This window comes from Pseudomonas sp. EB271-G4-1 (assembly GCF_058791355.1).
In genome coordinates this window covers 1-57,671 of record NZ_JBYTEO010000022.1, presented here as the reverse complement: position 1 = coordinate 57,671, position 57,671 = coordinate 1, and the positions used below count along the sequence as shown (strand labels likewise).

47 protein-coding genes (1 of these 47 running past the window's edge) are annotated in these 57,671 nt (G+C 60.4%); 23 read left to right on the top strand and 24 right to left on the bottom strand.

Going from position 1 to position 57,671, the window contains the following annotated elements; genetic code table 11:
- Positions 1-413 carry the final stretch of a spermidine synthase gene (locus tag AC3WWR_RS13170; protein WP_492598779.1) on the top strand. The gene continues 2,101 nt to the left of window position 1, outside the view, so the window shows 413 of its 2,514 coding nt (coding positions 2,102-2,514); its start codon lies off the left edge, out of view; the stop codon is at positions 411-413.
- 225 nt (positions 414-638) lie between these two features.
- Entirely contained in the window at positions 639-2,999 is a 2,361-nt protein-coding gene (locus tag AC3WWR_RS13165) for a tetratricopeptide repeat protein (protein ID WP_492598778.1), read from the top strand.
- A gap of 146 nt (positions 3,000-3,145) precedes the next feature.
- Here AC3WWR_RS13165 and AC3WWR_RS13160 read toward each other — a convergent pair whose 3' ends face one another.
- Positions 3,146-3,625 (bottom strand): DUF934 domain-containing protein, encoded by a 480-nt coding sequence (locus AC3WWR_RS13160; protein WP_492598777.1) that lies wholly within the window; start codon positions 3,623-3,625, stop codon positions 3,146-3,148.
- Positions 3,622-5,295: a nitrite/sulfite reductase gene (locus AC3WWR_RS13155; RefSeq protein WP_083348985.1), complete on the bottom strand. Its 1,674-nt coding sequence runs from the start codon at positions 5,293-5,295 to the stop codon at positions 3,622-3,624. The genes AC3WWR_RS13160 and AC3WWR_RS13155 overlap by 4 nt, the downstream gene beginning before the upstream one ends.
- A gap of 368 nt (positions 5,296-5,663) precedes the next feature.
- Between AC3WWR_RS13155 and ccoN the strand changes: the two genes are divergently transcribed.
- Together ccoN and AC3WWR_RS13145 are read left to right on the top strand one after the other, a co-directional pair.
- The gene (gene ccoN / locus AC3WWR_RS13150) at positions 5,664-7,091 is read left to right on the top strand and encodes a cytochrome-c oxidase, cbb3-type subunit I (RefSeq protein ID WP_083348984.1); all 1,428 of its coding nucleotides are present in this window, start codon (positions 5,664-5,666) and stop codon (positions 7,089-7,091) included.
- Positions 7,091-7,312 (top strand): hypothetical protein, encoded by a 222-nt coding sequence (locus tag AC3WWR_RS13145; RefSeq protein ID WP_033044717.1) that lies wholly within the window; start codon positions 7,091-7,093, stop codon positions 7,310-7,312. Before ccoN ends, AC3WWR_RS13145 begins: the two co-directional genes overlap by 1 nt.
- Positions 7,313-7,443: 131 nt before the next feature.
- Here AC3WWR_RS13145 and AC3WWR_RS13140 read toward each other — a convergent pair whose 3' ends face one another.
- From AC3WWR_RS13140 to AC3WWR_RS13125, 4 genes are all read right to left on the bottom strand, one after another.
- Entirely contained in the window at positions 7,444-7,938 is a 495-nt protein-coding gene (locus AC3WWR_RS13140; protein ID WP_033044738.1) for a hypothetical protein, read from the bottom strand.
- Positions 7,939-8,030: 92 nt separating this feature from the next.
- Entirely contained in the window at positions 8,031-8,552 is a 522-nt protein-coding gene (locus AC3WWR_RS13135) for a GNAT family N-acetyltransferase (RefSeq protein WP_020800753.1), read from the bottom strand.
- Positions 8,553-8,728: 176 nt separating this feature from the next.
- On the bottom strand, positions 8,729-9,706 hold the full coding sequence (locus AC3WWR_RS13130) for a LysR family transcriptional regulator (RefSeq protein ID WP_033044964.1): 978 nt from the start codon (positions 9,704-9,706) through the stop codon (positions 8,729-8,731).
- A gap of 73 nt (positions 9,707-9,779) precedes the next feature.
- A complete protein-coding gene (locus AC3WWR_RS13125; RefSeq protein ID WP_033044963.1) occupies positions 9,780-10,220 on the bottom strand; it encodes a carboxymuconolactone decarboxylase family protein in 441 nt (146 codons plus the stop codon).
- Between the two features lie 205 nt (positions 10,221-10,425).
- Between AC3WWR_RS13125 and pdxR the strand changes: the two genes are divergently transcribed.
- From pdxR to AC3WWR_RS13105, 4 genes are all read left to right on the top strand, one after another.
- Entirely contained in the window at positions 10,426-11,859 is a 1,434-nt protein-coding gene (pdxR, locus tag AC3WWR_RS13120; protein ID WP_033044962.1) for a MocR-like pyridoxine biosynthesis transcription factor PdxR, read from the top strand.
- 100 nt (positions 11,860-11,959) lie between these two features.
- Positions 11,960-12,253 carry an antibiotic biosynthesis monooxygenase family protein gene (locus tag AC3WWR_RS13115; protein WP_020800790.1) on the top strand — a complete coding sequence of 98 codons (294 nt, stop codon included), beginning with the start codon at positions 11,960-11,962 and terminating at the stop codon, positions 12,251-12,253.
- A 195-nt stretch (positions 12,254-12,448) separates the two neighbouring features.
- On the top strand, positions 12,449-12,859 hold the full coding sequence (locus tag AC3WWR_RS13110; protein ID WP_033044960.1) for a cupin domain-containing protein: 411 nt from the start codon (positions 12,449-12,451) through the stop codon (positions 12,857-12,859).
- A 229-nt stretch (positions 12,860-13,088) separates the two neighbouring features.
- The gene (locus AC3WWR_RS13105) at positions 13,089-13,799 is read left to right on the top strand and encodes a hypothetical protein (RefSeq protein WP_033044958.1); all 711 of its coding nucleotides are present in this window, start codon (positions 13,089-13,091) and stop codon (positions 13,797-13,799) included.
- 171 nt (positions 13,800-13,970) lie between these two features.
- Here AC3WWR_RS13105 and AC3WWR_RS13100 read toward each other — a convergent pair whose 3' ends face one another.
- The gene (locus AC3WWR_RS13100; protein ID WP_492598776.1) at positions 13,971-18,860 is read right to left on the bottom strand and encodes an NAD-glutamate dehydrogenase; all 4,890 of its coding nucleotides are present in this window, start codon (positions 18,858-18,860) and stop codon (positions 13,971-13,973) included.
- 491 nt (positions 18,861-19,351) lie between these two features.
- Here AC3WWR_RS13100 and AC3WWR_RS13095 point away from each other — a divergent pair, with 491 nt between their 5' ends.
- The 10 genes from AC3WWR_RS13095 to AC3WWR_RS13050 all read left to right on the top strand — a co-directional run bounded on the left by AC3WWR_RS13095 (position 19,352) and on the right by AC3WWR_RS13050 (position 32,508).
- Positions 19,352-19,708: a hypothetical protein gene (locus AC3WWR_RS13095; protein WP_033045032.1), complete on the top strand. Its 357-nt coding sequence runs from the start codon at positions 19,352-19,354 to the stop codon at positions 19,706-19,708.
- Positions 19,709-19,969: 261 nt separating this feature from the next.
- A complete protein-coding gene (locus AC3WWR_RS13090) occupies positions 19,970-20,929 on the top strand; it encodes an AAA family ATPase (protein ID WP_020800601.1) in 960 nt (319 codons plus the stop codon).
- Positions 20,930-20,934: 5 nt separating this feature from the next.
- Positions 20,935-21,879 carry a DUF58 domain-containing protein gene (locus AC3WWR_RS13085; protein ID WP_020800600.1) on the top strand — a complete coding sequence of 315 codons (945 nt, stop codon included), beginning with the start codon at positions 20,935-20,937 and terminating at the stop codon, positions 21,877-21,879.
- Entirely contained in the window at positions 21,876-22,370 is a 495-nt protein-coding gene (locus tag AC3WWR_RS13080; protein ID WP_020800599.1) for a DUF4381 domain-containing protein, read from the top strand. The genes AC3WWR_RS13085 and AC3WWR_RS13080 overlap by 4 nt, the downstream gene beginning before the upstream one ends.
- Entirely contained in the window at positions 22,363-23,442 is a 1,080-nt protein-coding gene (locus AC3WWR_RS13075; RefSeq protein WP_033045343.1) for a vWA domain-containing protein, read from the top strand. The genes AC3WWR_RS13080 and AC3WWR_RS13075 overlap by 8 nt, the downstream gene beginning before the upstream one ends.
- Entirely contained in the window at positions 23,439-25,172 is a 1,734-nt protein-coding gene (locus AC3WWR_RS13070; RefSeq protein WP_151142371.1) for a vWA domain-containing protein, read from the top strand. Before AC3WWR_RS13075 ends, AC3WWR_RS13070 begins: the two co-directional genes overlap by 4 nt.
- Positions 25,169-26,821 carry a BatD family protein gene (locus tag AC3WWR_RS13065; RefSeq protein ID WP_432669526.1) on the top strand — a complete coding sequence of 551 codons (1,653 nt, stop codon included), beginning with the start codon at positions 25,169-25,171 and terminating at the stop codon, positions 26,819-26,821. Before AC3WWR_RS13070 ends, AC3WWR_RS13065 begins: the two co-directional genes overlap by 4 nt.
- Before the next feature lie 211 nt (positions 26,822-27,032).
- Entirely contained in the window at positions 27,033-28,277 is a 1,245-nt protein-coding gene (locus AC3WWR_RS13060; RefSeq protein WP_033045340.1) for an exonuclease SbcCD subunit D C-terminal domain-containing protein, read from the top strand.
- A complete protein-coding gene (locus AC3WWR_RS13055) occupies positions 28,274-31,915 on the top strand; it encodes an AAA family ATPase (protein ID WP_492598775.1) in 3,642 nt (1,213 codons plus the stop codon). The genes AC3WWR_RS13060 and AC3WWR_RS13055 overlap by 4 nt, the downstream gene beginning before the upstream one ends.
- Positions 31,912-32,508, top strand: a complete 597-nt coding sequence (locus AC3WWR_RS13050; RefSeq protein WP_033045338.1) for a glutathione S-transferase — start codon at positions 31,912-31,914, stop codon at positions 32,506-32,508. The genes AC3WWR_RS13055 and AC3WWR_RS13050 overlap by 4 nt, the downstream gene beginning before the upstream one ends.
- Positions 32,509-32,629: 121 nt before the next feature.
- On the opposite strand, the gene AC3WWR_RS13045 is transcribed toward AC3WWR_RS13050, so the two are convergent.
- The 9 genes from AC3WWR_RS13045 to AC3WWR_RS13005 all read right to left on the bottom strand — a co-directional run bounded on the left by AC3WWR_RS13045 (position 32,630) and on the right by AC3WWR_RS13005 (position 39,577).
- Positions 32,630-32,887, bottom strand: coding sequence for a hypothetical protein (locus AC3WWR_RS13045; RefSeq protein ID WP_020799319.1), 258 nt, complete (start codon positions 32,885-32,887; stop codon positions 32,630-32,632).
- Positions 32,884-33,096 (bottom strand): hypothetical protein, encoded by a 213-nt coding sequence (locus AC3WWR_RS13040; protein WP_492598774.1) that lies wholly within the window; start codon positions 33,094-33,096, stop codon positions 32,884-32,886. The genes AC3WWR_RS13045 and AC3WWR_RS13040 overlap by 4 nt, the downstream gene beginning before the upstream one ends.
- Before the next feature lie 115 nt (positions 33,097-33,211).
- Positions 33,212-33,337: a hypothetical protein gene (locus AC3WWR_RS13035; protein ID WP_020799317.1), complete on the bottom strand. Its 126-nt coding sequence runs from the start codon at positions 33,335-33,337 to the stop codon at positions 33,212-33,214.
- A gap of 211 nt (positions 33,338-33,548) precedes the next feature.
- A complete protein-coding gene (locus tag AC3WWR_RS13030) occupies positions 33,549-33,728 on the bottom strand; it encodes a hypothetical protein (protein WP_020799315.1) in 180 nt (59 codons plus the stop codon).
- Between the two features lie 156 nt (positions 33,729-33,884).
- Positions 33,885-35,054, bottom strand: a complete 1,170-nt coding sequence (locus AC3WWR_RS13025; protein WP_033045336.1) for a lactonase family protein — start codon at positions 35,052-35,054, stop codon at positions 33,885-33,887.
- Positions 35,047-35,346 (bottom strand): DUF5629 family protein, encoded by a 300-nt coding sequence (locus AC3WWR_RS13020; RefSeq protein WP_237750042.1) that lies wholly within the window; start codon positions 35,344-35,346, stop codon positions 35,047-35,049. The genes AC3WWR_RS13025 and AC3WWR_RS13020 overlap by 8 nt, the downstream gene beginning before the upstream one ends.
- Before the next feature lie 173 nt (positions 35,347-35,519).
- Positions 35,520-37,100 (bottom strand): aldehyde dehydrogenase (NADP(+)), encoded by a 1,581-nt coding sequence (locus AC3WWR_RS13015; protein ID WP_033044801.1) that lies wholly within the window; start codon positions 37,098-37,100, stop codon positions 35,520-35,522.
- A gap of 11 nt (positions 37,101-37,111) precedes the next feature.
- The gene (gene araD1, locus AC3WWR_RS13010; RefSeq protein WP_033044800.1) at positions 37,112-38,104 is read right to left on the bottom strand and encodes an AraD1 family protein; all 993 of its coding nucleotides are present in this window, start codon (positions 38,102-38,104) and stop codon (positions 37,112-37,114) included.
- Positions 38,105-38,254: 150 nt separating this feature from the next.
- Complete coding sequence (locus AC3WWR_RS13005; protein WP_033045538.1) at positions 38,255-39,577, bottom strand: MFS transporter; 1,323 nt, start codon at positions 39,575-39,577, stop codon at positions 38,255-38,257.
- Between the two features lie 193 nt (positions 39,578-39,770).
- On the opposite strand from AC3WWR_RS13005, the gene AC3WWR_RS13000 reads away from it, so the two are divergent.
- Positions 39,771-41,507: an IlvD/Edd family dehydratase gene (locus tag AC3WWR_RS13000; protein WP_033045537.1), complete on the top strand. Its 1,737-nt coding sequence runs from the start codon at positions 39,771-39,773 to the stop codon at positions 41,505-41,507.
- Positions 41,508-41,624: 117 nt separating this feature from the next.
- Positions 41,625-42,344, top strand: coding sequence for a FadR/GntR family transcriptional regulator (locus tag AC3WWR_RS12995; protein ID WP_020799307.1), 720 nt, complete (start codon positions 41,625-41,627; stop codon positions 42,342-42,344).
- A gap of 149 nt (positions 42,345-42,493) precedes the next feature.
- On the opposite strand, the gene AC3WWR_RS12990 is transcribed toward AC3WWR_RS12995, so the two are convergent.
- Both AC3WWR_RS12990 and AC3WWR_RS12985 read right to left on the bottom strand, forming a co-directional pair.
- Positions 42,494-44,878, bottom strand: a complete 2,385-nt coding sequence (locus tag AC3WWR_RS12990; protein WP_020799306.1) for an efflux RND transporter permease subunit — start codon at positions 44,876-44,878, stop codon at positions 42,494-42,496.
- A gap of 28 nt (positions 44,879-44,906) precedes the next feature.
- The gene (locus tag AC3WWR_RS12985; RefSeq protein ID WP_033040653.1) at positions 44,907-45,959 is read right to left on the bottom strand and encodes a WD40/YVTN/BNR-like repeat-containing protein; all 1,053 of its coding nucleotides are present in this window, start codon (positions 45,957-45,959) and stop codon (positions 44,907-44,909) included.
- Between the two features lie 496 nt (positions 45,960-46,455).
- On the opposite strand from AC3WWR_RS12985, the gene AC3WWR_RS12980 reads away from it, so the two are divergent.
- Both AC3WWR_RS12980 and AC3WWR_RS12975 read left to right on the top strand, forming a co-directional pair.
- The gene (locus AC3WWR_RS12980) at positions 46,456-48,372 is read left to right on the top strand and encodes a hypothetical protein (protein WP_237749949.1); all 1,917 of its coding nucleotides are present in this window, start codon (positions 46,456-46,458) and stop codon (positions 48,370-48,372) included.
- 314 nt (positions 48,373-48,686) lie between these two features.
- The gene (locus tag AC3WWR_RS12975; protein ID WP_492598773.1) at positions 48,687-49,916 is read left to right on the top strand and encodes an ElyC/SanA/YdcF family protein; all 1,230 of its coding nucleotides are present in this window, start codon (positions 48,687-48,689) and stop codon (positions 49,914-49,916) included.
- Positions 49,917-49,999: 83 nt separating this feature from the next.
- Here AC3WWR_RS12975 and pepN read toward each other — a convergent pair whose 3' ends face one another.
- From pepN to AC3WWR_RS12945, 6 genes are read right to left on the bottom strand one after another with little or no spacing between them, the layout of a single operon-like run.
- Positions 50,000-52,657 carry an aminopeptidase N gene (gene pepN / locus AC3WWR_RS12970; RefSeq protein ID WP_454865794.1) on the bottom strand — a complete coding sequence of 886 codons (2,658 nt, stop codon included), beginning with the start codon at positions 52,655-52,657 and terminating at the stop codon, positions 50,000-50,002.
- A 10-nt stretch (positions 52,658-52,667) separates the two neighbouring features.
- Complete coding sequence (locus AC3WWR_RS12965) at positions 52,668-53,498, bottom strand: DUF2797 domain-containing protein (RefSeq protein ID WP_492598772.1); 831 nt, start codon at positions 53,496-53,498, stop codon at positions 52,668-52,670.
- The gene (locus tag AC3WWR_RS12960) at positions 53,495-53,755 is read right to left on the bottom strand and encodes a YeaC family protein (protein WP_020799300.1); all 261 of its coding nucleotides are present in this window, start codon (positions 53,753-53,755) and stop codon (positions 53,495-53,497) included. The genes AC3WWR_RS12965 and AC3WWR_RS12960 overlap by 4 nt, the downstream gene beginning before the upstream one ends.
- Positions 53,756-53,789: 34 nt before the next feature.
- Complete coding sequence (locus AC3WWR_RS12955; RefSeq protein WP_492598771.1) at positions 53,790-54,659, bottom strand: rhomboid family intramembrane serine protease; 870 nt, start codon at positions 54,657-54,659, stop codon at positions 53,790-53,792.
- On the bottom strand, positions 54,656-55,627 hold the full coding sequence (locus AC3WWR_RS12950) for a metallophosphoesterase (RefSeq protein WP_020799298.1): 972 nt from the start codon (positions 55,625-55,627) through the stop codon (positions 54,656-54,658). Before AC3WWR_RS12950 ends, AC3WWR_RS12955 begins: the two co-directional genes overlap by 4 nt.
- Complete coding sequence (locus AC3WWR_RS12945; protein ID WP_020799297.1) at positions 55,627-56,517, bottom strand: NAD(+) kinase; 891 nt, start codon at positions 56,515-56,517, stop codon at positions 55,627-55,629. Before AC3WWR_RS12945 ends, AC3WWR_RS12950 begins: the two co-directional genes overlap by 1 nt.
- 122 nt (positions 56,518-56,639) lie before the next feature.
- On the opposite strand from AC3WWR_RS12945, the gene AC3WWR_RS12940 reads away from it, so the two are divergent.
- Positions 56,640-57,590, top strand: a complete 951-nt coding sequence (locus AC3WWR_RS12940) for a DUF1853 family protein (protein ID WP_492598770.1) — start codon at positions 56,640-56,642, stop codon at positions 57,588-57,590.
- Positions 57,591-57,671: the final 81 nt, after the last annotated feature.

The following is a 57,671-nucleotide window of genomic DNA, read 5'->3' as shown; positions in this document are numbered from 1 at the left end:
AACGTTTCCAGCAGGACAGTGTGCGCAGCACCTTGCAGGATGTCGGTATCGGCTCGGCTGCCGCCTTGCTCGCGACCTGGGTCACTGATCGCGCCGGCCTGGAACGCTTCGCCGCCGATGCACCGGCGGTGACGGATGATCAGCCGCGCATCGAATACGCGCCGTGGGTGCGGGCCAAGGAAATCAGCCGAGTGCTGCCGGCCCTGCTGGACTTGCACCAACCGCCGGTGCTGGTGAACGCGGATCAAGGGTTCAGCGAGCGAATGAACGCCCATCGGCAACGCCTGATGCAGTTCTACCGGGCGAGCCTGCACGCCTATGACGGAGATCGGGATGCCTGGGCCAGGGATGTACGTGAGGTGATGCGCGGGGATGGCGGGAATCCGTATTACCGCTGGTTTGTCGGGGAGTGATCAGTTGTCTTTCAAACCGCTTTCGCGAGCAGGCTCGCTCCCACAGTGGATTGCGTTCATAAACGAATTTTGTGTACGACACAGACCAAATGTGGGAGCGAGCCTGCTCGCGAAGAGGACATCAGCCCCGACGCAACCATTTGACAGACGCCGGCCATCCGGCAAAGCTGCATCGAGCTTGTACGCGCGCCTGACGGCAAACGCACCTGGACTACGGAAGTCGTAATGCCGAAACATAAAAATAAAGCAGCAAACCCAAACCCTGATGCGCAACCGACCCTGATTCATCGATACCTGTTCCCGGTCACCATCGGCGTCTTGTTGCTGGCGGTCGCGGGCATCGGCTGGTTTCTGCTGCACAGCCAACCCGCTCCGCTGACCTATGCGCCGGTCAACACACCTGTCGCGCAACCCGTCAAGCCGCCGTCGCAACCCGTCGCCGTGGCGCCGGCAACGATGGTCGACGAACAGCAATGCCAAGGCTGCCACAGTGCACAGGTCAAGGACTGGCAAGGTTCCCATCACCAATTGGCGATGCAGGAGGCCAACGCCCAGACCATGCTCGGCGACTTCAACAACGTCACCTTCAAGGCCGAAAACGAAACCACCCGGTTTTCGCGCAAGGATGACGGATTCTGGGTCAACACGCCGGGCATCGACGGCAAGAACGCCGACTTCAAGGTCGCCTACACCTTTGGTATCGCACCCTTGCAGCAATACCTGATCGAGGTCGGCGAAGGTCGCTTGCAAGCCCTCGGCATCGCTTGGGATACCGAGAAGCATCGCTGGTTTCATCTCTATCCAGGCCAGGGTGTGACCTTCAAGGACCCGCTGCATTGGAGCAAGCCGAGCCAGAACGCCAATTTCATGTGCGTCGAGTGCCATACCACCGGCTACAAGCGCAATTTCGATGCCGCGAAAAACACCTTCGACAGCCAGTGGAACAGCCTTGGCGTCGGCTGCCAGGCCTGCCACGGCCCGGCCTCCAATCATCTGCAATGGACGGCGAAAAAAGGCGATCTGATCCACTCGGGTTTCGCCGTCGACCTCAAGGACAAGAACGCGACCGTCGAGATTGAAACCTGTGCCCGCTGTCACTCGCGTCGTGCGCCACTGGGCGACGGTTTTACCGTTGGCAAGCGCCTGATGGACGACTACCTGCCAAGCGCCCTGACCCGTGAACTGTATGCCCTTGACGGCAAAATCAAGGATGAAGTGTTCGAACACGGCTCGTTCGCCCAGAGCAAAATGTTCGACAAGGGCGTGCGCTGCAGCAACTGCCACAACCCCCACAGCACCGAACTCAAGGCGCCGGGCAATGGCGTTTGCCTGCAATGCCACAACACGGCTGGCAAGACCTCCGTCGAAGGTGTCGATGGCAAAGGCCTGCAAGCGAAGAACTACGACTCCATCGAACACACCCGTCACACCATGGGCCAACCAGGTTCGCAGTGCATCGATTGCCATATGCCCGGCAAGTTTTATATGGGCAATGACTTTCGGCACGACCACAGTTTCAGCATCCCCAACCCCGAGCGGGCGAAAAAACTCGGTACGCCGGACGCCTGCCTGACTTGTCACCAGGGCAAGGCCGGTGACAAGGTCACCGAGCAGTTCAAACTCTGGAACACCTCCACCGCCGCGCAGGCTCCGCGTTACGACGAAAGCCTGTGGCTGATCCGCAATGGCCAGCCTGGCGCCGCACAAGCCCTGTACGAGCAGCTGCAACGCAGCAACCTGCCCGCGATTCAACGGGCGACACTGCTCGCCGAATTACCGCTGTACCCCAGCGAACAGGCGCTGAAACTGGCCACCCGGGACTTGAGCAACCCGGCGCCGCAAGTGCGTGAAAGCGCCGTACGGGCGATCAGCGCTTTCTTGCCACCGCCGGAGCGTGCGCCGCTGTTGACACCGTTGCTGAGCGATCCGGTGAAGGCTGTACGCATTGCCGCGGCCCGGGATTTGCTCAGCGTGGCACGCAATGGCCTGGGCGCGGCCCAAGACAAATGGAACGCGGCCATCACCGAATATGAGAACGTGCAAAAAAGCCTGGCCGAACGCGCCGAAGCCAACCTCAACCTGGCCATGCTGTATCAGGCCAGCGGTCGCAGTGGCGAAGTCGAAGGCTTGCTGCGCACTTCACTCAAGCGCGACCCGGACTTTTATCCGGCGCTGGTGACACTGGTGCAATGGCTGGAAGCCAATGGTCGCGGCCAGGAAGCCCAAGCGCTGCTGGCGCAAAGCCTCAAGGCACACCCCGACGCCGCTCTGCTGCAACACACCCAGGGCCTGGCGCTGGTGCGTGCCGGCCAACCCGCACAGGCCATGCCCTTCCTGCGCAGGGCCGCACAACTGGAACCGCAGAGCGGACAATACGGCTATGTGCTGGCGGTGGCCCTGCATGACAGCGGCGAGATCGATGCCGCGTGCGAAGAACTGGAAAGGCTGTTGAAAGTGCAGCCAGCCGACCGAAATGCGCGGTTGTCGCTGATCCAGTACTACCTCGATAACGGCCAGGAACCGAAGGCCCAGGTGCTGTTGCAGGGCTGGAAGAAAATGAACATGGGGGATCCGGCGTTGAAGTGATCGGGGGCTGATCCAATGGCCCCTTCGCGAGCAAGCCCGCTCCCACATTGGATCTGTGTGGGTCACAGATTTTGTGAATGCCAAGGATCAAATGTGGGAGCGGGCTTGCTCGCGAAAGCGTCAGCCCCGCCAATGCTTAATTTACGTCAACGCCGCCGAAACAACGGTCGCGGCTCAATCACCGAGCGCCCATACAACACGCTCATCCCCGCCAGCCCCTTGAGCGCATCCTCGGCGGATTTGTCTTCACGCACCGCAAAGCTGTCGAACCCACATTGGCGCATATGACTGAGCTGATCACGCAACACATCACCCACGGCGCGCAACTCACCGTTCCAGCCCAATCGCGTGCGCAGCAAATAGGCCTGGCTATAGGCCCGACCGTCGCGAAAACTCGGGAAATCCAGGGCAATCAACCGCAACTGGCCAAACCACAGCTCAAGGCCTTCCACCTCATCATCAGGTCCCAGCCAGATTGCGTTTTGCTGCGGATTTTCCAGCCAGCGGGCCAGCGGCAAAATCACCTGGCCCTCAGGCAACGGCGCCTCAAGATCCCGAACCAGCGTCCAGGGATCATCCTCGACAATCCGTGCCCCGCCCTCTTGCAAACACAACAGATTGTTCATGCCGACACCTCCAGCGCTGACGGATAAACCGCCTCTTTGAACGGCTCCAGGCCGATGCGCTGCAAGGTATCGACAAACAGCTCCTCGCTTTCGCGGTAACGCACGAACGTGTCGACGATCTGTTCGACTACCGCAGGCACTTGCGCAGCGCTGAACGACGGGCCGATGGCCTTGCCCAACGCGCTGTTCTTGCCCTGGGCGCCACCGAGGGTGATCTGGTACCACTCGCTGCCGTTCTTATCGACACCCAGAATGCCGATGTTGCCGATGTGGTGATGACCGCAGGCGTTCATGCAGCCGGAGATGTTGAGGCTGATGTCGCCCAGGTCATGCAGGTAATCGAGGTCTTCGAAGCGCGCTTGAATGGCTTGGGCGATGGGGATCGACTTGGCGTTGGCCAGTGCACAGAAATCCCCCCCGGGGCAGGCGATGATGTCGGTGAGCAAACCGACGTTGGCGCAGCCGAGGTTGTGTTCGCACGCCAGGCGCCAGAGCGAGAACAAGTCGGCTTTTGGCACGTCCGGCAGCACGATGTTTTGCTCATGGGCGATGCGAATCTCGCCAAAACCGAAATGCTCGGACCACTGCGCCACCGCCTCCATTTGCGTGGCCGTGACATCCCCCGGCGGTGCGCTGCCGCCCGGCTTGGTCGACAGCACCACGCTGGCATACCCCGGTACCTTGTGTGCCTGTACATTGCGCAGCACCCAACGGGCGAACGCCGGGTCCTGGGCCAGCTGCGTGCCGAATTCAAGGCTGGTATCCGCCAGTTCGCGATATCGCGGCGCAACGAAGGCACTGGCCACGCGCTCGAACTCATCAAGGGTCAGTTGTGCCGGACCATCCTTGATATGCGTCCACTCTTCCTCGACTTCCCTGGCGAACGCTTCGATGCCCAGGGCTTTTACCAGAATCTTGATCCGCGCCTTGTACTTGTTGTCCCGCCGGCCATGGCGGTTATACACCCGCAGCACCGCCTCGACGTAGGACAGCAGGTGCTGCCACGGCAAGCCTTGGCGAATCTGCAAGCCAAGGATCGGCGTGCGCCCAAGGCCGCCGCCAACAATGACCCGCAGCAGCATTTGCCCGTCGTCACCGGGATAAAGATAGAGGCCGATGTCGTGCATCATGATTGCCGCGCGATCCTGCTCAGCCGAGCAGATGGCGATCTTGAACTTTCGTGGCAGGTAGAGGAATTCCGGGTTGATGGTCGACCATTGCCGCAGGATTTCCGCCAGCGGCCGCGGGTCGATCATTTCATCGGCCGCAACCCCGGCAAAGGCTTCGGTGGTGATGTTGCGCACGCAGTTGCCGGACGTCTGGATGGCGTGCATGTTGACCTGGGCCAGGCGTTCGAGGATGTCCGGCACCTGGGCCAGTTCGATCCAGTTGAACTGCATGTTCTGGCGCGTCGTGAAGTGGCCGTAGCCGCGATCGTAATCCCGGGCGATGCTCGCCAGCGTGCGCATCTGCCGGGCACTCAGGGTGCCGTAGGGAATGGCGACGCGCAGCATGTAGGCGTGTTTTTGCATGTACAGGCCGTTTTGCAGGCGCAACGGCAGGAACTCTTCCTCGCTCAGTTCGCCCGCCATGAAGCGTTCGACCTGATCGCGAAACTGCGCAACCCGCTCGAACACCAGTGCCCGGTCATAGTCGTCGTACTGATACATCTGGCTACCTCATCAGGAGTGATCGGGCTCTGTTGCCAATGCCTGGCGCGACCCTTGTGGGAGCGAGCCTGCTCGCGAAGGCGGAGTACCAGGCGACATCGATATTGAATGTGCCGGACGCTTCGCGAGCAGGCTCGCTCCCACAGGTTGGGCGGCATTAACTGCGGCTCGTTTCGAGGCAATGACTATGGACCCGTGCCGGTTTTCATTACAGATTCAGCTATTCATGAAAAAACCGTATCAGAATTAGAGGCGTCCAATTTGACTCGCTGCAGATCTGATCCGCATAAATCAGTTTTTCCTGAGTCTGTTTTGTTTTGGCCACGGTTTTTACAGTGCACGTCATTGCAACCGTGGAAGCATTGAGCATGAGCACAACAACTATCGGACAGGCTTATAACTACAAGGTCGTCCGCCAATTCATCGTGGCAACCGTGATCTGGGGCATCGTGGGGATGGCGATGGGCGTCTGGATCGCGTCGCAACTGGTGTGGCCGCAGTTGAACCTGGACCTGCCGTGGACCACTTTCGGGCGCCTGCGCCCGCTGCACACCAGCCTGGTGATTTTCGGATTTGCCGGCAGCGCGCAGTTCGCCGCCAGTTATTACGCGGTGCAGCGTACCTGCCAGGTGCGACTGTTCTCGGACAAGCTCGCAGCCTTCACGTTCTGGGGCTGGCAATCGGTCATCGTCGTGATGCTCATCACGTTGCCGCTGGGCTACACCACCACCAAGGAATACGCCGAGATCGAGTTCTCCGGCGCGGTGTGGATGACCCTGGTATGGGTGGCCTACGCCATCGTGTTCTTCACCACTGTGGTGCAGCGCAAGACCCGGCACATCTATGTCGGCAACTGGTTCTTCGGCGCGTTCATCGTGGTGATTACGATGCTGCACGTGGTCAACCACTTGGCGATTCCGGTGGACTGGTTCAAATCCTATCCGGTGTATTCGGGGGCAACCGACGCCATGGTCCAGTGGTGGTACGGGCACAACGCCGTGGGCTTTTTCCTGACCACCGGTTTCCTTGGGATGATGTACTACTTCGTGCCCAAGCAAGCGAACCGGCCGGTGTATTCCTATCGTTTGTCGATCGTGCACTTCTGGGCGCTGATCACTTTGTACATCTGGGCAGGTCCGCACCATTTGCACTACACCGCCTTGCCGGACTGGGCGCAGTCACTGGGCATGGCCATGTCGCTGATCCTGTTGGCACCGAGCTGGGGCGGAATGATCAACGGCATGATGACCCTTTCGGGCGCCTGGCATAAGTTGCGCACCGACCCGATCCTGCGTTTCCTGGTGCTGTCCCTGGCCTTCTACGGCATGTCGACCTTCGAAGGGCCGATGATGGCGATCAAGACGGTCAACGCCCTCTCCCACTACACCGACTGGACCATTGGCCACGTGCACGCCGGGGCCCTCGGCTGGGTGGCGATGATCACCTTCGGCGCGACTTACCACATGGTGCCGAAGGTCTTCGGTCGCGCACAGATGTTCAGCACTCCGCTGATCAACCTGCACTTCTGGCTCGCCACTATCGGCACCGTGCTGTACATCGCCTCGATGTGGGTCAACGGCATCACCCAAGGCCTGATGTGGCGTGCGATCAACGATGACGGCACGCTGACCTACTCCTTCGTCGAAGCCTTGCAGGCCAGCCATCCGGGGTTCGTGGTGCGCTTTGCCGGTGGCGTGTTGTTCCTCACGGGCATGCTGGTGATGGCTTACAACGTGTGGCGTACCGTACGGGTGTCCGAAGTGGCGATGGCGGAAAGTGAGGCGCAGATAGCCTGATGACTGAAGTCCTGTTGAATATCCTGGGGGTGGTGTTCCTGTGGTGCACCATCGAATACTGCTTGCGCCATCAGACCGCCGAAAGCCTGGACGATGCCAGCCTGGTGCCGTTTGCCGATGACCCGGAAGTCGCCCGGCGAGTGGAGGCCGCTACCGGCAAGCGGATAAACGCGGTCGCGCCGCAAGAGCCAAAGCCGGGTTGGGGCAAAATCGAAATCTGACCTACAACCCATTCATTGTGGGAGCGAGCCCGCTCGCGAAGACGGGCTGACAGTCGACATCGATATTGACTGATTCATCGCTTTCGCGAGCAGGCTCGCTCCCACAGGGGGATTCACAGTGTCGCGAAAACTCAGCCGCGTTCGCGCGGAATCAGGCTCTGCAACTGCTGCGCCAGGAAATCCGCATCGAAGACAAAGGTATCCGGATCTTTAAGACCATTGGTCTTGCGCCACTGCCAGCCATTGGACGATGGCATGCACACCAGTGAAACACTGCCGTAGCGCGCAGCGGTAAAGCCCATCACTGCCAGGGAAATCTGCCCACCGGCACCCATCACATCCGGCACGAACTCCACCGGTTTGCCGGCGATCGTAATGCTCAGCTTTTCAGTCTTGAAGGTAGACGTCTCCACCGGAACACTCGGCCCGGACGCGACATACGCTTCGCGGCTCACCTCCAGCAGATTCGGTGCCAGAACCGGCTCCAGCCACTGCTGGATCTGATCGAACAACTCCCCAATGCGCTTGGCCCACTCGGCCGATTGTGTCTCGAACAGCTGCTTTTTGTGCGCTTCGCTGTCTGCGTAGTGACGAAGCATCTCGCCCAGTTGCCGTACGTCGTCCATTGCGGTGTTCCTTTGATTGAAGCGGTGCTGCGGACATTGAGCATGGCAGATGCGCGCCGCCGGCGTACGACTAAAAGCGCGAGTGGTATGGATCAATCGCACTTGGGCATGCGGCGCAAGCGCGCCATGCTCAAGGTATCGACGTAGACGCCATCGCGCACCGCATAGTCGCGAAACAGCCCTTCGGTCTCGAAACCGAACTTGCGGTACAGGCTGATGGCGGCTTCGTTGTCGGCATACACGCTCAGTTCGACCCGTCGCAGGTTCATCCAGTTGTCAGCAATATCCAGCACCGCCGCCAACAGTTTCGAACCCACGCCCTTGCCCTGCCATTGGGAAGCAACGCCCATGCCGAAGCTGCCTGCGTGGCTGCGGCGGATGCGTGGAAACTGTTCCAGGGTAATGCTACCGATAACCGTCCCTTGATGCAGGGCCACCAATTGCACGACCCGCTCATTGTCCGTCTCCACGCGTTTTTGCCAAGTCTCGGAGGATGGAAACGGCATTTGCAGCGTCTGACGGGCGACGACCGGTTCGTGGTAAAGCGCGGTGATGCCCGGGACGTGGGAATGATTGAGGCGTTCGAGGGTTATGACAGCGTCGGTGCCGGTCATGGGTGATTCATCCTTGATAGAGACATGGCCGTTCACTCTACAACGCATCCAACATGGAAAAACACCCTGTAGGAGCGAGCATGCTCGCGATGGTCGTCAACGATGACGCGGGATACCTGATGCCCCGCGGCGCTCCCAGGTTTTTCGTCGGAACGCCGCCCGGAGCATGCTCGCTCCTACAGGAACCATTCCCGCCGCTCTTCGAAGGTGCCGAGGATCAACTCGACAATCGTCTGCACCTGCGCATCGCCCTCGGCCTCGGCATTCACCGCCAGCCACACCTGGCGCTGCATCGGCTGGCTGAACAACCCCGGCAAACCGATCAAGCCACGGTCGAAATAGCTCATGTAGGCAGGCAACAGGCCGATGCAGGCGCTGCAACGGACCATCTCCAGCATCAGTGGATAGGAATGCGACTGCACGACCCCGGCCAGGCGCTGGTCGACCAGGTCGTTCCAGGACCGAAAACTGTCGATCTGTCGATCATGCTGCCATTGCACCAGCATGAAATCGGCCAGGTCATCGAGACCGGCCGGCCGCGCGGCGACTCGTGAATAGCGTTTGGCGATGTGCGGTAGATAGTCGAGCCGCGCCAGGCATCTGGGCTCGTTGACGGCAAAACTCGGTCCCGGCGTTGGCGAGCCGATGCCTGTCATCCATACCACGACATCGGCACTGACCGCCTGCAGGGACAATTCGCTGTCGAGGGTAATGATGTCCAGGCGCGCGCTGGCATTGCGTCGCAGCAACGCCACCAGATCGCGACCGAGGATGTCGTGCAGGATCGTCTCGGCCACCGCCAGGCGCACCACAGGTTGCTCGAGCACCGGCAGGTCGCGTTCATGCGCCAGGGCGGTCAGCTGCTTGTGCAGTTGCAGGCCGTCACGACTGAGTACCAGGCCATTCTCCGATGGGCTGAACAGCGAACACCGCAGCTGTTTTTCAAGCTGTGCCAAATGCTTGCGCAACCGGGTTGCCTTGATGTTGAGGCGCCGCGATGCCTGCATGAAGCAGCCGCACCGGGCGATCACGCTGAAGCACTGCGCGAGCAGCGGATCGATCTGCGCCGCGCGGGTGCGCCAGGAGGCGGTCGTATCGAGGTGTGTGGGATATTGCGCTACACGCTGGTCGCCCCGGGTTTCCATGAATGACATCGATGACTCCCTGTCGATCTTTCACTGGGAGCACCATCCTGCGCAAGGTACATGAACGACGTGTGACAGCCTTTCAGGCGCTGGGGGTCTGGCGAAAACTCACGGCCAGTCGATTCCAGCTGTTGATGGTGGTGACAGCGATGGTCAGGTCCACCAGTTCACCTTCGCTGAACTGAGTCCGCGCCTGCTCGTAGACGGCGTCCGGCACATGGCTCTCGCAAAGTAGTGTCACCGCCTCCGTCCAGGCCAGGGCGGCGCGTTCGCGTGGGTTGAAGAAGTTACTGTCGCGCCAGACCACGATGGAGTACAGGCGGCGGTCGGTTTCGCCCAGGCGCCGGGCGTCTACCGAGTGCATGTCAGTGCAGAACGCACAGCCATTGATCTGCGAAGCACGGATCTTGATCAGGTGCAGCAGCGCCGGCTCGATACTCAGGTTGCTGGTCAGGGCTTCCATGGCGATCAGTGCTTTCATCGCCTTGGGCGAGGCGCTGTAATAATCCAGGCGGAGGGTCATGGCGTGACCTCATATGGCGTCGATATGCCGCCAAGGTAGACGTTGTTAACGCTGCGTTACATATCCAATTGCGCGAAATTTCCGTGGACCACCTGGGCCCAGACCAATTGGCGGTTTTTACGCCACGCAACTACTGCATAAACGCCAGTTGAGGGTAATCTGGCGTAACGCACACGCGCCTCAATCGCCATGGAGCCTTGCCTGTATGGAACTACACGTTGTCATTAACGGACGCAAGGACCTGGCGGGCCAGTTGTACACGCAACTGCGCAGCGCCATCGAATCGGGTCGCCTGGCCGCCGGGACGCAACTGCCTCCCAGCCGCCTGCTGGCCGAACAACTGGGCATTTCGCGCAAAACCATTTCTGATACCTATGCCCAGCTGACCTATGAAAACTTCCTCACCGGGGTGATCGGCAAAGGCACCTACGTCAACGCCCGCGTATCCAAAATCGAGCGCAAACAAAGCCATAAAGAGCTGGCCGGCTTCGAGGTGATCGAATCCTGGCGTAGCCTGCCGGTGTTCCTGCGTCATCCGACGCTCGAAGGCTCGCTGCGCTACGACTTCATTGGCGGCGCCACCAGCAAGGGCCAGTTTCCCCAGGATGACTGGCGACGCTGCACGTCCCACGCCTTGCGCCAGATCGCCGCGTCCAAGGGCTTCTACAGCCTGCCCGAAGGCCTGCCGGCGCTGCGCAATGCCATCGCGCAGCACATCGCCTTTTCTCGCGGGGTCAATTGCCAGGACGAGGACGTGGTGGTGTGCAATGGCGCGCAACAGGCGCTGGATCTGATTGCCCGGGTGCTGATACGAGCGGGCAGCATCGTCGCCATGGAAGATCCCGGTTATCCGCCGGCGCGCCTGTTGTTCGGCACCCATGGCGCCACGGTGATTGGCGTGCCGGTGGACGCCGAAGGGATTGTCGTGGAGAAAATCCCCCTCGGTACGCGGCTGATCTACGTCACCCCGTCGCACCAGTTCCCGCTGGGCATGCCCATGAGCCAGGAGCGCCGCGCTGCACTGCTGGCTCGCGCCCATGAACTGGGGGCGATCATCATCGAAGACGACTACGACAGCGAGTTCCGCTACGAAGGCCGCCCCACGGACTCGCTGCAAAGCATGGACGAGCGCGGGATCGTCGCCTATGTGGGGACCTTCTCGAAAACACTTTTGCCAGAACTGCGCCTGGGTTACGCGATCCTGCCGCCGGCGATTCTCGAGGCGGTGGTGCGCGCCAAGCAACTCACCGACCTGCACACCTCCACCCTGCCCCAGTGGGCGCTGGCCAAATTCATCGCCGAAGGCTGCCTGCTCAAGCACATTCGTCGCTGCCATACGATCTACGCGGGCAGGCGTGAGCGGATCCTGGCGCGCATGGCCGGTGATCTCGCACCCTGGCTTGAAGCGGTGCCGACCGCAGCGGGCTTTCACATGGTGGTGCTGTGCAAGGTAGCGATCGACGTGCCACTGGTGATCGAGCTGGCGAAAAAGGTTGAAGTCGGGCTCTATGCCATTGACAGTTTTTTCTACCAGCAGGCGCCCCAGGCGGGGTTTTTCCTGGGTTTTGGCGCTATCGAGACCCTGGACATCGACATCGCCCTGGACCGTCTCAGGGACATTTTGCAGCAGGTTGCCTGATGGATTGGTCTGCGTTTTTATCCCGCGATTGGCTATTGGTGGTCCGGAGGTGCAGGCCTATCCTGCATAGGCGTTATCCCTCAATGAGGAGTGTGAGCCAATGTCCTACAAAGTGATCAATACCGTACAGGTGCAGGCCGTTGCCGGTCGCTCGGAAGAACTGGGTCAGAAATTGCAAAAGATTGTCGATACCCTGCGCGAACTACCGGGCTGTGAATCCTATATGGTCGACCGCTGCCCTGAGGACAGTAATCGCTGGACTGTCAGCGCCCACTGGCAATCGGAATCGGCAATGCAATCGCATTTCAACAACCCCCAGGTGCAAGGCTTCATTGACCTGATCGATTGTCAGCTGGCCAACGCCGTCGACTTCAACAGCTTTCCGATCAGATAAGACACGGTTAAAGATCGCAGTCCTTGGCCGCGTTTGCAGAGTATGGGTACCTCTGCAAACGTTCCGGGGACTGCGATCTTTTTCATTCCAGCGCCGCACATTGGTCCCCTGGCCTTCGGTAAAATTGGCTGTTTGTTTATCGCCCCTGGCGCAATAGATTGGTCCCTGACAACCAACCACTGCAGGTGATGAACCATGAACCTTTTGCGCTGCTCTCTCGCTGCCCTTGCCTTGACCGTTTGCGCTTCGGCGTTTGCCCATGAAGCCGGTGACCCATCGGAAAAGGTCACGGTATTGCAAGACCAAATGCTGAAAAACGCCCCAGGGAAAAAGGCCTTGATGATTGAGGTTGACTACAAGCCAGGCCAAGCGTCCATCGCCCACAAACACGACGGTACCGCCATGGCCTATGTGCTTTCGGGATCGATCACTTCCCAGGTGAAGGGCGAAAAAGAGGTCACTTACAAGGCTGGCGAGTATTGGTACGAACCTGCCGGTTCGGAACATCTGGTCTCGAAAAATGCCAGCAAAACCAAACCTGCGAAGCTGTTGGTGTTCATGGTGTTGTCACCTGACGAGAAAGTGTTGATCCCCTTGCAAAACTGATCGTCGAACCTGTAGCCATAAATAAAAATGCCCAAACTCTTGATTTGGGCGTCTTTATATCTTCAGGCAATTAACCGCGCTCCGTTAAACCAAACAAAACTATTGTCTATTGGATAAGTGCATAGATTGGCTATTTCAATCAACAACACACGGTTTAGTCTGGAGTGACTGCCGTCCTCATACGGCAACTGTAACTTTCCGACCGAAGTTGTTTCACTGGAGAAACACCATGAAACTTGCGTTCGTCAGTACATTGACCATGGCCGTCCTGATAACCGGTTGCTCAATTCCCACGGCACCTTCAGCGGTGACTCCACTGGAGGGTATCTTTACGCAACCGGTGGGTCGCAGCAGTGCAACGCGCATACCCAACGGCAGCGATGTCACACTTGGCATTGTCTACAGCCGCAATACCCAGGCCAACCGCGCCTACCTGCAGGACTACCAGGCCAATGCCGGCACCGGTTTCGGCCAGAGCCTGCTGGTGCAGTCGATCCATGACGCCTATGTGGCCACGTCAAAACCCGATTTGGCGGTGGACTGGGTCAAGGCCTCTCTAGAACGGCAATTCGGCTCAGTCACGGTATACCCGGACATGCAAAGCCTGCAGGCGGCAAAACCGGACGTGGTGGCCGTCGTCGACAGCCGCAGCCAGTTGATAACCTCGCGCAGTTCGGACATCGAGGCCAATGTCAGCGTGGACTTCTACGATAAGAACCTGAGTTATATCGGCACTGCAAAAGGGCATGATGCGAAGGCGCTAAGTCCTGTATGGGCAGACTTTAAACGCAGCGAAGAGATTGTCGCCGACATTAACGAACAACAGAATGTGCAAGTAAGGGCATTGCAGAAGTTTGACCAGTCGCTCAATAATTTGTTGACCAGGCCGACAGATAAAGTGTCGATGCTTGATGATAACAAGGTTCAGAAGTTGTATTGACCCCGAAGGCCTCTTCGCGGGCAAGCCCGCTCCCACATTAGTTTTGTGTTCGCCGCAAACCCATGTGGGAGCGAGCCTGCTCGCGAAGGGGCCCGAACAGACACGACAAAAACATCGGCCGAAAAAAAGCCCCGCATCTCTCAATGCGGGGCTTTTTCATTCAACGCCTGATCAGGCCGCCGGTTCCAGCTCGGCGCTGACAGCGGCAGTGACAGGCACTACCGCTTGCCCGCTCAGAGCCAGGTCCAGCAGCTCACGGTTGGCCACCGCGTACATGGCGTAGTCCGTACCGCTGGCGGCACGGATTTCCACCAGCATCGCGCGCCAGCGTTCGATCATGCTTTCGTGCTGCGCCATCCACAGGGAAAGCCGTGTTTCCACGTCCTGGGTGCCGTCGCCCTGTTGCAGGACCGAGATGGTGATAGCACGTTGCTGCCAGTCCACGTCATCGCGGAACGCTTCACGGGCCAGGGCCTGCCAGTTGTTTTCCACCGGCAAGGCGCTGATCTGTTGGAGGTACCAGGTGATGTCCAGTGCGCTGCCCACGGCGAAGTAGGCCTTGGCCACGTCCGCAGGGTTCTGGCCGGTCACGTCGGAGGCCTCGATGATCGGCAGCAGGGTGTACAGGTGCGAGGTGCCAGCCACCATGCGCGCCAACAACTCCGGGACACCGGCTGCAACGTACGCCTGATAACGCGACTGCCAGTTCTCGCGGATCTCGCCGCTGAGCAGTTCGTCGAGCTTGAGACCCAGCTCCTTGAGGTGCGGACCGAAGTGCGCGACGTCACGGGCAGCGTTCTGCTCGTTGCGACGGGCGCGCAGGAACCAGCGCGTGGCGCGACGGCCCAGGCGCATCAGCTCGTCCATCAGCTCCAGCTGTACGTCGGCGGACACCTGGTAATCCAGGGCTTCGATCTGACGGAACCAGTGCGGGAGGTGGAAAATGTCACGCACGATCACATAGGCGCCAGCCACGTTCGCCGGGCTCATGCCGGTCGACTCCTTGAGTCGTTGCACGAAGGTGATGCCCATGTGGTTGACCAGATCGTTGGCGATCTGGGTGCTGACGATCTCGCGCTTCAGGCGGTGACGGCGCATGGCTTCGGAGAACTTGCTCACCAGGGTCGGCGGGAAAGCGGTTTCCATGTCGCGGGTCAGGTAGTCGTCATCCGGCACCAGGGAGCCCAGCAGCTGCTCCTTGAGGTCGATCTTGCTGTAGGAGATCAGCACCGACAGCTCGGCACGGGTCAGGCCATGGCCCGCCGCGACGCGCTCGTTGATCGCTTCTTCAGCCGGGAGGAACTCGATGGCGCGATCCAGTTTGCCGCGACCTTCCAGATCGTTCATCAGGCGCTTGTATTCGGCAATCCGCGGCAAGGCACGACGGGCTGCCAGGGACAGTGCCTGGGTCTGCTTGTAGTTGTTGCCCAACACCAGGCCACCGACTTCGTCGGTCATGCTCGCCAGCAGCTGGTTGCGCTGCTTGTCGGTCATGTCGCCGGCCTGGACCACTTCGTTCAGCAGGATCTTGATGTTCACTTCGTGGTCGGAGCAGTCCACGCCACCGGCGTTGTCGATGAAGTCGGTGTTGGAGCCGCCGCCGTTGAGGCCGAACTCCACGCGACCCAGCTGGGTCATGCCGAGGTTACCGCCCTCGCCCACCACTTTGCAGCGCAGTTCGTTACCGTTCACGCGCAATGCATCGTTGGCCTTGTCGCCGACATCGGCGTGGCTTTCGCTGCTGGCCTTGACGTACGTACCGATACCGCCGTTCCACAACAGGTCCACCGGTGCCTTGAGCAAGGCGTTCAGCAATTCGGTCGGGGTCAGCTTGTCGGCCTGGATGTCGAAGCGTTCCTGCATCTGCGGGGAAATCGCGATGCTCTTCGCGCTACGGGAGAAGATGCCGCCACCTTCGGACATGATGCTGGTGTCGTAGTCCGACCAGGCCGAACGTGGCAGGTCGAACAGGCGCTGACGCTCGGCGAAACTGGTCGCCGGGTTCGGGTTCGGATCGATGAAGATGTGCAGGTGGTTGAACGCTGCGACCAGTTGCAGCTTGTCCGACATCAACAAGCCGTTACCGAACACGTCACCGGCCATATCGCCGACGCCGACCACGGTGATGCTGTCTTCCTGGACATTGATGCCGCGCTCGCGGAAGTGGCGTTGTACGCCCACCCACGCGCCCTTGGCGGTGATGCCCATTTTCTTGTGGTCGTAACCGGCCGAACCACCGGATGCAAACGCGTCACCCAGCCAGAAGCCGTAGTCGATGGCGATGCCGTTGGCGATGTCGGAGAACGTCGCGGTGCCCTTGTCCGCGGCCACCACCAGGTACGGGTCATCGTCGTCATGGCGCACGACGTTGGTTGGTGGCACCAGCGCACCGTCCTTCAGGTTGTCGGTGATGTCCAACAGGCCGGAAATGAAGATGCGGTAGCAGGCGATGCCCTCGGCCGCGATCTCGTCACGGCTGCCGCCCAGTGGCAGGCGACGCGGCAGGAAGCCGCCCTTCGCACCGACCGGCACGATGACCGAGTTCTTCACTTGCTGGGCTTTTACCAGGCCCAGGACTTCGGTACGGAAGTCTTCTTCACGGTCAGACCAGCGCAAGCCACCACGGGCAACGTTGCCGAAGCGCAGGTGTACGCCTTCGACGCGCGGCGAGTAGACGAAGATTTCGAACTTCGGCACCGGCTTGGGCAGTTCAGGAATCAAGTGCGGATTGAACTTGAAGCTGAAGTACGGCTTGTTATGGCCGTTGGCGTCGGTCTGGTAGAAGTTGGTGCGCAGGGTGGCCTTGATCAGGTCCAGGTAGCGACGCAGGATACGGTCTTCGTTCAACACCTGGACGTCGTCCAGCGCGGTGAGGATCGCGTGTTCCAGGCGCTGCTCCAGATCGTCGCTGCTGAGCTTGCGCGCCAGGTAGAAGCGGGTCTTGAACAACCGGGTCAATTCGCGAGCGATGTCGGTGTGGTTGTTCAGGGTGCTGGCGATGTAGCCCAGGTCGAAGCCCAGGCGGATCTGCTTCAGGTAACGGGCGTAGGCACGCAGCAGCGCCACGTCACGCCACGGCAGGCCGGCGGTCAGTACCAAGCGGTTGAACGCATCGTTCTCGGCATCGCCACGCACGATGTGGACGAACGCGTCCTGCAGGGTGTCGTTGAGTTGCTGGATGTCCAGGTCCAGGCCTTCGGCTGCGGTGAAGGCGAAGTCGTGGATCCAGAACTCGCGGCCATTGTTGTGACGCAGGTGGTACGGGAATTCACCCAGCACGCGCAGGCCGAGGTTTTCCAGGATTGGCAACACGTCGGACAGCGCCAGTGGCGTGTCGGCGTGGTACAGCTTGCAGTGCAGCTCACGCTGGCCCACTTGACCCAGTGGCTGGTAGAAGCTCATCACCAGCGGATTTTTTTCGCTGAGGTTCAGCAGGTGCTGCATGTCGACCACAGCCGAATGGGCGGCGAATCGTTCGCGGTAACCGGCCGGGAAGCCTTTCGGGAAGTCGGCCAACACGTTGGTGCCGTGGGCTTCACCGAAGGTTTCGACGGTCAGGGCCGAGTAATCGTCCTGCCAGCTGCGGCACGCCTGGATCACTTCGTTTTCCAGTTGCTGCGGGTCGATGTCGATGCGGTTTTTCGGGTCGACGCGCAAAATCAGTTGCACGCGGGCCAGCACGGACTCGGAGAAGAAGGTCCAGAACTCGCAATCCGAGGCCTTGAGGCGATCCATCAGCACTTGCTGGATCTTCTGCCGCACTTCGGTGGAGTAGATATCACGCGGCACGTAGGCCAGGCAGTAGCAGAAGCGACCGTATGGGTCCTTGCGCAGGAACACGCGGATCTTGTTGCGTTCCTGGATCTGCACGATCGACATCACGGTGCTGAACAGCTCGTCCACCGGGGTCTGGAACAGGTCGTCGCGTGGCAGGACTTCGAGCACCTGCGCCAGTTCCTTGCCCAGGTGAGCCTTGGCCTGGAAACCCGAACGGCGTTCGATTTCCGCGACCTTGCGGCGGATATACGGGATGACCCGCACGCTCTCGCCATACACCGAGGAGGTGTACAGGCCCATGAAACGGCATTCCTTGATGACCTTGCCGTTGGCGTCGATTTCACGGATCGACACGTAGTCCGGGTAAGCCGGACGGTGTACACGGCTTGGATGTGCGGCCTTGGCGAACGACAGCAGGGTCGGTTCGCGCAGGTAGTTCACGGCGTAGTCTTCGATGCGCAGGTCATCGTAGCTCAGGCCGGCGCGCAGCAGTTTGGTCAGGCCGAGGAAGGAATTCTTGTCATAGACGATGTGGCCGCCATCGGCTTCATCGCTGACCACGAACTCTTCATAGCCGAGGAAGGTAAAGTGGTTGCCCACCAGCCATTCCAGGAAACTCTTGATTTCGCTCTTTTCGTCGGCATCGACGGCGAACTGGCTGTTGTCCAGGTTGGTGAGGATTTCCTGGACCTTGGCCTTCATCGGTTCGAAATCGCCGACCGCGACACGCACTTCTGCCAGCACCTGCTCCAGCTCTTTGCTCAGCACGTTCAGTTCGGCCGGATTGGCGCACCGGTCGATTTCCAGGTACATCAGCGACTCGTGCAACACGTCGTCGCCCTGGGTGCCTTTGGGCAGGATTTCGAGCAACTCGCCCTTGCTGCCACGACGCACGCTCAGCACGGTGGTTTGCAGGGTGTGGATGCTATAGCCGCGGCGGTTCAGCTCGGTACGCACCGAGTCCACCAGGAACGGCAGGTCATGGTGTAGCACTTCGACCGCGGTGTGGGTCGACTGCCAGCCGTGACGTTCGTAATCGGGGTTGTAGACGCGCACTTGCGGTTGCGCGTGATCGAAGCGCTCAAGCAGGCGCCACGCAGAAAGAGTACAGCCAGCGAGGTCAGACAACCGACGTTGGGTCAGTTCATCCAGGGAAATGATGCCGAAGAATTGTTCAGCGAACAGCGCCACTTGTGGCAGTGCCTGTTCACTGATGTGCTGCGCCAGTGCCGCTTGCAGTTGGTGCTGGAAGTCGGCTTTGCTGGCTGCGGTGAAGAACGCCATCTGTGGTACTCCGCTTGGGCTTGTTATTGATGGAAGCGTCGCGTGCTATTCCCCTGTCAGGGGCTACCCGTCACCCTGTTCCTGATTCTCGGGCAGAGGAAACAGGGTGACAGGTGGGTGAAGCTAAACGAGACACTCGGGTCACATTCACCTTCCGTGAATGGGCATCTGCAAAAGCGACTGGGTTGCGGGCAACGCAATGCCTTTACGGGTGCTCATCCGTTGCGCAGCTTAACGAGTGCGGCAAGGCCCATGCTTGCGATGCTGCGACATATTCGGTCAACGGTACGCTGCTCTTTGCATGCGCATCGAACAACACTAGCAGTCGTACAGGAAAATGACGGTTTTACGGGACTTCCGTACCAGAAATGACCGGTAACACCTTCCTCACCCACAGCAGACTCTGACACTCGAACGAGCAGAAATTCGCGTGGGCTGGCAGAATTACCACCTAATCGCCTTCACAACGCTCGTCGAGCCAGGAAATACCCATGCAAATGACCACCGCCCTCTTGATCGTCAACTCGTGCGATGACGAAGAAGACAACATGGCCATGCTCTGCTGTCACAGCGACAAGGGCGAAATGTTCCTGATGAGCCGTTACCCGGATGAGGACGAGCTGGAAATCACCCTCGATGGTGAGCCTTCGACCCTCGACGGCGTGAAAGTCACCCTCAGCCCTACGCTGCTTAAGGTCGAAATTGCTGCCGCGGATGCCGATGCGTTGAATGGGGATGATGTGCTGGAGATCACCTTTAACCCGGACATGGTGGACCTGGCTGAAGTGGAAGAAACTTTGCAGAACATTCTAAAAGGGACCGGAACCTATATCAGCGAACTGCGCTGATTCTTCCCTTGCGCCACTGATCGTTCCCATGCTCTGCGTGGGAATGCAGCCCGGGACGCTCTGCGTCCCATGGGAACGCGGAGCGTCCCTTGAGGCGTTCCCACGCAGAGCGTGGGAACGATCTGTACAGTTTCGCCAGTCATTTCCCCCACTTTGCGCAAAATGCCGTTAGTCGCCGCCCCCCGCGATGGATTAAAGTAACGCCCCCAGCCCTGGCGTTATATGAACGTCTTCGGTCACCCTTTCCAGGAACAGTCATCGATGGAACATCGTGAAGCGCTGCTCGCGCTGCGAACCTTTCTTTCAACGCAGATTCTCGGCCAGGAAAAACTCATCGAGCGCTTGCTCATCGCCCTGCTTGCCGACGGCCACATGCTGGTAGAGGGTGCTCCCGGCCTGGCCAAGACCAAGGCCATCAAGGAATTGGCAGAAGGCATCGAAGCGCAGTTCCATCGCATCCAGTTCACCCCCGACCTGTTGCCAGCCGACATCACCGGCACCGAGATCTACCGTCCTGAAACCGGCAGCTTCGTGTTCCAGCAAGGCCCGATCTTCCATAACCTGGTGCTGGCGGACGAAATCAACCGCGCCCCGGCCAAGGTTCAATCGGCCTTGCTCGAAGCCATGGCCGAGCGCCAGGTCAGCGTCGGACGCAGTACCTATGAGTTGTCGCCGCTGTTCCTGGTGATGGCCACGCAAAACCCCATCGAGCAGGAAGGCACCTACCCGCTGCCGGAAGCCCAGCTCGATCGTTTCCTGATGCACGTGAAAATCGGCTTTCCCGATGCCGCCGTCGAACGACGAATCCTGCAGCAGGCCCGAGGCGAAGCCCTCAATGGCGAAACCAAGCCTGAACGCCGGGTCAGCCAGCAGGCGATCTTCGCCGCGCGCAAGGAAATTCTCGGCCTGTACATGGCCGATGCCGTGGAGGAATACCTGGTGCAACTGGTCATGGCCACCCGCACCCCGGGCAAGTTCGACCCGGAAATGGCCGAGTGGATTGCCTACGGCGCCAGCCCTCGCGGCTCGATTGCCCTGGACCGCTGCGCCCGGGCACACGCCTGGCTGGCCGGGCGCGACTTTGTCAGCCCGGAAGACATTCAGGCAGTGTTGTTCGATGTGCTGCGCCATCGCATCATCCTGTCGTTTGAAGCCGAGGCTGCCGGGATCGACCAGGATCGGGTGGTCCAGCGCATTCTCGACGTCGTTGCTGTCGCTTGAGTCCGATGAACGCCCTCCTGCCGCCCCAGCCGGGCATCCGCGTCACGCTCGCCGAGCTGATCGAGATGCGCCACCGCGTGCGCGAAGTGCAGCTGTTCTCCACGCCGAGCCAGCGCAGCCCGCTGATCGGCCTGCACCACTCCAAGCTGCGGGGCCGTGGGGTGGATTTCGATCAGGTGCGGGTTTACCAGGCCGGCGACGACGTGCGCACCATCGACTGGCGTGTGACTGCGCGCACCCAGGAACCCCACACCAAGCTATTTCATGAAGAACGCGAGCGGCCGATCTTCATCATGGTCGAGCAAAGTCGGCGCTTGTTCTTCGGCTCGGGGCTGATGTTCAAGTCGGTGCTGGCCGCCCAGGCCGCGAGCCTGATTGGCTGGGCCGCGCTGGGGCATAACGACCGGGTCGGCGGCCTGGTGTTCGGCGACAACGAGCATTACGAAATCAAGCCAAGGCGAAGCAAACAGAGCCTGCTGCAGTTGCTCAACCGCCTGGTACGGGTCAATCAGTCGCTGCACACCGAAAGCGAGCCTGATCGCGATGCGTTTGGCATTGCCTTGCGCCGTGCGCGCGAAGTATTGCGTCCTGGCAGCCTGGTGATTGTGATCTGCGATGAGCGTGCCTTGTCCGGCAACGCCGAACAGCAGCTGAGCCTGCTGTCGCGCCATTGCGACCTGTTGCTGCTGCCAGTATCCGATCCGCTGGACCATGCCCTGCCCGCCGCCGGGCTGTTGCGCTTCGCCGAGCGTGGCGCACAACTGGAACTCGACACGCTCAACTTCGACCTGCGCCAAACGTACCGTGCCCAGGCCGAAGACCGCATCGCCCGCTGGGAGTTACTGGCGCAGAAGCTGCGGGTGTTGCTGATGCCGTTGAGCACGCAAAGTGAAATGGTCGAGCAATTGCGTGAGTACCTCAACCCACAGAAGCCGGGAAAAGGTCGATGAACGGTCTCGAGCAACTGCAGCCACTGATTTTCCCGCCCCCCGTGGACTTCTGGCCACCGGCCCCGGGCTGGTGGTTACTGCTGCTGTTGCTGCCGGCCATCGGTTTCGGCCTGTGGAAACTGCGGCACCTGTGGCCAGGCAAGCCGCCGGTCGCGCCCGTCGAACAACCCCTGGACCCGGTGCGCGTGGCCGCACTGGCGGAACTGGCGCGCATGCCCAAGCCTTACGACGGTGCGCCCGCCGGTGCCTGGCTGCAGCAGCTCAATGGCCTGCTCAAGCGCCTGTGCCGCAACCATTATCCCTACAGCCAGAGCCATACCCTCAATGGCCGCAAATGGCTGGCTTTTCTCGATAACCGCTGCCCCGCTGCCGGCCTGACCCGTTGGATGGTGCTGGTCGAAGGCGCCTACAAGCCCGAATGCAAGCTCGACGACAAGGCCATCGCCGGCTTGACCCAGGCAGTCGACACCTGGATTCGCAAACATGTTTGAGTTCGCCTGGCCGTGGATCTTCGCCCTGCTGCCGTTGCCCTGGCTGATGCGGGTGCTGTTGCCGGTAGCCGACAGTGGCGAACCGGCGCTCAAGGTCAGCTTTCTCAGCGACCTCGAAGGCCTCGCTCGCCGCCGGGCCCGCGCCAACCTGCCCGCCTGGCGCCAACAGGCACCGTTCCTGCTGCTCTGGTTGCTATTGCTGAGCGCCGCTGCGCGTCCGCAATGGCTCGGCGAACCACTACCGATTGCTGCCAGTGGGCGCGATCTGCTGGTGGCGGTGGATGTGTCCGGTTCGATGGACTTTCCCGATATGCAGTGGCAGGGCGATGAGGTCAGCCGCCTCACGCTGGTCCAGCATTTACTTGGCGATTTCCTCGAAAGTCGCGACGGCGACCGGGTCGGCCTGATTCTCTTTGGCAGCCGGGCGTACGTGCAGGCACCCCTGACATTTGACCGGCATACCGTGCGCGTCTGGCTCGACGAAGCGCGCATCGGCATCGCTGGCAAGAACACCGCCATCGGCGACGCCATCGGCCTGGCCGTCAAGCGCCTGCGGCAACGTCCGGCGCAAAGTCGCGTGCTGATCCTGGTGACCGATGGCGCCAACAACGGTGGCGAAATCGACCCGCTCACCGCCGCACGCCTGGCGGCCAGGGAAGGCGTGAAAATCTACCCGATCGGTATTGGCGCGGACCCGGAACAAAGCGGCACACCGGGTTTCCTGGGGATCAATCCGAGCCTGGATCTTGACGAACCCACCTTGAAAGCGATCGCCGATGCCACCGGCGGCCAGTACTTCCGCGCTCAAGATGGCAAGCAATTGCAATCGATCAAGGCCACCCTCGACCAACTCGAGCCTGTGACCCAGCAACCGACCCAGGCCCGCCCGGCCCAGGCGTTGTATCACTGGCCACTGGCGCTGGCGTTGTTGCTGAGCATGCTGCTGGTGGCTCGCGTGCTGTGGCCGGACAACCCGCTGCAACGACTGTTTACCAAGGATTTGTTCTTGCAAACGCAATTGCCTGACTGGCGCCAGCGCCTCAATCGGCTGCGCCTGCGGAGGCGCCGATGAGCGCACTCTGGCCGTACTGGTTCCGCCCGTGGTGGCTGCTGTTGCTGCCACTGCTTGGCTGGTTGCTCTGGCAACTGTGGCATCGGCAGAAGCGCGCCGGGCGCTGGCAGATGATCCTGCCACCGGCGTTCCATGCGGCGTTGCTCAGTGGCGGCAGCGGCCGCGAAAGCAAACTGCCGTGGGTTGCATTGGGCGTGGCGTGGTTGATCGCTGTCCTCGCATTGCTCGGGCCGAGCTTTGCCCGCGTCGAGCAGATAAGCCAGAAACCCGCCGATCCGTTGGTAGTGATCCTTGAGCTGACGCCGCAGATGCTCGCCACCGACGTTCAGCCAAACCGCCTGGAACAGGCCCGGCGCAAACTCTTCGACCTGCTGCAGAGCCGCAACGATGCACAGACGGCGATCGTCGTCTTCGCCGGCAGCGCCCACACCCTGGTGCCGCTGTCGGACGACCTGTCCACCAGCCGCAACCTGCTCGATGCACTCAAGCCGTCGTTGATGCCCGAAGCCGGACACCGTGCCGACCTGGCGGTGCTCAAGGCACTGGCACTGTTGGAACAGGCAGCACTGGGCGACGGCCGGATCCTGTTGATCGGCACCAGCCTGAGTGAACAGGAGCGCCTGGGCATCAGTCGCGCCTTGAGCGGCAAATCGACGCAATTGCTGATGCTCGGCATCGGTACCACAGAAGGTGCGCCCATTACCCAGGAAGATGGCAGTTTCCTCAAGGATGAACAGGGGGCGATTCTCGTGTCGCGCCTGGATGAACCCGGCTTGAAAGCCTTCCTCAATGACCTGGACGGACACTACCGCCACGCACGCCTGAGCGACGCTGACCTGCGCGCCCTCGGCCTGCTCGACGGTCCGCGCAACTTGCGCAACGACGGCCAGACACTGCGTCTCGATACCTGGGCCGACCAGGGCTACTGGTTGCTCTTGCCACTGCTGTTGCTGGCGGCCTGCGCCGGTCGTCGCGGCTGGTTGCTCTGCCTGCCGCTGTTGCTGATGCTGCCGCAACCGGGCTATGCGTTCGACTTTCAGGACCTGTGGTTGCGCCCCGACCAGCAGGGCTTGCACTTGCTCAAGCAGAAACGCCCGGCCGAGGCTGCCCGGCACTTCGAAGATCATCAGTGGCAAGGCGTTGCCCTCTACGAAGCCGGCGACTACAGTGGCGCCGCCCAGCGGTTCGCCGAAGGCAACGACGCCCATGCTCACTACAATCGTGGCAACGCCCTGGCCAGGAGTGGCGAGCTGGAAGCGGCACTGGATGCTTACGAGCAAGCCCTTGAACGCCAACCGGACCTGCGTCCGGCGCTGACCAACAAGGCCTTGGTGGAGAGCCTGCTCAAGCAGAAGGCCGCAACGCCACCCCCTGACAAAGCCGCCGATGAGGCGACCAGCGATCTCGAGCAGCAAGCACCACCCAGTGACGCTGCGCAACCGTCGAAAGCCGGTGAGCCCGAAACGGCTGGCGAACCAACGCAGGCAACCACCGAGCCCTCCGCCACCACGCCCCCGCGCCCTGGCACCAATGAGGTTCCGGGAAGCGAACTGGGAGACGAACAGCACACCGTTGCGCCCATGCGCCCGGCCAGCGACAGCATCGACGGCGAGCAGCAGCAGGCACTGGAGCAATGGCTAAGGCAAATTCCGGATGATCCGGGGGAATTGCTCCGGCGCAAATTCTGGTACGAACAGCAACAACATCAGGATCAGGGAAAAACTCGATGACCCGCTTCACCGCCTTCACGCTTGCCCCGCTGCCCGCCCTGCTGCTCTGCGTCATGCAGACCCAGGCAGCCGAGCTGGTCGCCAGTGTCGACAGGGCTCGCCTGAACTCCGGCGAGACGATCGAACTGACCCTGGAATCCAACGACGTGACCCAGTTCGGCAAGCCCGACCTGACACCCCTGGAGCCAATGTTCGAAGTGCGTGGCACCCGCCAGGTCAACCAGTTGAACACCCTCAACGGCGACAACCAGGCCACCACCCGCTGGATCATCACCCTGCTGCCCTTGCAAAATGGCACCGTGGTGATCCCTGCGCTCAAGCTGGGCGACGTGCAGAGCCAGCCGATCACCGTGCAAGTGATCGAGAGCGACCCACAGGCGAACCCGGACAAACAGGCGCCGGTGTTCATCGACGCCAGCCTCGATCAAACCAGCGTGTATGTGCAGGCCCAGGCCATCCTGACCTTGCGCATCTACCATTCGGTGTCTCTGTACGACGACAGCAGCCTGCCGCCCTTGCAAATTCCTGATGCCCGCATCGAGCAGTTGGGCGAGTCGCGCACCTACGAGAAAGACATCAACGGCATACGCCACGGCGTCATCGAGATGCGCTACGCGATCTACCCGCAACACAGCGGCGAGCTGATCATCCCGGCGCAGATATTCAATGCCGCGCTGGTAGACGCGCAACCCGTCCAGGACGCCAGCGCCCAGGCGCCGAAATCCGGCAAATTGATGCGCGTCAGTTCCGGCCAACTGCTGTTGACGGTCAAGGCGAAACCCGTCACCTACCCCGCCGACCTGCCCTGGCTGCCGGCTCGCAGCCTGACGCTCAGCGAAAGCTGGAACCCGGAACCGGAACACGTTCAGGTCGGTGACTCGCTCACCCGCAGTCTCACGGTCAAGGCCGAAGGCCTGGGCAGCTCGCAACTGCCGCCACTGCCCGGCACCGAGGCCAGTGGCTTGCGGCGCTATCCCGATCAACCGGTGCTGGGTAACCAGAACAGCGAGCGAGGCCTGGTTGGCAGTCGCGAAGACCGCGAAGCGCTGGTGCCTTCGCGCAGCGGCGCCATTGAGCTGCCTTCGGTCGAGGTGGTCTGGTGGAACACCTTCGAAGACCATCTGGAGCACACCAGCCTGCCCGCCCGGACCTTGCAGGTGGCCGCCAATCCAAGTTTGCTGGTCGACACCCCGGCCGGCACCTCGGCACTCGACAGCGGCGCCAGCAACGAAACCCTCTGGCGCTGGAAACTCAGCAGCCTGATCCTGGCCTGCACCACCCTGCTGGGATTCGGCCTCTGGTGGCGGGCGCGCTCGCAACCGGCCATCCAGCGTGCGGCGCAAACCGGCCCGAGCCCCCGTACCGTGCTCGACGACCTCAAGCGTGCCTGCCAGGCCAACGACCCCCACGCCACCCGCCAGGCGCTCGACGCCTGGGCCCGCCAGCAGCCGGAAACCCTGGCCGACATGGCCGCCCGCTTCGTCCCTCTGTCCGACGCCCTCGACGGCCTGAACGGCGCGCTCTACAGCGAAACCGGCCAGCACTGGCAAGGGGAAGACCTGTGGCGGGCGATTCGTACGATCCCGATAGCCGAACGGGTTCAGGACCCGGTTGGGGACAGTGGGTTGCCGCCACTTTATCCGAAGTAACACCCCCTCTGTAGGAGCCGGCTTGCTGGCGATAGCGGTGTGTCAGGCACCATCGAAGTCCATTCGACCCACCGCTATCGCCAGCAAGCCGGCTCCTACAGGTCTACGCGCAGTGTCTGACCACACCCACCCCGTTTGCCAGTAAACTCTCCCCCTTTAGCCGTTGTCATTTTTCCCCGCGGCCATCACCTTTTTTCCTACGGAGTTCGCCTTGCGTCTGTTCCACACCTCCGACTGGCACCTCGGGCAGAATCTGCACGGCCAGGATCGCGACTTTGAGCACGGCTGTTTTTTCGACTGGCTGCTGCGCCAGCTCAAGCTGGATCAGCCGGATGTGCTGCTGATCGCCGGCGATATCTTCGACACGGTCAACCCGCCAGTCAAAGCCCAGGAACGTCTTTACGACTTCATCGTCAGCGCCCATGAGCAGCAACCGTTGCTGACCATCGTGATGATCGCCGGCAACCACGATTCCGGTTCGCGGATCGAACTGCCCGCGCCCTTGATGCGCCGTTTGCGTACTCACGCCCTGGGGCGTGTGCTGTGGCTGGATGACGGGCAACTGGACGCCGAACGCCTGTTGCTGCCACTGCCCGATGCCCGGGGTGAAATTGCCGCCTGGTGCCTGGCGCTACCGTTCCTGCGCCCAGCCGAAGTGACGGGCGCGCATTTGGGCGATGACTACCTGCGCGGCATCGGCCAGGTTCATGAATGGCTGATCGAAGCGGCCAATGCCAAGCGCCAGCCCGGTCAAGCGCTGATCGCCATCAGCCATGCGCACATGGCCGGCGGTTCGGTGTCGGAGGATTCCGAGCGCAGCCTGATCATCGGCAACGCCGAAGCCCTGCCCGCCAGCCTGTTCGGGCCGACCATCAGCTACGTCGCCCTGGGGCATTTGCACAAGCCACAGAAGGTCAATGGCGAGGCGCGCATTCGCTACAGCGGCTCGCCGATACCCCTGTCATTCTCGGAGATCGGCTACCAGCACCAGATTCTCGACATCACACTCGATGGCGAAACGCTGGTCAGCGTCGAACCGAAACTGATCCCCCGCGCCGTCAACCTGCAGCGTATCGGCCCTGCGCCCCTGGCTGACATCCTGGTGCAACTGGCTGACCTGCCCATCATCGACCTGTTGGCCGACTACCAGCGCCAACCCTGGCTGGAAGTGCGAGTGCGCCTGGACGAGCCGCAACCGGATTTGCGTCATCAAGTGGAAAGCGCCCTGCAGGGCAAAGCCGTGCGCCTGGTACGCATCGCCGCCGAATACGCGGGCAATGGCAGCCGGGAAGGCGCCGATAACGGTGCCGGGTTGATTGAGCTGGACCAGCTCACGCCCCAGGAACTGTTCAGCCGCGCCTGGCAGGACAACTACGGCAGCGAGGTCGATGAGCAAACCCTCAAGGACTTTGCCGAGCTGCTGCAAGACGTGCAGATGGAGGACGAACAGCCATGAAGATCCTTGCCATCCGCCTGAAGAACCTCGCCTCACTGGCCGGTCCGTTTGAAATCGACTTCACCGCCGAGCCCCTTGCCAGTGCCGGACTGTTCGCCATTACCGGCCCGACCGGCGCGGGCAAGAGCACCCTGCTCGACGCGTTGTGCTTGGCGCTTTTCGGTGCCGTGCCGCGCCTGAACAACACCGGGCGCGACGCCAAGGTGCCGGACGCCGATGGCGAAATCGGCACCGGTGACCCACGCACCCTGCTGCGTCGCGGCACGGGCGAAGGCTATGCCGAAGTGGATTTCGTCGGCATCGATGGCCGGCGTTATCGTGCGCGCTGGGAAGCCAATCGCGCCCGGGAAAAGGCCGGCGGCAAGCTGCAAGTCAGTCGCCAGAGCCTGCGCGACCTCGATCAGGATCAACTGCTGGCCAGCCAGAAAGGTGAATACAAGACCCAGCTCGAGGCCGCGCTGGGGCTGAATTTCGAGCAGTTCACCCGGGCCGTGCTGTTGGCGCAGAGCGAGTTCAGTGCCTTCCTCAAGGCCGATGACAACGACCGCAGCGAATTGTTGGAAAAACTCACCGACACCGCGCTCTACACTCGCTTGGGCCGTCGAGCGTTCGACAAGACCAAAGAAGCCCGCGAAGCGCACAAACTGCTGCAGGATCAGGCCAGCGGTGTCACGCCGCTGGCGCCTGAGGCGCGCGCCGAGCTCGATGAGCGCTTTCATGCCGCGCAACAGCAACTGAAATTGCAGCAGGCACAGCTCAAGCAGCTCGAGCTGCAAGACACCTGGCTCAAAGAACTGCGCCGTTTGCATGACGCGCAACTGGCCGCCGCCGAACAACTGCACACTGCCCAACACACTTGGGAAAGCCTGGCTGGCGAGCGCTTGAAGCTGACACGCCTCGAACAGCTGGCCCCGCAGCGGCACCAGTTCGCCCGCAAGGCCGAGGTCGATTCGCTACTCACGCCCTTGGCAGAGCAGATTGCCCAGCATACCCGGCAACATGGCGAACTCAGCGAGCGTCAGGCGCTACTGGAACAGCAACTGGGGGCAACGCGGATCGCCCTGGGCGAGGCACAGCAACGACAAACCGAATGTGCGCCGCTGTTGCGCCAGGCTTTCGAGGAACAAAGCACCCTCGCCCGCCTGGCCAAGGACGCGACCCTGAGCGCCGAAGCCAAGCAGGCCGCCGAACAGGCCTGCACCCAAGGGCAGCAAGCGATTCAAACCTTGCACGAGCAACAGGCCCGGGCGACCGAACACTTGCAACGCATGGCGGCCGATCTGGCCCAAAGCGCTCATCTAGCGCCGTTGAGCGATGCCTGGAATGCCTACCGTGATCGCCTGCAACAGCTGATGTTGATCGGCAATCGATTGAACAAGGGCCAGGCGGAACTGGCGAACCTCGAACAAAATGCCGAACGCACCGCACAAGCCTTCGCAGCGCAGAAACAGCAACTGGAGGTGCTGTTCAAAGAGGCTGGCGCCGAGCCGGATGCCGTCGCCGAGCAGATCGGTATCCTTGGCAGCCTGTTGCAGGACAACCGCAAGCAACTGCGTGCCATCGAAGATCTGACCCGGCTGTGGGACAGCCAACAAGACCTGGACAAGCGCGGCGCCGAGTTGCAACAACGCCAGGTCGCCGCGCAACAGGAACGTGAGCGCCTGACCCAGGACGGGGTAAAGACCAAGGCTGAACTTACCGTCGCCGAGCAAACCCTGACGGTCACCCGCGACCTGCTGGAACGCCAGCGCCTGGCCCGCAGCGCCAGCGTCGAGGAACTGCGCGCGCAATTGCACGATGACCAACCCTGCCCGGTCTGCGGCAGCCATGAGCATCCCTATCATCAACCGGAAGCCCTGTTGCAAAGTTTGGGGCGCTTTGATGAAAGCGAACAGGCCACTGCGCAAAAAGCGGTCGACCTGCTCAAGGAAAAACTTGGCGAACTGCGCGCCGAAGTGGGCGGGTTGATCGCCCAGCAAAAAGAATTGCTGCAACAGCAGGAACAACTGGCGAGCGCGCAGCAAGCCCTGGCGCCCAGCCTTCAAGCGCATCCGTTGGCCACCACACTGCTCAATCAGGATGCCGACAAACGCGGCGCCTGGCTCAGCCAGCAAAACAGTCAGTTGAACCAGAGCATCACCCAGGACGAACAACGGCAAACCGCCCTGCTCACCTTGCAACAGGATGCTGCGCGTCTGACCCAGCAATTGCGCCACGCCGAAACCGCGCATCAGAGCGCGGCCCAGCACCTGGACAATCAACGGCGTGAACTGGGCAATGACCGTCAGCGCTTGGACGAAGAACTCAGCGCATTCGCCAGCCTGCTGCCAGCCGATACCCTGGAAGCACTTCGCACTGAACCCGCCGCGACCTTCATGCAACTTGATCGGCAGATCGCCGAGCGCCTGGCACAACTCGATCAGCAAAAGGAAGAGCTGGCCGAACAGCAACAGCGTCAGCAACAGCTTGAGAAGGAACAGGATCGGCAGCAGACCCGCGTGCAGCAATTGCAAATCGTTGAGCAGCAGTTCAATGCGCTGGCCGCACAACAACAGGCCAGCCAGCAGGCGCTTGGACAATTGCTCGGCTCGCACGGCAGCGCCGAGCAGTGGCAGCAGCAGCTTGAGCAGGACGTTGAACAGGCGCGTAACGCCGAAACCACGACGGCCACGGAACTGCAAAACCTACTCACCCAACGGGTGCGAATCGCGGCCGAACTCAAGGCGCAGCAAGAGCGTTTGCACACACTGGAAAGCGAAAACCGCGAACTGAGCGGCAAAATCGCCGAATGGCGCGCCCGTCATCCAGAACTGGGTGACGGTGGCCTTGAAGACCTGCTGCAGGTCGACGATGCCCATGTGAGCGAACTACGCCAACGCTTGCAACTCAGCGAAAAAGCCATCGAACAGGCCAACGTCCTGCTCCAGGAACGCGACAAGCGTTTGCTCGATCACAAGGCGCAGCACATCGGCGACCTGGATGACGAGCAACTCGCCAACGCGCTCACTGAGTTGCAGAACCAGTTCACCGTCAGCGAACAACGTTGCGCCGAACTGCGTGCCGAACAGGCCGAGGATCAACGCCGGCAGAATGCCAATCAGGCCCTGGCGCAACAGATCGCCGACGCGTACACCGAGTACCAGCGCTGGGCTCGCTTGAATGCGCTGATCGGTTCGGCCACCGGCGATACCTTCCGCAAGATCGCCCAGGCCTACAACCTCGACCTGCTGGTACACCACGCCAACGTGCAATTGCGCCAACTGGTGCGGCGCTACCGCCTCAAGCGCGGCGGGAGCATGCTGGGCTTGCTGGTGATGGACACCGAGATGGGCGACGAACTGCGCTCGGTGCATTCATTGTCTGGCGGCGAAACCTTCCTGGTGTCGCTGGCCCTGGCGTTGGGCCTGGCATCGATGGCCTCGAGCACGCTGAAGATCGAATCGCTGTTCATCGACGAAGGTTTCGGCAGCCTCGATCCGGAGTCCCTGCAATTGGCCATGGACGCCCTCGACGGCTTGCAGGCCCAGGGGCGCAAGGTCGCGGTGATTTCCCATGTGCAGGAAATGCATGAGCGGATTCCGGTGCAGATCCAGGTCCGCCGCCAAGGTAACGGCTTGAGCACCCTGGAGGTGAAATGACCACCCTCTACTCGTTCCGTCGTTGCCCTTACGCCATGCGGGCACGCATGGCGCTACGCTACAGCGAAGTGGCCGTGGACATTGTCGAAGTCAGCCTGAAGGCCAAACCCGCCGAGATGCTCGCATTGTCGAGCAAAGGCACGGTTCCGGTATTGAACGTAGACGGCCAGGTCATTGATGAAAGCCTGGAGATTATGCGCTGGGCCCTGTCACAGTATGATCCGCAGGATTGGCTGCTCAAGGATGATCCGCAAGGGCAGCTCGCCATCGAGGCGTTGATCGAGGAGAACGATCAGGTCTTCAAGGTGCATCTGAACCGCTACAAGTACGCTGAACGCTATCCGCAACAGCCGATGGCTTTTTACCGCGCCGAGGGTGAGGTGTTCCTGCGTAGGCTGGATGAGTTGCTGGACGGTCGCGATTATCTGCTGGCCGACCACCCGACCCTGGCCGACGTGGCGCTGATGCCGTTCATACGGCAATTCGCCCATGTCGATCGCGAGTGGTTCGCGCAAACGCCCTATCGACGGCTGCAGGACTGGTTGCAGCGGTTTCTGGCGTCGGCGTTGTTTACATCGGTGATGGCGAAATAACCCGATCCTTGTAGGAGCGAGCATGCTCGCGATAAACCCGAGGGCGCCGCGGGGTATCAGGCACCCCACGTAATCGTTGACGACCATCGCGAGCGTGCTCGCCCCTACAGGAATCGGGGTTTCAGGCCAATACCTCGCACATGCCAATCACCGAGCAATCCACCTGGAACGGCCCGAAAAACCCGCTATCGGGCTCGTGTGGCGGGTTGCCCGCGAGCATCCCCATGGCCTTGGCGATCTCGATGTTGCGCGCGATGTTGTGGTTGGCCTCGATGGCCCGTGCCACCCCGCCTATTGACCCGTGCCCGATCCCCAGCAGGGAAAAGCCATTGGTTATGAATGCCAGGAAGGCGATAAGCAAAAGTTTGCAACGGTTCATGCTCCGGCCACTCCCGCCAGTTCGGCCGGATCGACCATCGCCTGTTGTGCGCGATGTTCAAACTGGATGCCAGGGTGCGCGACGTGAATCGGCGGCTCGACGGTTTGCCGCGACTGCGGCGAAAGACTGACAACCAGCACCATGACCAAATAGAGACCGATTGCCACGTAGGCGCCGTATTTGGCAGAGGTGATGATGGTGCTGGCCATGATGAACTCCGTGGACATGTTTCAGAGTCCATAGAATCAATCAAAAAAGCAGCGGTAACCAACGAGTCTGATGCATAGCAAATATCAACTTCGTTGATCATTGAGCCAGTCTATCTCAGTCTTCAATAAAACTGATCATGCGCTCGCGCGCAGCGTCGGGTTCGCCGGGAATGGGGTCGGCAGCAGACAGGATCGGGGTCGAATAGAGGAACAACAGCACCACGGCAAGACGCATCGTCATTTTGGCAATCCTTTTCTTGAGAAGGAGGAGTCAAAAAATCAGCGTCAAATTTAGAGATATGGCCACCTGATATCAAGCATTACATCGATGGCTAAATGATATTGTCGCAAACGCGTTATGCAGGAGCGACATCACTTCAACGCCTTTCGCTGCCTGGGCTTCGATCGGCAAGTGACTTCGCTCCTGCATAAAAGGCTGCTGGTCGGGTCTTTCAGTGCTGGGTTTTGTGATCCAGGGCGGCGTAGAAGTTGGCGCTCTGTTGCAGGTATTTCTGGGTGTAACTCTGGGCGTGGGCTTTCTTGTCGCTGATTTCAACGTTGGCGCTGGCTGGCAGGGCCACGGTGGCGGAAATGGCGGAAGCGGCGATTACGGAGAAGAGATTGAAGTTCATGCGGATATTCCTCGAAGTCAGTTGGCTTGCTTGCCCGGTGGGGCCGTGAAGCAAACTTAACCCTCGAGGGTTATCAGCCTGAAATGCTTTGTGACACTTACAGATATCACCCTCATTGATAGAAGGATGCAGGCCCCATCAACCGGAGCCTGCGGCCTATTGACGCACCATGAATTTCAGGTCACTCGGTGCATCCATCGGCAGTTTTTGCACGGTTTTACCCAGCAAGCCGGTGATGGCATCGCGCTCGACGACGACAATCTGGTTACTTTTCTGATTGGCGATCAGTACGAACTTGCCGCTCGGATCGAGGCTGAACTCCCGTGGATGATCGCCCTCTACCGGGCGCCTTTGCAGTTCCTTGAGATGCCCCGTCGCCGGGTCGATGGCGAACACCAGCAGCTGGTTGGCCGTACCACGGTTGCTGACATACAGGAACTTGCCGTCCCTGGATGCGTGCAAGGCAGCGGCGGCCTTGTCCGAAACGGGCTGACCGGCAGCCAGATCGACCAACTGGGTTTGCTCAAGCTTGCCGTCGCGGTAATCGAACACCGCCACTTGCGCGCTCATTTCCATGGTCAGCCAGGCGTGCTTGCCATCGGCACTGAACAGCAGATGGCGCGGCCCGCTACCGGGCGGCAGCTGCACGAACGACGGTGTTGCCGGGGTCAACGGCAAGTCAGGATTGGCCTTTGGGTCGAAGCGGTAGGCAAAGACCTTGTCCGCCCCCAGGTCGTTGGAAAACACGTATTGGCCGTCTGGCGACGGTATCGTCGCGTGCACGTGCGCCGACATCTGCCGCTCGGGATTGACCCGGCTGGCCGGATGGCTACTCATCTGCACCACCGGTTTCAACGAGCCGTCCGCCGCCACCGGCAACACCGCCAACGTGCCGCCCGGATCTTCAGCCACCGAGTAGTTGCTGACAAACAAGTGGCTCGCTTCAAGGCTCAGGCTCGAATGCGTTGGCTCGTTGCCCAGGCTCTGTACCTGATTGATCAGGGTCAGTGCTTGGGTCTTGGGGTCGATAGCATAACTGCTGACCCGCCCGACCGGATCGGTCTGGCCCGGGCCATTTTCGTTGACCACGAACACGCGCTGCTGATCCTTGGACAGGGTCAGCCAGGACGGGTTTTCGCTCTGGATCACTTGCAGCGGCCTGGCGTCGATCTGCCCGGTCGCACTGTCGAAGTTCAGGCGATAGATACCCTGGCTTTGCCCGGCGGTGTAGGAACCCACGAGCAATTGATAGTTATCGGCGGATGCCACCTGGACGCCCATCGCGCCGAGGCTGCCGGCGATCAGCAGTGGCCAGACGTTACGCATCCTGTTGATCATCATCGTCGTCGTTGTCGCCGCTGATGACGTCGCCGAGGCATACCAGACGGTGTTCGCCGACGTTATCGTGGATCAGCCAATTCTGCTCTGTGGTGTCAAAGGTCGCGGCCTGGATCTGTGCCGGGGTGAATTCCCAGTGCCTGGCCGCTCGACCGTCCATGCATTCGATGTGCAGGTTGTCGTCGACATCGAGGGCGAATTCGAAGGCGTGCAGCCCGTCGATTTCCACCATCCCGCAATGTTCGAGGGCGTTGAGCAAGGTATCTGTTACGGCAGTCATGGGAGTCAATCTTTGAATGGGAAAAACGCAATGATAGCTCATGCACCTGATGATCGACTGATCGTTCCCACGGTCCCCGTGGTAACGCCTGAACGGACGCTCCGCGTTCGGCTCTGGAAGAGACGCAGAGCGTCCCGGGCTGCATTCCCACGCAGAGCGTGGGAACGATCATGTCAAAGGGCATCGCGAGTCGGCTTGCCATCCACCAGGCGCTGGATACCCAGCGGGTTTGCGTTCTTCAGCACATCCGGCAGCAGGCTGTCGGGGTAGTTCTGGAAACACACCGGGCGCAGGAAACGGTCGATGGCCAAGGTCCCTACCGACGTGCCGCGCGCATCCGAGGTCGCGGGATACGGCCCGCCGTGCACCATCGAATCGCAGACCTCCACGCCGGTCGGATAACCATTGAGCAGGATTCGCCCGACCTTCTGCTCCAGCAACCCCGTCAGTTCGCTGAACTGCTCGAAATCGGCCTGCTCACCGATGATCGTCGCGGTCAATTGACCATGCAGACCGTTCAACGCGGCGCTCAGTTGCGCCTGATCCGCCACTTCGACGACCACTGTGGTCGGGCCGAAGACTTCCGCTTGCAGCACTTCATCAGCCTCGATCAGCAAGCTGGCATCGGCCTTGAACAATTGCGGTTGCGCCTGACGCCCTTGTTGCGGTTTACCCGCCAGGTGTTCGATACGGGGATGGTCAAGGAGCTTTTGCAAGCCCTGCGCATAGCTGCCCAGCGTCCCGGCGTTGAGCATGGTCTGCGCCGGTTGATCGGCCATCATGTCCGCCAGTGACTCGAGGAAAGCAGTGAACTGCGGCGAACGGATACCCATTACCAGGCCAGGATTGGTGCAAAACTGACCGCAGCCTTGCACCACCGAAGCCGACAGGCCGCGAGCGATGGTTTCCATGCGCACTTGCAGTGCCTGGGGCAGCACGATCACCGGATTGATGCTCGACATCTCGGCGAACACCGGGATCGGTTGAGGGCGCGCCGCTGCCATGTCGCACAGCGCCCGACCACCCGCGAGCGAACCGGTAAAGCCCACCGCCTGGATGGCCGGGTGCTTGACCAGCGCTTCACCGACTCCGCCGCCGTAGATCATGTTGAACACGCCGCCCGGCATCGCGGTTTTTTCTGCCGCACGGATGATCGCATCGGCCACCTGCTCGGCCGTGGCCATGTGGCCGCTGTGGGCCTTGAACACCACCGGGCAACCGGCAGCCAGGGCCGATGCCGTGTCGCCACCGGCGGTGGAAAACGCCAAGGGGAAGTTGCTGGCTCCGAACACTGCAACGGGGCCGAGACCGATACGGTATTGGCGCAGGTCGGGACGTGGCAAGGGCTGGCGCTCAGGTTGCGCCTGATCGATGCGCGCCCCGTAGAAATCGCCGCGCCGTAGCACATTGGCGAACAAGCGCATCTGCCCGCTGGTGCGGCCACGCTCACCGATGATCCGTGCGGCCGGCAATGCCGTTTCGCGGCACACCAGGCTGACAAACTCATCGCCCAGCGCATCCAGTTCGTTGGCGATGGCATCGAGAAATTCTGCGCGACGCTCCGCGCTCAGATTGCGATAAGCCGAATACGCCTGCGCGGCGGCCTTGGAGGCGGCATCGACTTCTTGCGGCGTGGCCTGGGTGAAATCGTGGGGCAACGCCTCGCCTGTCTCGGCGTCGACACTGTGCAATTTGACGCTGCCCAGCGCACTGCGCTGGCCGCCGATGTAGTTGTGGCCAAGAATTCGAAGCATGGGGAAATTCCTTAAAGAGTGCCGACAGTGCCGGGTTCGAACGCCGCATCGACCGCAACGATGCCATTGATTAACGGCGCGCCGAATTCGCCCTGGCTGATCTCGAACACATCGCCCGGTTGTGGGCGAATGCCGTCAGCGAAGGACAGGGTCGCGGTACCGAAGAAGTGAATGTGCACGTCCCCAGGACGCAGGAACTGGCTGTACTTGAAATGGTGGTACTCAAGGTTCGCCAGGCTGTGGCACATGTTGGCCTCGCCACTGAGGAACTCGTTCTGCCACAGCACCTGGCCGTCGCGCAGGATGCGACTGGTGCCGGCCAGGTGTTGCGGCAGCTCGCCGACCCGCAGCTCCGGGCCGTAGCTGCAACTGCGCAGTTTCGAATGGGCCAGGTACAGGTAGTTCTTGCGCTCCATCACGTGATCGGAAAACTCGTTGCCGACTGCAAAGCCGAGGCGATACGGCTTGCCGTCGTGACCGATGACATAAAGGCCGCTGAGTTCAGGCTCTTCACCGGCGTCTTCGGCAAACGGTGGCAAGGGGAATGGCTGGCCGGGGCGCACAACGATGCTGCCATCGCCCTTGTAGAACCATTCCGGCTGCACGCCCGCCTGACCGGCCGCAGGCTTGCCGCCTTCCACGCCCCATTTGAAGATGCGCATCGTATCGGTCATCGCGGCTTCGTCACCGACCTGCTGGTGCATCTTGTCCCGGGCCGACGCGCTGCCCAGGTGAGTCAGGCCAGTGCCACTGACCAGCAGGTGCGCCGGATCCGGGTGATCCAGCGGTGGCAGGATGCGCAATTGCGCCAGCAGTTCGGCATAGTCGTGGCTGACACCCAAGCCCAGGCTCTGCACCTGTTGCTCAAGATTGACACCCGCTTCGATCGCTGCCAGCGCCAGGTCGCGAACCGTGCGTGCCTCACGAACTTCCAGGACCTGCGCCCCCTCGACCACGCCGACACGGCGCTCGCCGTTACTCAATTCGAACTGAACCAAACGCATGATTTTTCTCCTGTGACAAATCTCAAATCCAACGAAGGTCCCCGTGGGAGCGAGCCTGCTCGCGAAGAGGTCATCACATCCAACCTATCTGTTGGCTGACGCTGCGCCTTCGCGAGCAGGCTCGCTCCCACAGGAGATCGTTGTGAATCCTCAAGTACGGGTAGCCCCACGCGCACTGGCGGCAAACTCATCCGCCGGCAACACATGCTTGCGCTCCAACTGGCGGTACACCACGCCGGTCAACACCAGGCCGAACACCATCACGCAGGACAGGAAATACAGCCCCGATGCCAGGTTGCCGGTGTATTCCTTGAGCGCGCCGATCACGAACGGGCCGATGTAGCCGCCGAGATTGCCTACCGAGTTGATCAGGGCAATCCCCGCCGCCGCACTCGCGCCGGCAAAGAAGCGCCCGGGCAAGGTCCAGAAAATCGCCGTGCAGGAAAACAGTGCGAACGCCACCAGGCACAGCGCCATCAATTGCAGTACCGGAAACGTCAGCCAGGCGCTGAGGAACAAGCCGATGGCGCCCAACACATACAGCACCGCCAAGTGACCATAACGATCATTCAATCGATCGGAGCTGCGCGGGATGATCAGCAGACCAACGATCCCGAAGACATAGGGCACCGATGACACGAACCCGGTCACCAGGTCGCTGCCGCCGAACTGCTTGATCAGGGTCGGTAGCCACAGGCCCAGGCCATAGATGCTGAGGGTCACCGGCAGGTAGAACAGCGCCAGCAGCAACACGCGTTTGTCCTTGAGCGCGTGCAGCGGGTTGCCGTGGCGGGTCTGGCCGTATGCCTGCAGGTCTTTTTGCAGTTCGCCGCTCAGCCAGTCCTTCTCGGCCTGGTCCATCCACTTCACCTGTTGCGGGCCATCCGGCAACCAGCGCAGTACCGGCCAGGTCAGCAGGATCGCCGGGGTGCCGATGACGATGAACAGCCACTGCCAGCCGTGCAGGCCAAGAACGCCATCCAGGCCCAATAGCCCGCCGGACACGGGCCCGGTGATCATCATCGCGATGGGTTGGGACAGGATGAACAAGCCCAGGATCTTGCCGCGATGGCGCACCGGGAACCACTGGGTGATGTAGTACAGAACGCCAGGAAAGAACCCGGCTTCCGCCGCACCGAGCAAAAAGCGCATCAGGTAGAAGCTGTTCGGCCCCTGGACGAACGCCATGCCGATGGTAATGGCGCCCCAGGTGACCATGATTCGGGCGAACCAGCGTCGTGCGCCAAAACGGTCAAGCATCAGGTTGCTGGGGATTTCCAGGAGGAAATAGCCAATGAAGAACAGTCCTGCGCCCAACCCGTACGCCGCATCACCGAGGCCGATGTCGGCGCCCATGTGCAGTTTGGCGAAGCCCACTGCGGAGCGATCCACGTAGGCGATCAGGTACAGCAGGATCAGGAAGGGAATCAGTTTCAGTGTGATGCGGCGGATCAGCCGCAATTCCTGGCTCATGAGATCGGTCTCCGATTGTTGTTTTTATAGAACCTCGGGGGACGCCTCTCACGGCTAACCGTCAGGGCCATCCCTCCGCTGAAAACGACTATATAGTAATACTATTTAACCAACAACACTTCCAAACAGGCGAATTTGCGCTTATGTTACGCCTCAGCCCGAACAATATAGTCATACAATAAGAGAATCGATCATGTCTGATAAGAAACCCACCCTGCGCTCCGCCCACTGGTTTGGCACCGCCGACAAGAACGGCTTCATGTACCGCAGCTGGATGAAGAATCAGGGCATCGCCGATCACCAGTTTCATGGCAAGCCAATCATCGGCATCTGCAACACCTGGTCGGAACTGACCCCGTGCAACGCGCACTTCCGCCAGATCGCGGAACACGTAAAGCGCGGAGTGATCGAGGCTGGAGGCTTCCCGGTGGAATTTCCGGTGTTCTCCAACGGTGAATCCAACTTGCGCCCGACCGCCATGCTGACCCGCAACCTGGCGAGCATGGACGTGGAGGAAGCCATTCGCGGCAACCCGATCGACGGGGTGGTACTGCTGACCGGCTGCGACAAGACCACCCCGGCATTGCTGATGGGCGCGGCCAGTTGCGACGTGCCAGCGATCGTCGTCACCGGCGGGCCGATGCTCAACGGCAAGCACAAAGGCAAGGACATCGGCTCGGGTACCGTGGTCTGGCAACTGAGCGAACAGGTCAAGGCCGGCACCATCACCCTCGACGACTTCCTCGCGGCCGAGGGCGGCATGTCTCGCTCGGCCGGCACCTGCAACACCATGGGCACCGCCTCGACCATGGCCTGCATGGCCGAGGCACTGGGCACCTCCCTGCCCCACAACGCGGCGATTCCCGCCGTGGATGCTCGTCGTTATGTGTTGGCGCACATGTCCGGCATGCGTGCCGTGGAGATGGTGCGCGAGGATTTGAAGCTGTCGAAGATCCTCACCAAGGAAGCCTTCGAAAATGCCATCCGGGTCAACGCCGCCATCGGCGGTTCGACCAACGCCGTGATTCACCTCAAGGCCATCGCCGGCCGCATCGGCGTGGAGCTTGACCTGGACGACTGGACCCGCATCGGTCGCGGCATGCCGACCATCGTCGACCTGCAACCGTCCGGGCGCTTCCTGATGGAGGAGTTCTACTATGCCGGTGGCTTGCCAGCGGTATTACGCCGCCTTGGCGAAGCCAACCTGATCCCGAATCCCGATGCCTTGACCGTCAACGGCAAATCCATCGGCGAAAACACCAAGGACGCGCCGATCTATGGCGAGGACGAGGTCATCCGCACCCTCGACAACCCGATTCGCGCCGACGGCGGGATCTGCGTATTGCGCGGCAACCTCGCGCCACTGGGCGCAGTGCTCAAGCCCTCCGCCGCCACACCCGAATTGATGCAGCATCGCGGGCGAGCCGTGGTGTTCGAGAACTTCGACATGTACAAGGCACGAATCAACGATCCGGAACTGGACGTGGATGCCAACTCGATCCTGGTCATGAAGAATTGCGGGCCGAAGGGTTATCCGGGCATGGCCGAAGTCGGCAACATGGGCTTGCCGGCCAAGCTGCTGGCCCAGGGCGTGACCGACATGGTGCGCATTTCCGATGCGCGCATGAGCGGTACCGCGTATGGCACCGTTGTCTTGCATGTCGCCCCGGAAGCAGCGGCTGGCGGTCCGTTGGCAGCCGTGAAGGAAGGCGACTGGATCGAACTCGACTGCGCCAGCGGTCGCCTGCACCTGGACATCCCGGATGCCGAACTGGCGGCGCGCATGGCCGACCTGCAGCCGCCACAGCAATTGTTGGTGGGCGGCTATCGCCAGTTGTACATCGACCATGTGTTGCAGGCGGATCAGGGTTGTGACTTTGACTTCCTGGTCGGTTGCCGAGGCGCCGAGGTACCCCGCCACTCCCACTGACTCCGTTGCCCTCCCCCTGATCGTTCCCACGCTCTGCGTGGGAACGATCACTTCAAGACTTTGCCGCGCCTGTTATCATGCGCGGCATCGCCATCGCACAGGACCGCGCCGTTCCCCATGGATTACCGCAAACCCTCCGACCGCAAAAGCATGCACTCGCGCATCGTCCAGGAACTGGGCATGCAGATCGTCTCGGGACGTTTCCTGCCGGACGACAAACTGCCCGCCGAAGCCCTGCTCTGTGAGGAGTATGCCGTCAGCCGGCCGGTGTTGCGCGAAGCCACCCGTGTTTTGGTCGCCAAGGGCCTGGTCTATTCCCGTCCGCGGGTCGGCACGGTGGTCAAGCCGCGCAAGGAATGGCACATGCTCGACCCGGACGTCCTGCATTGGCTGATGCAAAGCAGCCCGCAGAACCAGTTCTTCGACCTGCTGACCAGTGTGCGCAGCATCATCGAACCGGCCGCCGCCGCCCTCGCCGCGCAGTTCGCCACCGACGCGGACATTGCCGCCATCGGTGAAGCCTACCAGCGCATGGAGGCGGCACCGACGCCGGAAGCCTTGCTGCAACCGGACCTGGATTTCCACAGCCGTATAGCCGACGCCACCCACAACGACTTGCTGGCCAACCTGTGCAACATGCTGTCGGTAGCGATTGCCGAAGCGTTGAAGCATTCCAATCAGCGGCCAAACCTGCATGAGCTGGCGTTGCCGCGGCACAAGGCGATTCTCACGGCCATCGAAAACCGCGATGCGCTGGGTGCGCGGCATGCGACGCTGGTGCAACTGGACGATGCGCGTAGTGCGCTGAATGTGGTGCTGGGTAGCGATCCCTCGTAAAGCAAAATCAAAAGATCGCAGCCTGCGGCAGCTCCTACAGGGGAATGATGTACATCTGTAGGAGCTGCCGCAGGCTGCGATCTTTTGATCTTCACGCACAAAAAAAAGCCGCAACCCTGAGGTTGCGGCTTTTTTGTTTCAACCAGGGATCAGTGAGCAAACAGCGAATTACCCTTCTGCCCCGCCAGCTTCTCCGGTTTTATCAGGAACCGCGCCAGTGCCGGCAGCAGCCACAACGCACCGAACATGTTCCACAGCAGCATGAAGGTCAGCATCAGGCCCATGTCAGCCTGGAACTTGATGGCCGAGAAGATCCAGGTGCACACGCCGATGGCCAGGCACAAGCCGGTGAACAGCACGGCCTTGCCGGTGGATTTCAGCGTCTGGTAGTACGCCTCTTGCAACGGCAGGCCGGCACGCAGGAAGCTTTCCAGGCGGCTGTAGATGTAGATGCCGTAGTCCACGCCAATCCCCACCCCTAGCGCCACCACCGGCAGGGTCGCGACCTTCACGCCGATGCCCATGAAGGCCATCAGGGCGTTGCCCAGCACCGACGTCAGCACCAGCGGCAACACGATGCACAAGGTCGCCGCCCAGGAACGGAAGGTGATCATGCACATGACCGCGACGCAGATGTACACCAGGATCAGGATGGTCAGTTCGGACTTCTTGATCACCTCGTTGGTGGCCGCTTCAATGCCCGCGTTACCGGCAGCCAGGATGAACTCCAGGTTCTCGGTGTTGTGTTCCTTGGCGAATTCCTGCACCGCATGCACCGCACGGTCCAGGGTTTCGGCCTTGTGATCGTTGAGGAACACCAGCACCGGTGCCAATGAACAGCTGTTGTTGTACAGGCCATCGGCGCGGGCGATGGAATTGTTCAACACGTCCGGGTTACGCGACAGGGTTTCCCATTTCAGGTTGCCCTCGTTCATGCCCTTGATCATCTGCTTGGACACGGTGACCAGCGAGATCGCCGACTGCACGCCCTCGGTGTTCTGCATCTTCCACATCAGCTCATCGATCGGCGCCATGGCTTCGTAGCGCGAGCAGCCTTCGGCCTTGGTCTTGACCATCACCACCAACACGTCGGAACTGGTGGAGTAGTTGCTGATGATGAAGTTGTTGTCCTTGTTATAGCGCGAGTCCGGACGCAATTCCGGCGCGCCCTGGTCGAGGTCTCCGATCTTCAGGTTCTGGCTGTACCAGAGGCCACCGCCAAAGGCGACCAGCGCCAGGAAAATCGAAACCGGTGCAACCTTCGCGCTGGCAAAATTCGACAACAGCCGCCAGAACGGATGCTCGCGGATCGCATCCTTCTTGCTGCGAGCCACGGCACGCTTGCTGATGCCGACGTAGGAAATCGCCACCGGCAACAGGATCAGGTTGGTGAACACAATCACTGCCACACCGATGGAAGCACCGATGGCCAGCTCGCGGATCACACCGATATCGATGATCAGCAGCGTGATGAAGCCCACCGCATCGGCGAGGATCGCGATCATCCCTGGCAAGAACAGCTGGCGGAAAGTGCGCCGCGCCGCCGTCAAGGCGTTTTCCGCCTCGCTGGATTGCAGGGCGATACCGTTGATCTTCTGCACGCCGTGGGAAATACCGATGGCGAAGATCAGGAACGGGACCAGCATCGAGTAGGGATCGAGCCCGAAGCCGAAGAAGTGCATCAACCCCAACTGCCAGACCACCGCCACCAGGGTGGTACTCAATACCGCCACTGTGCTGCGCATGCAGTTGGTGAACCAGTACAGCAGGATCAGGGTGATGACGAAGGCAACACCGAAGAACATCACCACCATCACCAGGCCGTCGATCAGGTCGCCAACTTTCTTGGCGAAACCGACGATATGGATCTTCACGTTGGGGTTCTGTTTCTCGAACTTGTCGCGGATCTTATCTTCCAGCTCGTGGGAGAACTTGCGATAGTCCAATGCCAGCAACTTGCCCTGGTCCTGCGGGTCCGGGTAGGACTCCAGCAGCGGGATGTCGACGATGCTCGACTTGAAGTCGTTGGCCACCAGGCGCCCGACCTGCCCAGACTTGAGCACGTTGTTACGCAACAGGTCGAGGCTTTGCTGGGAGCCGTTGTAGCTCTGCGGGATCACTTCCCCCCCAGCAAAGCCCTCCTCCGTCACTTCGGTCCAGCGCACGCTCGGGCTCCACAGCGACTTGAGGCCGGAGCGGTCGACGCCAGAGATGTAGAACACCTCGTCGTTGATCTGGCGTAACGTCTCCATGTACTCCTTGGAGAAGATGTCGCCGTCGGTGGCTTCCACGGAAATGCGGACGGTGTTGCCCAGGTTCGCCAGGTCGTTACGGTGCTCCATCATCTTCTGGATGAACGGATGCTCGAGCGGGATCATTTTTTCGAAGCTGGTGGACGGGCGGATCAGCGTCGCCTGCCAGAACAGGAAAACACTGACCAGCAGGCAGATGAAAATCACTGCCGGGCGATTATTGAAGATCAGGCGCTCAAGAAACGTCGCCTTGTCCTGATGATGGGTGCTTAAGGATGTCATGACTACGCCTTCTTATTATTAACCCGGCTCATTTGCCCAGCTCAGCGCCATTTGGCGAAGTGGCGCGAACGCCGCCCTGTCCAGCCAGAATCAGATTGCCGTTCCCTGCGGCGACGACAGATGAGAGCGAGATACGATCCCGACGGTTGAAGACGCTGAAGGTTTCACCGTTGTCGCTGCTGCTGATCACCGAACCGCCGTTGCCGACGATCACAATGGAACCATCGTCAAGCAATGTACCGCCGGACAGGCCGAATTCCAGATCACCGCGTTCAGCCTTGAGCTTGACCTGCTCCCAAGTGCTGCCGAAATCCGTGGAGCGGTAAAGATTGCCGCGCAGGCCATACGCCAACAGCGTATTGGGTTGCGCGGTGCCGATCACACCGAATAGCGAACCCTCGTACGGACCTTCGAGTTTTTCCCAGGTCTGGCCCCAATCGGCCGAGCGGAACATGCTGCCCTGCTCGCCAACGATAAACAGGCCGGCATCCTTGACCGCCGTGATGGCGTTGAGGTGGAACTGGTCTTCGTTGTCCAGGCGGTCGCTGACGTCTTCCCAGTTCTTGCCGCCGTCGGTGGTGGCCATCAACGCACCATACGCGCCTACGGCAAAACCGCTGTTGGCGTCCTGGAACCAGACGTCGAGCAGCGGCGATTCGCGTTTCAGATCTTCGAATTGCTTGGTCCAGGTGACACCACCGTCTTCGCTGGCGAGGATCTGCGCGTCATGCCCCACGGCCCAGCCGTGCTTGTCATCGACAAAGAACACTGAAGTCAGTAACTGGCGGGTCGGCACCTTGGCCTGGGTCCAGGTGGAACCCTGGTCGTCGGAATACAGAATGTGCCCGCGATCCCCGACCGCCACCAGGCGCTTGCCGGCGTGCACGACATCGAGCACCAGGCTTTTGCTGGCCTTGGCCGATTCAACGGAATAAACGACGTTGGACGCTGGCGCGTCAGCGGCCAGCACCGATGTTGACCACACGGCACAGCCCAACAGCGAGAGCGCTGTAGCCAGCGACGCGAATTTGCGCAATGCCGGCGGGCGGCAGATACCCACACCCATGACAGGCTCACTCATAGACCTTCCCCCTTTATTATTGTTAGGTCGTTCAACCTTTCAGGGCGCCGAAAGGGGTACTCACGGGACGTCCTGTTTCAAAAGCATAGTCTTGAAACCCGCAATCCAGAGCCCCTTCGGAAGCTGGCTTATCCTATCGGTGTTTTTCGACGGCTGACAATCGACGGCACGTTATGTTTTGTTAACCGCGGGTCGATGCGTCCCGGGTGAATGGTCGGGTATTACCGCGGGTGATCGTGTTATCCATGGACGGTCTATGCCGGTGTTTGGCTGATCCATGCAGTCCAGCAAATTGTATCGATGAGCGTTTTTTGTCAGAAGCCGACTTGTCGTTCCCCTATGGTGGCTCGCATTGACTCCCCATGGACAGCAAGAAATGATTCCTTCCCCAATTGGCGCCTCATCCAGCCGCCCTCTCGCAAACAACGACCGTCCGATAGTCCCTACACCCATTGCGAAAGCGGTGAATTTCGTTTGCCAGGGACAGGAGAAGTTTGTGGCACTCGCGCAATCACCGGAGGAAAAACCAGGGCGTGATTCGTCTGCGGCGGGACCGAAGCCAATCGGGGGTGGCCGTAAGAACAGAGTGGTCGCGATGCGAGAGCAAAAGCAGCAGCGCTTCGCAGGGCTAATGCAAGATCAGGAGAAGTTGCTGGGGCAACAGAAACAGATGCAAAAGCGCGTTGATATCACATACAACGTCATGCAGAGCAAAATGAACGATCCATCGTGCTCCGAACAGGAACGGGCACAGTTCAGACAACGTTACGCCGTCGTATTGGACGCTCAAAGCACAAGCTATGTCACGCTGCTGGACGTGACCACGGAATTGATTGGCTTGAGGGTTGCCCCTGACATTGCCCAATTAGGGTGCAAGCTGCAGGAAAATCTGATCAACAATGCTTATGCGCAAATCACCATTAAAGGCCTGGATCTCGAAGCAGCTAAATGCAAGTACACCCATTCCAATAGTGATGAGGTGCAGCTCGCTACAGCCCTGCTAACCGAAGGTACTGCCGTAGTGGATGGTTTTTTGGAATACATGGGTGAACTCTGCGAAATCTACGAAACGGTGCTCAAGTTCCAAACGGAGGTGGGGAGCCGTCTTCGCCAACTTCAAGGGATGTCGCACCAGGGGGCCGAGGCCTGGGAGCGATTGACCAGCAACAGGCCCGATAATGAAATTAACGTGCTGGGTACCAAGGTCTGCCAACTGACCACCTTGACCTCTCTCGGCGCCAAGGAGCCTGGCAGCGACACGTCAGCAGCACTGCTTGACGTTATGGCACCCCTGCAGTTGTTGTTCACGTCCTATATTGAGCTTCAAATCTCAAAGCACTATAAAAGCGACGATCGTATTGCCGTACTGGATAACCTGGTCAAACACTACGACACCGCAATGGTAGGGCTCACCAGTATTGGCATCCTGAGATCCGATGAATTGCAGCCGGACCGGTTCGCCCATCTGTGTGAAATCGTTGGACAATTGCGCGACGATGCCGAGCACCGCCTGGCTGATGAACTGAAGAGCGCTGAAACGCCGTCCCCGACATCGAAAGCCGAACTTCCCGCTACATCGCCCTCCCGCAAGCGGGTCATCCACACTGTCAAAGGCACATTGATCGGAGAGGTTCGGGCTCGAGTTGCCAATCAGGGCACAGACATTGTCGACGTCAGAAGCCCTTTCGAAGACCAGCCACTGGCCTCGTTCCGCGAAGATAAATCGAATGCCTGGGTGGAAATCGTCGAAGCGAGTAAAACCGAACCGAAAGCGCGCGTGACTCCCTACCCGCAACTCAAGGGCGATGCTCGAAAGGCGTTGGCGAAAATCGATGAGCTGGTGCACAAATTCGAGGGCTACGCACGAGGGGCGAGCCATCCAAAGGGAATCGAAGAGAGCTTGCAGAACACGGCACAGAATCTGATCGACTATGCGGACCGCCTGGAACGCCACGAAAACGCACCGTCAAACTCGCAGAAGGATGCCGACCTCGTCAAAGACCTGCGGCTCACGGCTGGAACAATCAAGGAAAAAGCAACGCAACTGCGTATCCAAATATCCCTGGCCCAAGCCCCTACCAGCGAAGCCGTGGAGTATCTGTTTCGTCACAAGGAGGTTCACCCGCAAAAAATCGGCGAACGCATACAACTGAAAACCGGACGCCAGGACTTTTTGCAGGAATACGTTCTGATGAACAATAACAATCGGCCATTGTGGTATGCGCACTTTCATTACAAAACATCAAGTGATGCCAACGCCGATTACACCGCCGCCAGCCTGAAAACCAAAGATCAGCGCTTTGAAACCAATGCCACGGCACTGGCCAAGGCACAAAACGCTCACCAGAAAATCGACATTTATCGCGGCCACATCGACAAGGAACTGGCCACGAAAATTTTCTCGCTGCCGTAACCCGTTCGCCGCGCAGTGACTGGCACTGCGCGGCATCAGGACCAAGCCAGGCTGATTCACGCAGTCCAGCGAACTGTATCGATGAGCGTTTTTTGTCAGAAGCCGACTTGTCGTTCCCCTATGGTGGCGCGCATTGACTCCCCATGGACAGCAAGAAATGATTCCTTCCCCAATTGGCGCCTCATCCAGCCGCCCTCTCGCAAACAACGACCGTCCGATAGTCCCCACACCCATTGCGAAAGCGGTGAATTTCGTTTGCCAGGGATAAGAGGAGTTTGTGGCGCTTGCGCAGTTACCGGAGGAAAAACCGGGGCGTGATTCGTCTGCGGCGGGACCGAAGCCAAGGAAAAGCTGAATTAGTGCTGACCAAGAACAATCGGCTCAATCAATTCACTGTTCCCAATGGGTATGTCTTGACCTCCGGACGCCTAATCACCGTGGCGCGCCCTTATTCGAATGACAGCGCGGCGAAGCCACTCGAACAGACTCTGGCCAATGCGAAAACCATCCTGAACACCGCGCTCACCATGCGCAACCTGATCAAGGAAGGGCATGAACTCGCTGAACTAAAACCTGCAGGCAACTCACCGCAGATAGAACTGGCCACACGCATTCAGTCCAGCTTGGGCGACGCTACAAAGGGTCGTCTATCAGTACTCACCTCACCGATTGCCTTGACCGTCGACAACAGCAAAGTCACTTCACTCAGCCCTTCCAAGAGCGACATGGCCGTTTGGATAAAAAGCCATGACACGCCGGGCAGCTACATAGTGTTGAACGGCAACAACGACGAAACCTACGTCTCATACATCGCCGACAAACTCGCGGACAGCAAGCACATCAACTTTATTACCAGCGGCTTCGGTGGCCACGGCACGACGGATCGCCATTCCATCGCGACCAACAAAACAGAAGGTGACCGCTTTAAAGAGTTGCTGATGGAAAAAGGCATCGCCCCACAACGGATCACAGTTGACCCCTTCTCGACCAACAGCGGTCAAAACGCAATTAACGTCGCGGACATCATCAACCGTGACATTCAGGGTGGAAAACCACTCGGCACGGTTATTGTCAGCGGTACGCCCGCCGCGGTGTTTCGACAAACCTACACCTATGCCCAACAACTCAAGATAAACAGCGAGACGCCATTTCAGATTGAATCATTCCCGTTCTGTGATGAAGCCAAATACACCACGCTCGCCGATAATCTCGCCATTATTCGCGAGTTTTCCACCACGCTGAATTACTTGTTTAATACTGCTTATCTACCAAGTAATGCAGGCCTCTACCCGGATGCGTTTTTTTCCTCGGTTCTGGATTGCCTGGCGACGTTCGCTGATAAGTTGACTGCGGACCATCCGAAAGATGCGGATAAATATGGAACGGTTGTCAGAGCTATTCGAACGATCGATCAACAGATGATTGAGCGATTCAAGTCGACGCAGTTGACCTCGGAAGACAAAATGGCCGTCCGCACAGTCGACGACTTCTTCAGATCTCTCTTCAACCCGCTGGAACTTACATTCAATCGCGGCACCGTATAAGCCACAAAAAAATGCCCGTAGCGCAAGATACGGGCATTTCAGTATTTCAACAGCCGTTGCGAAAAAACTCGCTCACACGGTCATCAAGCCAAGCTTTTACTCACCACCTCAAACACGTCACTGGACAACTGCCCCGAAGCACGAATGCGCTCCAGTTCGCCTTTCATCAACGCCTGACGGGCGCTGTCGTACTTGCGCCAGCGAGTCAGCGGTGCCAGTTGGCGCGAAGCGATCTGCGGGTTGAAGCCGTTCAACTCGATCACCAGATCCGCCAGGAAGCGATACCCGGAGCCATCCGCCGCATGGAAGTTGATCAGGTTCTGCCCGGCGAACGCGCCGATCAGGGCCCGCACCTTGTTCGGGTTCTTGATGTTGAACGCCGGGTGCTGCATCAATGCCTTGACCCGATCCAGGCCACCCGGCAGCACACTGCCGGCCTGGACGCTGAACCACTGGTCCATGACCAACGGGTTGTCCTTGAAGTGATCGGCGAAGCTGGCCAGTGCCTTGGCTTTCTGCTCTTCGAATGGCGAGTTGACCAGCACGGCGAGCGCAGTCAGGCGTTCGGTCATGTTGTCGCAGGCGTCGAACTGCTCCAGCGTCGCCGCCAGCACTTCGGGCTTGCCGCTGAGCATCAGGTACGACAGCGCAATGTTCTGCAGTGCGCGACGGGCAAAATGCTCGGCTTCGGCCACGTACGGGGTCTTTTTCGACAGGTCGCGGTTGGCCTGGTAACGCAGCCACAAGCCTTCGAACAACGCATCGGCCAGTTGCTTGCGGGCAAACTCGCGGGCGGTGTGAATCGCCTCGACGTCGGCCACTTCGCTGATTTCGGTGAGGTACGCTTCGCTTGGCAGCGACAGCATTTCGGCGACCATTGCCTGATCCAGCGTCTCGTCGGACAGCACGGTACGCAAGGCCGAAACCAGACGCTGATCCAGTACCAACGCTTCGCCCTTCTGCTGCTGGGCGATCAGTTCCTGCAACACCTGCACCGACAGTTGCTGACCAGCATCCCAGCGGTTGAAGCCGTCGCTGTCGTGCTGCATCAGGAACATCAGTTGGTCACGGTTGTACGGGAAACTCAGTTTCACCGGTGCCGAGAAACCGCGCAGCAGCGAAGGCAACGGCTGTTCGGCGATGTCGACGAAGGTGAACGTCTGCTCGGCTTCGGTGACCGAGAGGACCCGGGAAGTCCCCTGCGCCGACGCTTCGCCGGCAAGACGCAGGGCAATTTCACCGCCCTGGCTGTCGAGCAGGCCGAGTTCGACGGGAATCACGAACGGCAGTTTTTCAACTTTGTCCGGGGTCGGCGGGCAGCTCTGGCGGAAGGTCAGGCTGTAAGTTTTCGCCGCAGCATCATAAGACTCGCTCACCGCCAAACGAGGTGTGCCAGCCTGGCTGTACCAGCGCTTGAACTGAGTCAGGTCGACGCCATTGGCATCTTCCATGGCCTTGATGAAGTCATCGCAGGTCACGGCCTGGCCGTCATGGCGCTCGAAATACAGGTCGCTGCCTTTACGGAAGCCTTCGGCGCCGAGCAGGGTGTGGATCATGCCGACCACTTCCGAGCCCTTTTCGTACACGGTCAGGGTGTAGAAGTTGGAGATCTCGATGAAGCTGTCCGGCCGTACCGCGTGAGCCATGGGACCGGCGTCTTCGGCAAACTGGTGGGTGCGCAGGTAGGCCACGTCCTGGATGCGCTTGACCGTCGCCGAGTTCATGTCGGCGGAGAAGGCGGAATCGCGGAACACCGTGAAGCCTTCCTTGAGCGACAACTGGAACCAGTCGCGGCAGGTCACGCGGTTGCCCGACCAGTTGTGGAAGTATTCATGGGCAACGATGGCCTCGACCCGCTGGTGCGCGGCGTCGGTGGCGGTCTCGGCCTTCGCCAGCACGGCGCTGGAGTTGAAGATGTTGAGGCCCTTGTTCTCCATGGCGCCCATGTTGAAGTCGTTCACGGCGACGATCATGAAGATGTCCAGGTCGTACTCGCGGCCATAGACCTCTTCGTCCCAGCGCATGGATTTCTTCAGGCTGTTCATGGCGTGCTGGCACTTGTCGATGTTTTCCGGCTCGACATAAATGCGTAGCGCTACATTACGCTGGGTCATGGTGGTGAAAGTGTCTTCGACGCACCACAAATCACCGGCCACCAGCGCGAACAGGTACGCCGGCTTCTTGAACGGGTCTTCCCAGGTCGCCCAGTGGCGACCGTCTTCGCCAGGACCACTGGCGATCGGGTTGCCGTTGGACAGCAGCACCGGGTAGCTGTGCTGTTCGGCGACCACTGTGGTAGTGAACGTGCTCATCACGTCCGGGCGGTCGAGGTAATAGGTGATCTTGCGGAAGCCTTCGGCCTCGCACTGGGTGCAGAACATCGTGCCGGACTTGTACAGGCCTTCCAGCGCGGTGTTGGTTTCCGGGTGAATCCTGACGCTGGTATCGACCGTGAACGTGGTGCTGGTCGGCTGCAGAGTCAAATGATTCTCGGTGAGTTGGTAATCGGCAAGGCCCAGCTCGCGGTCGGCCAGGGTCACCGACAGCAACTCCAGCTGCTGGCCATCCAGCACCAGCGGCGGCAGGCCCGGACCACGCTCGGGGTTGCGGCGCATCACCAGTTGCGCATGGACCAGGCTGTGGTCCTCGAACAACTCGAAGGTCAGGTGAGTTTCGTCGATCAGGTACTCAGGCGCCTGATAGTCCTTGAGGTAGATCATCTTCGGTTGTTCGGTGCGCATGCTGGAGTCCTTAACTATGCACGGCGAGCTGATAAGCCGTGTATTTACGAATGTTGATCACGCCGGTATCGAAGATCAGGTATTGGCCCTTGACCCCCATCAACGTGCCTTCGGCAATCGGGTTCTTGTCCAGGTTGAAGCTGACGATTTTCGCCGGATACTGATCGACCGGGAAGCGGATCTCGAGCGTTTCGACGTCGGCAATAGTCTGGATCGCCTGCAGGCCGAATCGTTCCTGCAAGCCTTGCAGGCCCTCGGCGCAGCTGTCGAACAACTGGTCACGGATCTGCGGCAGGTCCACCGATACCGCGTCCCCCTTGAGCAAGGCACGCCAATTGGTCTTGTCGGCGACCTGGCTGCGAAACAGATCTTCGACGAAGCCTGATTGCTGGCGGGTCGCGACGCGCATGATGGGCAACGCCTGGCTGGCGCCCTGGTCGATCCATCGGGTCGGCAGCTGGGTGGCGCGGGTGATGCCGACTTTTACCCCGGAAGAATTCGACAGGTAGACAATGTGATCGGTCATGCAGAACGTCTGGCCCCACTCCGGCTCCCGGCAGGTACCGGCGTCGAAATGGCAGCGTTCCGGGCTCATTATGCACACATCACACTGGGCCAGCTTGGTCATGCACGGGTAGCAGTAGCCCTGGCTGAAACTGGTCTTGGTCTTGCGCCCGCAATGGGTGCAGTGGATCGCCCCCAGGTATTCCAGGCGCACCGTGGTGCCGATCAACGGATTGACCGGCACCTCGAGATCGCCCAGGCGAAAGGCATATTGCACATTCGGCCCGTCCAGGCGCGCCGACATTTTACTGATTGCACCGCGGCCAATCTCGATCAATGGATGGCATCCGACTTGAACAGGATATTGGGTACTTGAATCGATTTGGAGCTGCATTCCTGCGGCCCCATGTAGCCAGTACGTTCTTCTTCAGGCAGGTTCTTGATTTCCCAGGCGATCATCGCCTGCAACGACAGTTCGCGTTGTTCGGCGGTGAGCTTGCCACCGTCGGACCATTTACCGATCTCCACTGCCAGTTTCAGGCTCTGGTAGATATCCGGGGTGATGTTCTTGATCATTTCGTTAAAAGAGGACATTGGGTCTCCGCGCTCTTTGAATCACATAACAGTTTTAGACGGCCAGTTTACGGCGGTTGTACAAACCACCCAACAAACCGGTCAAGCATCCGACGAGCAGCCCACCAACGTGGGCCGCGTTGGCTATTTCGCCGAAACCGATCATCGAGACCAGTCCGGACATGCACAACAATAGCCATATCAGCATCATCGCCAATACCCCTCGGGGCAGGCGATAGGCGCTGTTGGGCGACAAAATCTGAAAAATCCAGCAGTGCCCGAGCAGGCCGTACAGCACCCCGGACAATCCGCCAAACAGGGTTGGCCCGCTGAACACGAACTGGGCATAGTTGGACACGAGGCTGAACAACAAGGTCAGGCCGATGAGGTTGACACTGCCCTGGCGCGATTCGATACGACGCCCCAGCTCCCAATACCACATGCCGTTCATGGCCAGGTGCAGGAAGCCGAAGTGAATCAGCATCGGTGTCACCAGGCGCCACCACTGCCCCGCTGCCAGGCTGTCGGCCAATGGCACAAAATGGATGTACTCGCCGACCACGCGAAAATCGAGAAACGTCAGCCAGCGCAACGTACTCAGGTTATCGCCCAGCAGTGTCAGCGCGCCGACGACCAGGCTCAGCACCAGCACCGCCGCGGTCGCTTTGCCATGGCGTACCTGCTCGGCGAAGTTCGGCCGGCGAATCGACTGCGCGATCGGGATATCGAGCTTGTGCTCCGGATCGCCCTCCGGATAGCGCTCGTACAACACACGCACGTCGTCGCTGATGTTGGCCGGCACCCAAAGCACCTGTTCACCAGCTTCCTCGCTGACCCGATGCGGCACCTGCATGCGCTGCAACAACTTGACGAACCCGCTCAGGTCCACCGCCAGCGGCAGGCGCAAGACTGCGACCCGGCTCATTGCAACACCTCCGGTCGCTCGACATCGACCCAGACAAACTTGTGCGGGTCGAGCCGGGTTTCCTGGTCCAGTCGATAGGCCACCAGTTTTCCGTAGAGCACCGCACTGTAGTCCAGGCACGCCAGGTTCGGACGAATCGGCGCCGGTTTGCCGCTGCGCCAGTAGTGACCGACAAACAGCAACGGCTGGTCGGCGCCGTAGCGCAGCAGGTTGTTTTTTTCGGTTGACGACAGTGGCGTTCGGGCCACCGGGTCGGGCAAGGCGTCGGGCTGGAACACGATGTCTCCGTAGGTTTGCGGATCGTCTTCCCAGAATTTGGTACGGAAGAACGAGCGTGTCAGGCCATCGCCGCTGGTCATGGTCAGGCCATGGGGCAGGCGCATGTCGGTGCCGCGCAACAGGCGGTCGAACACGGTACAGGCAAAACTGTCGGGCACGGCCGAGGCCTGGAGGAAGTGCTCGTCGATGCAGCCATCGGGGAACAATGCCCGCAGCGGCTCGATCAATCCGGCGTCCCAGCAGGCATGCACCACCCGGAAGCGTCCGGCATCGATAAACAGCGGCAGTTCATAGAACCACTGCTGGAAGTCATGCCAGTCACCCGGATGATGTTCGAACTGGGTTAACGTTTCATGCAGCAATCGAGCGTGGCGCGGCGTGTGTTCGCGCACGAACTGCTTGCCACTGCCAGGCAATGCCGGGGTTACCCAGCCCAGGGCGTTGAATTCATGGTTACCCATGATGCACAGCGCCTGCCCTGCCTCGACCATGTCGTGGACGATGTGCAGCGCCTCGCGAATCCGTGGGCCGCGGTCAATGATATCGCCGACGAACACCGCCATGCGCGAGGCATGACGCCAAACGCCGGCTTGCTTGTGATAACCGAGCCGGTCGAGCAAGTGCTCAAGGGTCAGAGCGCAACCGTGCACGTCACCGATCAGGTCGTAGCTACGCGCGGGATCGAGCATCAGTCGCCTCCACCACCCAACCTGCTGCCCCAGCCGAGTTTGGTCCGACACACTTCATAGTAGTTGTGGTCGAGGGGGTGGATCAGCCGCAACTTCTGGGCTTTCTTGCTGATGGTGATGGTGTCGCCGGGCGCACAGGTAAAGTGGTTCTGCCCGTCACACGAGACTTGCGGGTATATCTGCATATCCTTGGACACGACGATTTTCAGCTCACTGTTGCCATCGACCACAATCGGCCTGCCTGACAAGGTATGGGGGTACATCGGCACAATCACAATGGCGTCGAGCTTGGGATGCATGATCGGGCCACCGGCAGAAAGCGCATAGGCCGTGGAGCCCGTGGGCGTGGCGACGATCAGGCCGTCGGCCTTCTGACTGCAGACGAACTGGCCGTCGATGTACAGCTCGAACTCGATCATGCGCGTCGATTTGCCGGGGTGCAGCACCACATCGTTCAGTGCATCGCCCTGGCCAATGGCTTCGGCGTGGCGACGAACTTCAGCTTGCAACAGGAAGCGGTTCTCCACCAGATAGTGGCCATCGAGCACTTCGGCGACCTTGATTTCCAGCTCATCGGGGCGGATGTCAGTGAGAAACCCCAGGCTGCCCCGGTTGATGCCGAGCACCGGGATATTGTGCCTGGCCAGCGCCCGTGCTGCGCCAAGCAGACTGCCATCACCGCCCACCACAATGACCATGTCACAGACTTCACCGAGCATCTTGCGCGACGAGGTCTGCAAACCGTGGCCCGGCAGGACTTCGGCTATGGTGTCCTCAAGGATCACGTGCAGGTGACGATCGAGCAGAAAACGTTTCAGTCGGCGGACGGTATCCAGCACCTGGGAACTGCCGAGGCGTCCGATGATGCCGATATTACGAAATTGCTCCATGGGGCTCCTATGGGGACGCGGGGGCCTGCGACGGCGAAAAACACGATTATGGGTGAAAGCGCGAGATAGACAAAATCCTTTCAGCCTCAAGGTGCACCCACGATTCGGGCTATGCTCGCAAGATGATCCTATTTCCAGATTTGCTGCAGTTACCCCACCAGTTGCGCCACCCCGAAGTGCGCGACCTGGCGTGGGTCATCCTCGCCCCGCCGATGCTCGGCGCCACGCCCTGGCCGCAGCGACATCCATTGGCAGGCAGTGACTGGGTGCAGGCACCGGAACACCTGGAAACCTGGCTTAGAAAACTCGACCGGGACAGTTACGGTTTGCTGCACTGGCTGGCCCAGGCCCGCACCCGACGCCTGGGCCTTTATTATGAACGGCTTTGGCAGTTTGCCGTGCAGCATGCGCCCGGCATCGAGTTGATTGCCTCCAACATGCCGATCCGCCGCGAAGGTCACACCCTGGGCGAGCTGGACCTGCTGCTGCGCGATCGCGACGGCGTGCATCACCTGGAACTGGCGATCAAGCTCTACCTCGGCCCGCAGAACGGCGACGGGCACGACACCGCGCAGTGGCTCGGTCCGGGCTGCCACGATCGGCTGGACCGCAAACTGGCCCACCTGAGCCAGCACCAATTGCCGATTTCCGCGCGTGCCGAGAGTCGCGAGGTGCTGGCGGCGCTGGATATCCGGGAGTTCAGCGCGCATTTGTGGTTGGGCGGTTATTTGCTCTACCCATGGCCGGGACAGGCGGCCTCGCCCAGTGGCGCGCACCCACAGCACTTGCGCGGTCGCTGGCTGCATCAAAAGGATTGGACGAGGTTTTTCGCACAGAGTCCGCCCGGCCGCTGGCAACCCCTGCCCCGCCATGCCTGGCTGGCACCGGCGCACTATCCCGCGGAGCAGACCTGGGACGATGAACAGTTGCAAGCTTGGCTCAGCGATCTGGAGCCTTTGGCGCCGGCGCAATTGCTGGTACGCCTGACGGAAAATGCCCACGGCGATTGGGAGGAAGCGGAACGGTTGTTCCTGGTGTCGGATCTTTGGCCGAATGTGCCGGGGCAGTATTGAGTTTTTCGCTGGCTGAACTACCCCCCTTCGCGAGCAGGCTCGCTCCCACAGGGGAATGCACTTTAACTGTGGGAGCGAGCC

Bases quoted from the DNA above. Each gene is read 5' to 3' on its own strand.
- AC3WWR_RS13165 (WP_492598778.1), top strand. From the start codon at position 639: ATGCCGAAACATAAAAATAAAGCAGCAAACCCAAACCCTGATGCGCAA.
- AC3WWR_RS13160 (WP_492598777.1), bottom strand. From the start codon at position 3,625: ATGAACAATCTGTTGTGTTTGCAAGAGGGCGGGGCACGGATTGTCGAG.
- AC3WWR_RS13155 (WP_083348985.1), bottom strand. From the start codon at position 5,295: ATGTATCAGTACGACGACTATGACCGGGCACTGGTGTTCGAGCGGGTT.
- ccoN (WP_083348984.1), top strand. From the start codon at position 5,664: ATGAGCACAACAACTATCGGACAGGCTTATAACTACAAGGTCGTCCGC.
- AC3WWR_RS13145 (WP_033044717.1), top strand. From the start codon at position 7,091: ATGACTGAAGTCCTGTTGAATATCCTGGGGGTGGTGTTCCTGTGGTGC.
- AC3WWR_RS13140 (WP_033044738.1), bottom strand. From the start codon at position 7,938: ATGGACGACGTACGGCAACTGGGCGAGATGCTTCGTCACTACGCAGAC.
- AC3WWR_RS13135 (WP_020800753.1), bottom strand. From the start codon at position 8,552: ATGACCGGCACCGACGCTGTCATAACCCTCGAACGCCTCAATCATTCC.
- AC3WWR_RS13130 (WP_033044964.1), bottom strand. From the start codon at position 9,706: ATGTCATTCATGGAAACCCGGGGCGACCAGCGTGTAGCGCAATATCCC.
- AC3WWR_RS13125 (WP_033044963.1), bottom strand. From the start codon at position 10,220: ATGACCCTCCGCCTGGATTATTACAGCGCCTCGCCCAAGGCGATGAAA.
- pdxR (WP_033044962.1), top strand. From the start codon at position 10,426: ATGGAACTACACGTTGTCATTAACGGACGCAAGGACCTGGCGGGCCAG.
- AC3WWR_RS13115 (WP_020800790.1), top strand. From the start codon at position 11,960: ATGTCCTACAAAGTGATCAATACCGTACAGGTGCAGGCCGTTGCCGGT.
- AC3WWR_RS13110 (WP_033044960.1), top strand. From the start codon at position 12,449: ATGAACCTTTTGCGCTGCTCTCTCGCTGCCCTTGCCTTGACCGTTTGC.
- AC3WWR_RS13105 (WP_033044958.1), top strand. From the start codon at position 13,089: ATGAAACTTGCGTTCGTCAGTACATTGACCATGGCCGTCCTGATAACC.
- AC3WWR_RS13100 (WP_492598776.1), bottom strand. From the start codon at position 18,860: ATGGCGTTCTTCACCGCAGCCAGCAAAGCCGACTTCCAGCACCAACTG.
- AC3WWR_RS13095 (WP_033045032.1), top strand. From the start codon at position 19,352: ATGCAAATGACCACCGCCCTCTTGATCGTCAACTCGTGCGATGACGAA.
- AC3WWR_RS13090 (WP_020800601.1), top strand. From the start codon at position 19,970: ATGGAACATCGTGAAGCGCTGCTCGCGCTGCGAACCTTTCTTTCAACG.
- AC3WWR_RS13085 (WP_020800600.1), top strand. From the start codon at position 20,935: ATGAACGCCCTCCTGCCGCCCCAGCCGGGCATCCGCGTCACGCTCGCC.
- AC3WWR_RS13080 (WP_020800599.1), top strand. From the start codon at position 21,876: ATGAACGGTCTCGAGCAACTGCAGCCACTGATTTTCCCGCCCCCCGTG.
- AC3WWR_RS13075 (WP_033045343.1), top strand. From the start codon at position 22,363: ATGTTTGAGTTCGCCTGGCCGTGGATCTTCGCCCTGCTGCCGTTGCCC.
- AC3WWR_RS13070 (WP_151142371.1), top strand. From the start codon at position 23,439: ATGAGCGCACTCTGGCCGTACTGGTTCCGCCCGTGGTGGCTGCTGTTG.
- AC3WWR_RS13065 (WP_432669526.1), top strand. From the start codon at position 25,169: ATGACCCGCTTCACCGCCTTCACGCTTGCCCCGCTGCCCGCCCTGCTG.
- AC3WWR_RS13055 (WP_492598775.1), top strand. From the start codon at position 28,274: ATGAAGATCCTTGCCATCCGCCTGAAGAACCTCGCCTCACTGGCCGGT.
- AC3WWR_RS13050 (WP_033045338.1), top strand. From the start codon at position 31,912: ATGACCACCCTCTACTCGTTCCGTCGTTGCCCTTACGCCATGCGGGCA.
- AC3WWR_RS13045 (WP_020799319.1), bottom strand. From the start codon at position 32,887: ATGAACCGTTGCAAACTTTTGCTTATCGCCTTCCTGGCATTCATAACC.
- AC3WWR_RS13040 (WP_492598774.1), bottom strand. From the start codon at position 33,096: ATGGCCAGCACCATCATCACCTCTGCCAAATACGGCGCCTACGTGGCA.
- AC3WWR_RS13035 (WP_020799317.1), bottom strand. From the start codon at position 33,337: ATGACGATGCGTCTTGCCGTGGTGCTGTTGTTCCTCTATTCGACCCCG.
- AC3WWR_RS13030 (WP_020799315.1), bottom strand. From the start codon at position 33,728: ATGAACTTCAATCTCTTCTCCGTAATCGCCGCTTCCGCCATTTCCGCC.
- AC3WWR_RS13025 (WP_033045336.1), bottom strand. From the start codon at position 35,054: ATGCGTAACGTCTGGCCACTGCTGATCGCCGGCAGCCTCGGCGCGATG.
- AC3WWR_RS13020 (WP_237750042.1), bottom strand. From the start codon at position 35,346: ATGACTGCCGTAACAGATACCTTGCTCAACGCCCTCGAACATTGCGGG.
- AC3WWR_RS13015 (WP_033044801.1), bottom strand. From the start codon at position 37,100: ATGCTTCGAATTCTTGGCCACAACTACATCGGCGGCCAGCGCAGTGCG.
- araD1 (WP_033044800.1), bottom strand. From the start codon at position 38,104: ATGCGTTTGGTTCAGTTCGAATTGAGTAACGGCGAGCGCCGTGTCGGC.
- AC3WWR_RS13005 (WP_033045538.1), bottom strand. From the start codon at position 39,577: ATGAGCCAGGAATTGCGGCTGATCCGCCGCATCACACTGAAACTGATT.
- AC3WWR_RS13000 (WP_033045537.1), top strand. From the start codon at position 39,771: ATGTCTGATAAGAAACCCACCCTGCGCTCCGCCCACTGGTTTGGCACC.
- AC3WWR_RS12995 (WP_020799307.1), top strand. From the start codon at position 41,625: ATGGATTACCGCAAACCCTCCGACCGCAAAAGCATGCACTCGCGCATC.
- AC3WWR_RS12990 (WP_020799306.1), bottom strand. From the start codon at position 44,878: ATGACATCCTTAAGCACCCATCATCAGGACAAGGCGACGTTTCTTGAG.
- AC3WWR_RS12985 (WP_033040653.1), bottom strand. From the start codon at position 45,959: ATGAGTGAGCCTGTCATGGGTGTGGGTATCTGCCGCCCGCCGGCATTG.
- pepN (WP_454865794.1), bottom strand. From the start codon at position 52,657: ATGCGCACCGAACAACCGAAGATGATCTACCTCAAGGACTATCAGGCG.
- AC3WWR_RS12960 (WP_020799300.1), bottom strand. From the start codon at position 53,755: ATGTCCTCTTTTAACGAAATGATCAAGAACATCACCCCGGATATCTAC.
- AC3WWR_RS12955 (WP_492598771.1), bottom strand. From the start codon at position 54,659: ATGAGCCGGGTCGCAGTCTTGCGCCTGCCGCTGGCGGTGGACCTGAGC.
- AC3WWR_RS12950 (WP_020799298.1), bottom strand. From the start codon at position 55,627: ATGCTCGATCCCGCGCGTAGCTACGACCTGATCGGTGACGTGCACGGT.
- AC3WWR_RS12945 (WP_020799297.1), bottom strand. From the start codon at position 56,517: ATGGAGCAATTTCGTAATATCGGCATCATCGGACGCCTCGGCAGTTCC.
- AC3WWR_RS12940 (WP_492598770.1), top strand. From the start codon at position 56,640: ATGATCCTATTTCCAGATTTGCTGCAGTTACCCCACCAGTTGCGCCAC.